Genomic DNA, 57,671 nt, shown 5'->3' with positions numbered 1-57,671 from the left:
AGGGAGGTTGTTTTATCAGCTATTTCAATAATTTTATTTATATCCAAAGCATGGCCATCATTTACAAACTTGTTAAGTTTAACTGCTTTTCTATACTCTTTTAAAATAAATTTATATTGTTTATACGCTTTAACATCATTCAGTTTTAGCCAAAGCTCCTGGAGCTTATTCTTTTTCTGAAAACTTTCGTAATGCTTCATTATTTAAAAGACTTTGGAAATTAACTATTGCAGTAGCATGTTAGCCCTAGATTAACATTAATAATAAATAAAGTTAAGGTTAATCAGGAATGTGGTTTTTAGGATGACCGGCTTTATAATAAAGATAATCTCTGTTGGGTTCATAATGGTTTTCAGCAGAATAAGGAGATTCAAACAAATCCCCCACTAAATCCTCACGAACAAAGAAAGCATTACTGCCGGTAAACACACAGCCAACCAAACAATAACCTTTTTGATTCCCTAATTGTTCTAAAGCAAGCAATGAAGTGCCAAAGTGGCTGGTTTTATCCCACATTCTTTTAGGATTATATTTTACCACAAAATGAGTATCAGGTCTGAAAATGGAATTGTATTCGATAATAACCACGCGTGGTTTATATTTTGTAATGGCCTGCCAAACATGATAGTCATTGTAGTCAATATCAATCGAAAGTAAATCAGGTTCTGCAGGAGCATTAGCTTCATCAAAAAGTGATTCAATGTTTTCAGCGTTTATAAATGCATGCTTAATTTTTAAACGGCCGGCTTCTAATAAATTTCTGAAACGTTCTGAGATTTGTTTACAATCACGGCGCTTCCTTCTATCCATAAACCTTTCCAATCTTTATACAACAAGTTTGTTGAATTACATTCTAATCCGTTCTCAACGCCAAATTCTATAAAATACTTATTAGTGTAACCGATCCTGTTAAAAATTTCCTGAATAATACCATCTTCTCCATTTTGAGAAAATACCTGATATTCATGCATATTGAGACGTTTTGAATTAGCGTATTTTGGATTATTATATAAATGTTCAGAAAGAAACTGTGTAACCGTAATCCCTTTATTATCATCCAGTTTTTTATGTAGAACATTTAATAAATCCCTTATTTGAGCAATTCTTTTGATGAAGTTAAGACCCATGAGCTATGTATGATAAAGATTATAAATCAGAAAAGTAAAATGATATAAATTAACAATTATTTTGAAAGTTGATTTACCAATGATTCAAAATGATTTTGAAAGTAAAAGTCATAAGCATTTTTTCCTTCAGGAATAACATTAGATATATGATAATAAGCTTCCAATATTCGAGGCACTTTTAATCCTTCAGCAATAGAATAAGGGAATGATTGATTACCTATAAAAAATTTACATCCGGCAATAATGCGGGTTAATTCTAAAAAATCTTTAACCTGTATCCATTGAAGGTTAGGAACTATCTTTTTCATAGTTTCGTATTCTGATTTTACGCCTACAAATAATACATTATTGTAATTTTTTAAAAAAGAATAATCAATAGTAGAATTACAGTAACGCTCACTTCGCGCTAAGATAATTTTATCAGCATAGGAAAAATCAGATTCTGTATTAAGCCAGGATTTCCAAAGTTCGGGTGTAATACCAGTTACATAGCTGTACCACCTTGCTAAATTAGAATTAGTTTGGGAGATTATTTTAGAACGAAAAAAATCCAAATCAATATGGATTTTCTGATTTTGATAAGTTTCACACTTATGTAAATAATTCTGCAAATTTAAAATAGGATACAACATTGCAGCCATTGATTGATTAAGCCTTACATTTCCCATAGGATGCGAATTGTATCCTGACATAATCAAAGGTTGATTTAAACGCAAGTAAAAATTAATAGGTACACCCGTTAATTCAAAAATCTTTTTGATTGTAGGCAAAGCATATATAATATCTCCTGCATTGCCACTATGAATGATGTTTAATTGCTTGTCTTCTTTGGCAACCGCTATGATTTTTTCTTGTGTATCTAATCGATCACTTCCGGTAAAAAAGTTTAATACTTCTTGCTCTGTGTAATTGCTCTGTTCCCACTTATACTGTTTGTACAGATTTCGGTCTTTGTATTTCAGCCAAAGTTTGCTTACTAAACTTCTCTTTTTAAACATATTCCTTTGTGTTTACTTGTTAATCTGCATTAAAAGTTTGCATATCGATCAGCCTTTTGTACAAGCCGTTTTGGTTGACCAATTGCTGGTGATTTCCTTGCTCTACAATTCGCCCGTTTTCTAAAACAACAATTTCATCGGCGTTTTGAATGGTGCTTAAACGATGTGCAATAATTAAGGAAGTTCGGTTTTTGGTAAGATTATTCAAAGCGTCTTGAACTAATTTTTCTGATTCGGTATCTAAAGCCGAAGTTGCTTCATCCAAAAGCATAATTGGCGGATTGCTTAAAACGGCACGCGCGATAGAAATACGCTGTTTTTGCCCGCCGGAAAGTTTGGAGCCGCGATCACCGATATTGGTTTGATAACCGTTTTCTGTATTTAAAATAAACTCATGCGCATTAGCAATTCGGGCAGCAGCTTCTACTTCTGCCTGTGTGGCATTTGGTTTTGCAAAAGCGATGTTGTTAAAAATAGTATCGTTAAATAAGATAGATTCCTGGTTTACGATACCCATTAATCCGCGTAAAGAATCCGTTTTTACGTGTTGGATATCTTTTCCATCAATCAAGATCCTTCCGCTTTTAGGTTCGATAAACCTGGGCAATAAATCCATTAACGTAGATTTTCCGCCGCCAGAAGGGCCAACTAATGCAATGTTTTTTCCTTTCGGAATGGTAAGCGATACTTCTTTTAGCACCTCTTTTTCCTGATAAGCGAAAGAAACATTTTCCAGGCGGATGCTCTCCGAAAAAGTATCGATAAAAACAGCATCGGGCGCATCTTTAATCTGAGCCTTTTCATCAATCAGTTCCAATACGCGTTCGCCGGCAGCAATGCCTGAATGAATGTTACTGAAAGCATCAGAAATGGCTTTTGCCGGACGCATCACCTGCGAAAACAAAATAATATAGAGAATAAAAGCTTCTGGTGTAAGGGCATCAGATTGATGATTGATGATGAGCGATCCACCATATAATACAACGCCCGCAACCATTGAAACGCCTAAAAATTCTGACATTGGAGAAGCCATCTGCTGCCGTTTTGCCATAGAACGGATAATGCGGGAATAACTGTTGTTTTCGTTGCTGAATTTTTGTTTGATAAAAGAAGTAGCGTTAAATGCTTTAATGATTTTTATGCCAGACAATGCCTCGTCTAAATAACTGATCATTGTACCGTATGATTGTTGTGATGCGGCTGCCTGTTGTTTTAAACTTTTTACAATCCGGGAAATTACAAATGCCGAAACCGGGATCACCAGTAACGAAAACAAAGTAAGTTTAAAGCTGATTAAAAACAGCATCACAATGTAAGCGATCAACTGAAAAGGTTCTTTAAAAACCACCTGTAATGTGCCGGTAACGGAGAACTGGACTACCTGTACATCCGAAGCAATTTTAGAAATAATATCACCTTTACGCTCGTTGCTAAAATAGCCTAAATGTAAGTCCATTACATTGTTAAAAACAGTTTTTCTTAGGTTAAGCAACGTATGGATTCTTAGGTTTTCCATAATACGCTGGGAAACATACCTAAAAAGATTGCCTAAAAAAGTTGCTACAATAATGGCAATGCAAACAAATTTTAAAGCATTTAAAAGGCCATAATGTACGTTTGCATACTGTACATAATAGGTAAAGGTATCTACAACAGAAAAAAAACTTTTAGGCTTTGCTATAAGCGTTGTTGTTCTGTCTTTAGCAAATAACGTTGTTAAAAGAGGCGCTACTAAAGTTAAGTTTAGTGTGTTAAAAATAACGGATAAAATAGTAGCGATAAAATAAGGAATAGCGAATTTTTCTATCGGTTTGGCAAAGGAAAGCAGGCGGAAGTAGGTTTTCATTAAAAGCGTTAAGCCTGTAAAATTAAGAAAATATTAGAGGTCGGCAGTGTTTTAGTCGATTCATCAACACGATACAGAATAAATACTATTGATGTTATAAATCAACTTTAAAGCTCGTAAACTTATTACAAATGGTTGTTCATATATTGTAAATGGACTAAAAATTATTTTTTATTAAATCTATCAATTTGGATTTGAAAAGCTAATAAAATATATCTGGTAACAAAATTTGTCCTTGTATCAACAACAGAATTTCCATTAATATTTCTTTGAATATTATTTACTTGGTTTAATAAATCTGTGAATGTTATACGCACACTTCCATTATATTTTTTGAACAACTTTTGTCCAATTGAAGCATTCAAGATAAGCGGGTTCCCGATTAATGAGGGTTGATAGCCTTTATTGATTTTTTTAGTGGCATCAAAACTTAAATTTAAAGAATTTAAGATATTTATCCAACTCGAGCCTTTAAACTGTAAAATCTGAATCGGCGCTATATTACTTGAATTTATTGAGTAACTATTATAATTGTAGCTGTAATCAACAACTCCATCAAAACCTATATTTTTTGTGTTGACCCAAAGTCGCGCTTGCTGGGTAAAAATTATTTTGGTTATAAAACTCTTGTTATTGTCGGTATAGATTGTTCCATTGCTGTAACTTGTTCCCCCTATCATGCTTGTATTGAATTTCACTGCTTTAATTACGAGTGGGGGAAAAGTATAATTATATGAACTACCTATATTATAGGTGCCATTAACGTTTAAATAACGATTTTCTTGCTTAAAGCTATTCAAGGTATCTTTTACTAATACTGTGTTTGCTACAATTTGATTTTGTGTGGCTGAACCATAGAGGCCCAATAGTAAAATTGAATTCGTATTAGGATGTATAACTCTAAAATTAAAATTTACCAAATGAGTTATAGCAGGGCTTAAATAAGGATTCCCAATTATGCTGATTTGTACATTACGGAGATCCTTAATTGGTAATAACTTTTCAAAATCAGGGTATAATGTATTTGCTGAATAGCGAAAACTAAAAGTTTTTTCCTTTGAAAAATCATAGGTAAAAATAACTGTAGGAATAAAGTTAAAGTAAGATTTGGATATATTGTAATTCCTATCATCGTAAGTCATATCTCGTAAGTTATATTGCAAAGCTAAATTCAATTTCGTGGACAATTTTCCCTTAGTATAATTATAGTTAATGCCTGTGGTGCTTGTGTTAAAAACCGTATGGTAAATATTACTTAGCGAGTCAATCCTGTATTTATTACCAGTTAAATCGACTAAGTCTGTAAAAAATGTATTATTGGTTTTTGCTTTTTCGAACTTATAAAACATGTTTAAATTCATATTATCTTTAATAGGTTCTGCATACTCCATATCCAAAGAAGAAGATAAAGTTTTGCTATCGGTATTAATCACTCTATGAAATAGCGAATCTTTAAGCAACGCATTACTATCGCTAATATAACCTGTTTTATCGCTTATATCTTGACTGTTTACATTATCATTTTTATTAACAATTAAGTCTAAGCTTATGCTTCTACCTCTTTTTTTAAACTGATGGCTTACTGAAAAAGAACCATTATATATTGGCACACTTGAAATCGCATTAGTATTTGTATAATTCATTTGATGAATCACTCCACTTTGAATTCCACTAGTAGTCATAATGTTTTCAACATCTGAATTTTGAACAGATAATGATGCAGTAATAAAATTGGACTCATCAGGTATGTATTGGATATTTGAATTTAATGAATAATTACTTCTATTACCTTCGGTTAAGTTTGAACTATTATTGTAGATAGTTCCAAAACCATTAAAGGTTTCATTTGAACTGGAAGTACTAAGTTTACTATGCGACTGCTGATAGTTAAAGTCTCCGTTAAAAACGATTTTCTCTCCTATATTATTTCTATAATTTAATCTTAAAAAATTGGCAGTTGTTATGCCACTCTCATTGCTGGCTGTGTTTAGACTTGTATTTAGTGAAATCTGTTTGGTATCTTTCCAATAATTACCATTTAGGTTCATTCCATAGCGTTTGTCCGTTCCACTGTTTAAAGCTACTCCTCCAAACGTACCACTATTAATGTTGGAATTTGTTACAAGATTTAGCATTTTTTCGCCAACGCCATTTTTGATGCCTGTAAAGTTTGCCCGATCACCATAATCATTGATAACTTGTAATTTTGAAATGATATTTGCCGGCAACTGTGTTATGAACTCGGTTACATTACCAGAGAAAAAATCTTTTCCGTTTACTCTTAATTTGGAAATGGACTGTCCTTCAAACGTTAAGTTACCGTTATTATCAATTTCTATTCCAGGAAGATGTTTAAGTATTTCTTTTACCCGAGCGTATTTTTCAACTGGGTATGCCAGAGCATTGTATTCGATTGTGTCTTTTTTGAAAATAACCGGTGTTACCTTACCTTTTATCTGTACTTCTTTCAATGCTGTTGTAACTGGTCGCAAAACAATTGACTTTAATTGCATGATCGTCTGATCTTTTTGAAAAGAAAAACGAAAAAAAGGACTTTTATAGATTAGTGAAATTATGGAAAGTGAAAAATCATTATCTCTGATATTATTAAAGATAAATCCCCCTTTTTCATCACTTTTTGAGTAAAGGGTATCTTTGCCAGAAACCAGCCGGACATTCATTCCAATAATATTTTTATTAAAACTATCTTTTAGGTTTCCAGTAACGATTTTTTGTGCATAAGTATTAGATAGCAGGAACGAAAAAAACGTAATTAAACCTATATAAAATAGGTTACGCTTGTTCATTTCGATCAATCATAGTAAAAGATATTTAATATTGTAATTTAGAAGGTCATTTACTAATGATTGACTAAATTCTATAAAAATTAATATTAGTTGAATTAAATTTGTCACGTAATAAAAGTTGGACAAAGAGATGAACTGTAATTTTCTGTTCGTTCAATTGTGTTTTTAAGAGTTCTGCTGTTATATATTCTAGTACAAAATGTATTCTTGTAATATATTTAAATATGAGAAGTGCTTCTTAGTTTCAAATTGATCTTGGATCATGTTTTCTGCTTCCGATATTTTAGAAAAACTTTTTGCTGTTGCATTGTCTCAACAATTGTATTTTTCTGGTTATAATCTTTGTTTCAGTGAAACTCAATTAAAAAATTTTAGCATACATTACAGGTATACTAAACAGTTTGTTGAAAAGGATGCCAAATTAGGTCAGTGATTTCTATTCTGTTGCTTTGTGTCGTTTTAAGGCTTTAAAAACAGCCTAAATTTCTTTTACAATACAATCCGTTACTTACACAAATGCTCAGTGGATCATTTTTTATAATCATTGCACCTTTTTTAAATAAAGAGATGTTTAATACCCAAATTATCCCTGTTGCCCCTAACTAACTTATTCTCATAAAAACCACTAATTCTGGCATTGAATATTTTACAAACTATTATCGTTTATTTAAAAAAAACGCTATATGCACTTATTAGGAAAGTGAGTTTTAGAATCGAATAAATAATTGCAAGTGCTTAATTTTACAGGTATCATTTGCAATTAATGAAGCTATTTATTTTGGTTATGACAATTGATTTATAATTGATCTTCATAATAATTACTCTACATACACATAGCTCAGTTTTAGAAAAAGCTTACATCATTAAATCTTATCTACAACAAATTTAGTGATGTAAGCTTTAATTAAATATAAAATACAATTATAGAATTTTGTAAGGGCATATTAACTAACAATTACGTAGAAAAAAATTTTATTATTTTCTATGTGTAGTAAAAACCGTTAATAATTTTGATTAAAGTGTGATCCAGAGTTTGTTCCAGCATAACCCAACAGCAAACCTGTATCATCTCCCAGAAGGCTCAACTCACCAGTATTACTAAGGTATAAAGTAGCCCCACGATCTCCAGGCTGTCCAGTAAACCCACAATATCCCATAGTCCCAGAATCCCAAACTCCTCTACCCCGATTATCGTAAATAACTATATTATTATCAGGTTGAAAAGCAAGAATTTCACCTTTATGGTAAGTGTTAGATGCCCAGATAGCTCGCCCGCTTGAAGTTTGGTACTCTACTAAATTACCATCCCCTTGCCACGCTAAAAAGACGGATCCATCTGGAGAATATATAGTAAAACCGCTGGTATATCTATATTCAATTGACGGTTGACCAGGACGAGGCATAACTACTGCAGCCACTGCGTTAGGATCTACATACCTCCACCACAAGCCTTGTTTACAACTGAATGCAGAACTATGACTTGCAATAGGTTTTGCTTTTTTATTTACATGGATTGAATGTTTTAATACGTTGCTGCCAATACTTACAGGCAAAACTTTACTTAGATTATCTACCCCAATAAAAGAAAAAATCGAAAGAAGAATAAGCAAGATGATAGAGTTTTTCATAAAAAGTTGAAGTTTTAAGAGCCTGTTTAAATTTTGTTCAATATATTTTCTATGCTTCTTTTAGCACATGATAATCATTGACCTATTGTATTTTTTGTACTGAAACAGCATCTAAAAACAGAATTTACAGGCACAAGAGAAGCATTATAAATTTCTGATATAATTTTAAACAGACTCTTAAGTAAAAAAATTAATTATAATAATCTTGTCGAAAATGGCTACCGGAAGATGCATTAGACCCCATATTAATGTTGTCTCCAATTCCAACAAGAATAAGAGAACCGCCAGCATCAAGATTGGTAATGTATAAGTTTGCTCCCGCGTCTCCGTATTGTCCTTGATGAAAACACCATCCCATAGTACCAGAATCCCAAATCCCTCTACCTTGATTATCGTATATAACTATATTGTTATCGGGTTGAAATGCAAGGATTTCACCTCGATGATAAGTATTAGATGCCCAACGAGATCGTCCGGTTGCAGTTTCATAAAGTACTAGATTCCCATCGCCCTGCCATGCTAGAAAACAGCTTCTGTCTGGAGAATAAATTTGAAACCCACTGGTGTATCTATATGTAATTGAAGGTTGATTGTAAGTAGGCATATTAACTATAAGTCCACATCTACTATCTACAGAAACAAGTCCCAAAGCGCGTTTACAACTGAAAGCCGAACTTGGACTTACAGTAGATTTTGTTTTTTTATTAATAAGTGTTGAATCTTTTAACACTTTGCCAATACTAACAGGCAAAACCTTACTTAAATTACCAGGTCCAATAATTGTAAATACAGAAAAAAGAATAAATAAGAGGATAGAGTTTTTCATAAAAGTTTTTTAGATCAATAATAAATTATTTTTTTTAAAGATAATTAAAAAAGTTAAATTAAAAGGTTAGGTAGTAAAAAATATATAAGCTTAAAAGCTGTGGGAAAATGCTTAATACTTAAGCTAACGCCTCAAGAAGTAGAACTTAAGCTTAAATAAGCTTTACTTCAAATAAATAATCTTAATATTTTTAATTATACTGTTCAGTTCCGCGGCAACATCGGTAATACTTTTTTTGCAACTATGTTTTTCTATTAAGATCGTAAGTTTTTTTTTAGAAAATTTAACAGTGGTTTGTTGCCTGAATAGTTGTATATAGCTTTTTAGCATCCAGAATTTTCCGGTAATAAGTTGGGGGAGAAGATCAATAAGCAAAATTTGTAAATACCAGCAACCTAAATTAAAGCCGTCTAAATGAATAGCGTGAACAAAAAACCGATTTCTATAATAAATACTCTTAACCCAATCTGTCGATTTAAACCTATTAGTACTGGCTGAAATCAGATGTCGACAAACTGATTGATGTTCGTACCAGCATTTCCAGCCCAAACGCCAAGCTCTTAAACCCATTTCAAAATCTTCACCATAAAAAGGAGAAAAAAGCTCGTTAAAACCGTCGATTGCTTTTAATTTTTTGGCATCGATTAATGCATTTGCGCCGGATAAATAAGCTGTCGGAACAAAATCAGCAGGATTTTCACTGTAAAAAAAGCGGTTTGTTTTGATTTTAAAACCGTTAAAAGCAAGTGTTCGGGCAGCATCCTGAATATGATCACCTTCCATATCAATAATCCTTCCCATTACACCAAAAGTATCTTCGCGCTCAAAATATCGCCATTGATGCTCAAAATAATCAGGAGTAAGTTTTACATCTGTATTCAGCAAAAAAATAAGTTCATGTTTTGCGGCTTGAATTCCGGTGTTACAGGTATGAGAAAAACCTTTGTTTTGTGGATTGCAAATTAAAATAATTTCAGGATAATGCGTAAGAAGGAAATGAATAGATCGATCTTTTGAAGCATCATCCACCACGATTACCTCGTACACAACGCCTGCATTTTGAATAGCTGTTAAAGTAAAAGGCAGATATTTTTCGAGCAGATATGCACCGTTGTAATTGGGCAGGATGACAGAAATGCTTCTTTTACGGATCATTTTTTTTGAGCTTAAACTTATTTTACGATCTCGTAATTCCGGTATTCACTAATACGCCAGCCCGTCAGATCTTCTATCTTTTGCAAAAATTTTCTTCTGAAAGACATTTGCTTGCTGATCTTTTTTGGATCTATCAACAATTTCCAATTGCTTGCTGCAACTCTTTTTTGCATTGCTGCCGGATGTGTTCCATCAAAAGGAAGCAAACGATCGGCGTTTTTGTAATCAAAATCAGCAGTTTCTGATGGCGTATTTTCTTCTATCCAAACATCATCATGATAAAACTGATTAAAATTACGCACTTTGTTTTTTAATCCGTTCGGTGGTTTTACCCAGCCATAATGATAGATGTAAGCATCAATTAGTTTTACTTTAATTTTTCGGTTATCCAAACGAAAACCTTGTGCATCACGGTAAGCATGAATTGCCTTATTGTTTCTAATGACTCTAATTTCCCTGCGATACCAGCGGCGCGAATGGCTGTAATAATCGTAAGAACCGTAAAAGTGCAGGTATTTAAAAAGTAAACCTTCAACTCGAAGATCATTTAGATTGCTTTCCATTTCCTGCCGGATAGCTGGCAGATATTTTTCGTGCACACACTCATCGCCCTGAATGTAAAAAGCCCAATCGAAATCTGTAGGAATGGCCTGGAAAGCTTTGTTGGTTTCGGCAGCAAAAACAGCTCCGCCTTCACGGATCGATTCGTCCCATACTGTTTTTATCAAGTGAATTTTGGGTGAACCGATCTTCTCGATCAATTGCTGCGTTTCATCTTCAGAATTTCCTAAAGCAACATAAAAAGCATCACAAACCGGCAGGATAGAGGTGATGGCTTCTACTATAGGATAATCATTTTTAACAGCGTTACGGATAAATGTGAAACCTGCAACTTTCATGATATATAGAATGCTTCTTTTACCGGTATAAAATTGGTAAAGAAAAATATGTAATTTTAATTACAGGAAACCTTTTAACAATTCTTGGATTTCCTGATCGGAAATTGTGTCTTTTTCTCCCTTGTCGTAAATGGAAAACAGCAGTACAATTGTTTTAGTAACTTTTACAAACGACATTACCCTTGCACCTCCAGACTTTCCTTTATTTTTAGACGCAATAGCTAACCGCATTTTATAAATACTATTGCCAAGCGAAGTACCTAAAGTTGGGTTGTCTTCTAACTCTATAAACAGAGCGTCTAATTCCCATTTTAAAGAAGGATATTTTTTAGTTAGTCTTTTAGCTTCTTTTTTAAAGTTTAAAGATAATTCAACTTTATAACTCATTTAAAAACTCTTTAGCAGGTGTAGTTTTTAATTTGCCTTTTTCAAAAAGGCGAACTTCCTCCAATCCGGCTTTTAAATTTTCGATAATCTCTTCTTTTGTTGGCTCTTCGTCAGTTTCTATTTTTTTAACATAATGAAGGTTTTTGACCAATTGCACAAAGTGATTATAATCTTCATCTGTTGTATATATGGTTACTTGTCTCATAAATTATTTAGTTTAATCAACGGTTTTTAACTTAGAAATAATATACATGCTTCTTTTACCGGTATAAATTAAGCATTCATCAGTTCTTCAATATGCTCCGCTTCTAAAGGTATATCGGCCATTAAATCAACAGTGCCGTTTTCGGTGATCAGGATATTATTTTCCAATCGGATACCTAAACCTTCTGCCGGGATATAAATTCCAGGTTCAACCGTTAATACGTTTCCGGCTGCAAATGGCGTATACCTTCCGGCAAAATCATGGACATCCAGGCCCAGGTGGTGCGAGTTGCCGTGCATAAAATACTTCTTATATAAAGGCATGGCAGGGTTTTGCTTTTCTACATCGTTTTTATCCAGCAATTTTAATTTGATCAGTTCCGAAGTCATAATCTTTCCAACTTCTTCCTGATACGAGTTCCAGATCGTTCCACCTTTTAAAAGCTTGGCCGATTCTTTCATTACATGTAAAACTGAATTGTAAACCTCTTTCTGGCGAGAAGTAAAACGGCCGTTCACGGGGATAGAGCGCGTTAAATCAGCATTGTAATTGGCATAATCCGCACCAAAATCCATTAAAATCACCTCACCGTCTTTACAAACCTGGTTGTTCTCATTATAATGAAGGATAGTTGCGTTGCTACCGGAAGCGATAATCGGGTTATAGGCATGGCCGCTTCCCCGCTGCCGGATAAACTCGTGGATAATTTCGGCCTCGATCTCATATTCGGACACACCGGGTTTTACAAATTTTAGTACCCTTAAAAAAGCATCCCTTGTAATTTGGCAGGCTTTGCTTATCAGTTCAACTTCTACCTGAGATTTTACTGCACGCAAATTACGGAAAATTGGCGCAGCACGCAGATACTGGTGTAACGGATATTTTTCTTTTAGCTTTTGAATAAACCGCAGGTCGCGATAAGAAACAGTATGTTCATAACGATCATTTTCATTGGTGTTGATATAAATATTTTCAGCATAAAATATTACTGCTGCTAAAATGGCATCAAATTCCTGTAACCAGTAAATTGTTTTGATGCCAGAGGCTTTCTCTGCTTCTTCTTTAGTATATTTATGGCCTTCCCAAACAGCAATGTGTTCATTGGTTTGTCTTAAAAAAAGTACTTCTTTATACAGCGGATTCGGACAATCGGGAAATAACAGTAAAATTGTCTGCTCCTGGTCTATTCCTGTCAGGTAAAACAGGTCGGCATTTTGTTTAAAAGTATGATTTTGGTCGCCGCTGCGCGGAAATTCATCGTTGGCATTGATTAAAACTATAGAATTCGGCTTTAATTTTAAACAAAATTTCTTTCTGTTCGTATAGAATAAATCAGTAATTATAGGTCCGTATTTCATTAACTTATAGTAAATTATGTTTGATGCAGGAAATTTATATACTTATTTAAAAAATAAAATATAAAAATGGAACGAAGTTTGGTACAACGAATCAAACTTAATAACTATTTTTGAAAAAAAAATCACAATTAAAATCGTTAATCTTAAAATTATGAACTATTCTACATTAAAGAAAACAGTTGTACTGTCGATTGCTTCTTTGATGGGTGTTGTTGCAGCCCACGCACAAACCTCATCAGACTCGACTACAACTGTTGTTCCCGGTTCAGCCAAGGTATTTGGTGGCAGGGCGCAGTACAGAACATGGAGTATTGGTGTAAATGCGGGCGTATTATCCCCTCAAATTCCTTTTGGCTCCAATGACTTCACTAAAAATAATTCGGATTTAGGTTATGGCCTTTCCATCAGAAAACAATTAGGCCATGCTTTTGGCTTACAACTGGATGGAACGCGTGGAGTACTTTCCGGCGATAATAGCAGAAACATTTCTGGTGCAGCCAATGGTTCCCGCGGTGGCTATACCTCTTTTAGAACAGATTTAGCCTATTCTGCTACTTTAAGCGGTGTAGTAAACGTAGCAACAGTTGATTTCATCAGAAGAAAAAATGCAGTTAATTTCTTTGTAGATGCCGGTGCTGGTTTAGCAGGTTACGCACCTAAAGTTACCTTGTCTAATGGCCGGGTTATTGATTATAAAAATAATGCGAACGATGGCCACACTTATGTTCACGAATTGGTAATTCCGGTTGGTGTTGGTGTGAAATTCAGGTTGTCAGACGGTATCGCCTTAAATTTAGGTTATAAAGCAACTTTTGTTGATGGCGATAACTTAGATGGTGCTAGTGTAAACTACCCTACAAAAGATAAATTTTCTTATGGTTACGGTGGTTTAGAGTTTACTTTAGGCAACAAAGCAAAACCAAATTTAGACTGGGTTAACCCGGTTGCCATGATGTATGATGAATTGAAAGACCCAACCTTACGTCAGGAAGTTGAAGCTTTAAAAGGCCGTGTATCTAATGTGGAAAGCGCTGTTAACGATCTGAAAAAAGATTCTGACGGCGACGGTGTTTCAGATCAGTTTGATAAATGCCCAGGTACTCCTGCTGGTACTATTGTTGATGGTTCTGGTTGCGAAATTAAATTCCCTAAACCAGACACTACTGTAGCATCTACTCCTGGTAATTATACTAACATTCAGTTTGAGTTTGACAGTTCAGTATTAAGAACTTCAGCTTATCCAACTTTAGATAAAGTTTCTGCTGATTTGAGAAGCAATGCAACTATGACAATCGAATTAGATGGTTACGCTTCTTCTGAAGGTTCTGCTGCCCACAACATGCGTTTATCTAAAGACAGGGCAAACTCAGTTAAAACTTACTTAGTTAACTCTGGTGTTGATGCTAAACGTTTAAAAATTAAAGCTTACGGTGAAACTAACCCGATAGCTGATAATTCAACTGAACAAGGACGTGTATTAAACCGCCGTGTTGAATTTAAATCAGGTATGTAATTAATTCTTTAATTCATATAAAGGGGCCCGGATTTTTCTGGGCCCCTTTTTTTATATTTGTACTATGTACTTTTTCAGAAAAAAAGATAAAGACAGGCCCGATAATTTTAACATCAGGGCAATGCATTTTATAAACAAAACGGCAATTATTATATTTTTACTGGGCATTATCTGGAAACTGATCGACTGGTTTATATTAAAACGATAAACCTCTATGGCCACAATTTAAATCCTGATTAATAGGCCCAAGAAGCTCATTATCCTTAAAAACAAGTTACTTAATGAAAACAATTATCAATACAAAAGAAGCCCCTCAGCCCATCGGCCCATACAACCAGGCTGTTATAGCAGGGGGCTTTTTATTTATTTCCGGGCAAATTGCTATTGATGCAGCTTCCGGACAGTTAATAACAGATAATATAACAGCAGAAACACATACCGTTCTTAGAAATATAAAAGCCATTTTAGCTGAGGCCGGGCTTACTTTTGATGATATTGTTAAAACCACTATCTTTTTATCTGACATGAATAATTTCAGTTTGATAAATGATATTTACGGGTCTTACTTCACCGGAAACTTTCCGGCCAGGGAAACAGTAGAAGTTTCTGTGTTGCCTAAAAATGTAAATGTCGAGATCTCAGCAATAGCTGTTAAGCCATAAAAATCAGCAAATGCTTCTTTTATGCACCAAAATTTATGTCCGCTCATAAACTGTTAAATTTTGGATGAATTTTTTCAAACACCCATTGAATATTTAAAAGGCGTTGGGGCAGCACGTGGGGCAGCTTTAAAAAAAGAGCTTGGCATTGCTACTTACGGTGATTTGCTTCAGCATTTTCCTTTTAAATACATAGACCGTACCCGTTTTTATAAGATAAAAGAAGTATCTCTGGAGTTGCCTTACGTACAAATTATTGCCCGTTTAAAACATAAAGAAATAGTAGGCGAAAAAGCTGGTAAAAGGCTTGTTGCTTCTGCTTATGATGAAACCGGGCCTATAGAATTAGTATGGTTTCAGGGTATTGCCCGGGCTTTCCAAAACCTCGTGGTAGGAAAAGCTTATGTTTTTTTTGGCAAGCCGGGCTTTTTTAATGGCAAACCTCAGATTGCACATTCGGAAACTGAACTTTATGGTACAGATGCTGCTAAAAATCAGGGTAGTTTAGCTTTACAGCCTGCCTATACTTCTACAGAAAAACTAAAAAAATTTTTACTTGATACTAAAGGTATCCAGAAATTAGTTGCTGCTTTATTAGAGCAATATGGTAGAAATATCAGTGAAAATTTGCCGCCTTACATTCTTGCATCCAATAAGCTGATTGATAGGAGAATTGCTTATCAGCATATCCATTTTCCCGAAAATTTTATGCAGCTAAAAGAAGCATCCAAACGGCTAAAGTTTGAGGAACTGTTTTTCCTTCAGCTTAAATTGCTAAAAAATAAACTGTTTCGGGAGCAAAAGTTTAAAGGAAGTATTTTCGGTAAAGTTGGTCATTACTTCAACGAATTTTACACCAACAAACTGCCGTTTGAACTTACATCGGCACAAAAAAGAACTTTAAAGGAGATCCGTTTAGATACACAAAAAGGCATCCAAATGAACCGTTTGTTACAAGGTGATGTTGGCAGCGGTAAAACGGTTGTTGCCTTAATGAGTATTCTTTTAGCTATTGATAATGGTTTTCAGGCTTGCATGATGGCGCCAACAGAAATTCTGGCTAATCAGCATTATCAGTCTATAAAACAATTATTGGGGGAAGGCTTTGTAGAAGTAGCTTTATTAACCGGATCAACAACACGGAAAGCACGAAAAATTATTCACGAAGATTTGGAAAGCGGCAAGCTAAATATCTTAATTGGTACACATGCTTTGATTGAAGATAAAGTTCAGTTTAAAAATTTAGGTTTTGTGGTGATTGACGAGCAGCATCGTTTTGGGGTGGAGCAACGCGCAAAATTATGGCGTAAAAACAGTATTCCCCCGCATATTTTAGTGATGACTGCAACACCTATTCCACGTACGTTGGCCATGACTTTGTACGGCGATTTGGATGTATCTGTAATTGATGAATTGCCAGCCGGAAGAAAACCAATTGAAACAAAACACTTTTTTGAAAGTGGACGTTTGCGCGTATTTGGTTTTATCAAAGAAGAAATTGCCAAAGGAAGGCAAATTTACGTAGTTTATCCACTGATTAAAGAAAGCGAAAAGCTCGATTTAAAGAACCTGAATGACGGTTTGGAAGTGATGTCGAGAGAATTTCCACTGCCAGAATACCGGATTAGTATTGTGCATGGACAACTTACAGCAGCCGACAAAGAGTTTGAAATGAACCGGTTTGTAAAGGGCGAAACGCAAATTATGGTTGCAACAACCGTAATTGAAGTTGGTGTAAACGTGCCTAATGCTTCGGTAATGATTATTGAAAATGCAGAACGTTTTGGCCTTTCGCAGTTGCATCAGCTACGCGGAAGAGTTGGCCGTGGAGCCGAACAATCTTATTGTATCTTAATGAGTAACCAAAAATTATCCAAAGAAGGAAGGATCAGGTTGGAAACAATGGTGCGTACAAACGATGGGTTTGAAATATCTGAAATTGACCTGCAACTACGCGGTCCGGGAAATATCGAAGGAAAACAGCAAAGCGGCGTGCTGGATTTGAAGATAGCTAATCTGGTAGAAGATCAGCCTGCATTACAACAGGCGCGGCAGGAGGTTGAAAGGTTGTTTAAAACAGATCCGCAATTGCATTTGCCTGAAAATGCATTGCTTTATCAGCATTTTCAACAAAAAAGTGCAGGTTTAAGCTGGAATAAAATTTCCTGACGTTTTGAGAAGGCAGTACAAATTTTAACTTTGCTGATATGCTGCTTTTATGAGGTTTAAATTTTTACTTGCTATTTTTCTAAGTAGTTCTTTAGCTGTATCTGCTCAACATACAGATTCTTTGTTTTTAAGAAAAATTTATGATGAAGCACTGGTAAACGGAAAACCATACCAGAACCTGGAATACTTGTGCAAAAAAATCGGTCCGCGCTTAAGTGGATCAGCAAATGCGCAAAAAGCAGTCGACTGGACAAAAAAACTGATGGAGCATTATGGTTTCGACAGAGTTTTTTTGCAGGAAGTTATGGTACCGCATTGGGTCCGTGGCGAAAAAGAGCAGGCAAAAATAATTGCAGGCAATCAGCAAATTTCGGTTCCTGTAGTCGCATTGGGCGGATCCGTAGCAACAGCAAAAAACGGTTTAACGGCCGAAGTGATAGAAGTGCAAGGTTTGCAGGAACTGAAAACTTTAGGCGAACAAGCGGTAAAAGGCAAAATAGTATTTTATAACCGTCCTTTCGACCCTCGCTTTATTGAAACCGGTGCCGCTTATAGTACCGCAAGCGATCAGCGTTTTCGTGGTCCGGCTGAAGCTGCCAAATACGGAGCAGTTGGGGTGATTGTTCGTTCAATGACAGAAATTATAGACGATTATCCGCATACAGGTGCAACATCGTATGAAGAAGGCGGAAACAAAATTCCGGCAGCAGCAATCTCAACCAAAGGTGCTAATCAATTAAGTGCGCTTTTAAAACAAAAGGGAGCTGTTCAGTTCTACTTCAAACAGAACTGCCAGACTTTACCTGATGTGCTTTCTTACAACGTTGTAGGCGAATTAAAAGGAACGGAAAACCCAAACGAGTTTATTACAGTTGGCGGCCATTTAGATTCCTGGGATTTAGCAGAAGGTGCACATGATGACGGAACCGGCGTAATGCAATCGGTAGAAGTGTTAAGGATTTTTAAAGCTATAGGTTATCGCCCTAAACATTCTATCCGCGCGGTTATGTTTATGAATGAAGAAAACGGACATAAAGGAGGTACAAAATATGCAGAGCTGGCGCAAAAAAATAACGAAAAGCACATTGCAGCAATCGAATCAGACGAAGGTGGATTTACGCCACGCGGTTTTTCATTTAATGCCATACAACCTCAACTTCTGCAAAAAATCAATAAAAACTGGAAATCATTATTAGAACCTTATGAAGTTGACCGATTCATAAATGGCGGCGCCGGAACAGATATAGAGCCTTTAAAAGCAACTGTTCCTGCTGTAATTTTAATTGGCTTCCGTCCGGATTCGCAACGTTATTTTGATCTGCATCATTCTGCAAAAGATGTTTTTGAAAACGTAAACAAGCGGGAATTGGAGTTAGGCGCCGCTTCTATGGCTTCTTTAATTTATCTGATCGATCAGCATGGACTATCATTTTAATCAAAACAAAACAATTTTAGGCATTATAGCTTATTTTTGTAAAAAATATATTGTCAGTGTCCGACGAAGTCCCCTCGAATTCAACCAAACCCGATCCTTTTGCAGCCCTCCGTTTTAAGGAGTTCAGGTCGTATTTAGCCATGCGTTTCTTTTTTACGTTTGCCTACCAAATGCAAGCCGTAATAGTAGGCTATCATATTTATCAGCTCACAAAAAGTGCCCTTGCTTTAGGTATGATCGGCCTTACCGAAGCCATTCCTTCCATCGGCATTGCTTTATATGGTGGCTATGTTGCTGATAAATCAGAGAAAAAGCGCTTGCTGCTGCTGATCTTTTCGGTCATGTGGATTTGTTCTACAATAATGCTCCTGGTTACTTTGCCTGCTGCAACACGTTATTTAAGCACCAGTCATATTGTCCTGGTAATCTATGTGATGATCTTTTTTATCGGCTTGGCACGCGGCTTTTACGGCCCTACAGCTTTCTCCGTCATGACAAGGATTATCCCGCGTGAACTTTACCCAAATTCCTCAACCTGGAATAGTTCAGCTTTTCAATCTGCATCTGTTTTAGGCCCGGTAGCCGGTGGCATTATTTTAGATAAATTAGGTATTTCATTTACGTTTTCACTTGTGGTTCTGTTTGTTACCATGGCTATCATTGCAATTGCCACATTAAACAAACACGAAGCAGAATATGTACCTAAAGAAAGCATTTATAAAAGTTTATCAGAAGGCATTCATTTCGTTTTCAATAACCGGATGATGCTGGGAGCAATGAGTTTAGACCTGTTCTCTGTATTCTTTGGTGGGGCAGTTGCCTTATTGCCTGTTTTTGCAAATGATATTTTAAAAGTTGGAGCGGAAGGTTTTGGGATGATGCGTGCTGCAGATTCCGTCGGTGCAGTGTTGACCATGTTGGCCATGACCCGCTTCTCCCCAATGGGGAAACCATGGCGTAATTTACTAATTGCAGTTGTTGGTTTTGGTGTTTCTATTATTCTGTTCGGGTTCTCTAAAAACTACTATTTATCACTGTTCTTCCTGTTTACATTAGGCGCATTTGATAGCATTAGCGTGCTGATCCGCTCCACCATCATGCAACTGCTTACGCCAGACCAGATGCGTGGCCGTGTATCTGCAGTGAATTCTATGTTTATTGGTTCTTCTAATGAGATTGGTGCTTTTGAGTCCGGATTAACTGCCCGTTTAATGGGAACGGTTACTTCGGTCATTTTTGGCGGCTCGATGACCTTGATTGTGGTACTAACAACATATTTAAAAACCAAAAAGCTGGTACCCATGCGGTTGAGTGAAATTAACGCACCGGAAGCAGCAAAAGTATAATAAGTTTTTTGTCATTTCGCCCGTAGGGAAGAAATCTTCATCAAGCAATCAATACTTCTTTTATCAGCATAAAACTTGTATTTCTTTTATTGAAGAAGATTCCTCCTATTGTAATGACAATACGGGTAAACTTAAACTTCAACATCCGTTCTTTCCCCAATTTGCTGGCGCCACATGGCATAATACAAACCTTTTTGATCCAGAAGTTCAGCGTGTTTTCCTGATTCAATGATGCGGCCTTTTTCTAATACATAAATGCGGTCAGCGTGTAAAATGGTTGATAAACGGTGCGCAATCAAAATGGTAATGTGGTTTTGCAAATCAGAAACATCACGTATTGTTTTAGAAATCTCTTCTTCCGTAATAGAATCCAAAGAAGAAGTTGCTTCGTCGAAAACCAGTAGATCAGGCTTCCGCAGTAAAGCTCTCGCAATCGACAAACGCTGCTTTTCTCCACCCGAAACCTTTACGCCGCCCTCACCAATTACCGTGTCTAATCCATGCTCTGCGCGTGCCAATAAATTATAACAGGCTGCTTTTTGTAAAACACTCAAACATTCTTCGTCTGTTGCGTTTGGTTGTACAAATAGCAAGTTTTCGCGTATCGTTCCGGAAAATAACTGCGTGTCCTGCGTTACAAATCCGATTTTCTCACGGAGCTCATCTAAATCAATTTCAGAACTGCTGATGTCATTATAAAAAACTTTTCCGCTCAAAGGCTGGTATAAACCAACCAGCATTTTTACCAAAGTTGTTTTTCCGGAACCGGAAGGGCCAACAAAAGCAATGGTTTCTCCTTTTTCTGCACTAAAAGCAATATCGGTAATGGCATTGCGGTTGCTGGTTAAGTGCCTGAAACTAACTTTATCAAAAGTTAAAGTATTAATTTGAGGCAGATGAACCGGGCGAACAGGTTTTGCATCTATTTCGGTACTTAAAATCTGCTTAAAGTTGTTTAAAGAAACTTCTGCTTCCCGCCAGTTCAAAATTACATTACCTAACTCTTGTAAGGGGTTGAACAGGAAAAATGAATAGAACAGAAATGAGAAATACTGGCCGGCAGAAATGGTCCTTTCAAAGATCAGGACCAGTAAAACTACGATCATTGTGCTGCGGACAAAATTTACAGTAGTGCCTTGTGCAAAACTCATGCTGCGCACGTATTTTACTTTTTTTAGTTCTAAATCCAGTATTTGATAAGTAGTTTTATTAAGGCGTTTAATTTCCTGTCCGGCTAAACCTAAACTTTTTATCAGTTCGATATTGCGCAAAGATTCTGTAGTAGAACCGGCAAGCGTGGTAGTTTGCGTTACAATTTTCTTTTGGATCGTTTTTATTTTGCGGCTTAAAAACATGCTTACAAAAGTGATGACCGGGATAGAAGCAAAATAAACCAGTGTAACTTTATAGCTTACGCTAACTGAGTAAACGGTGATAAAAACCATTCCTACCAGGCTTACAAATAAAACACTGATAAAAGAAGTAATGAATTTTTCGGTATCCAATCGTACTTTTTGTAAGATGCCTAATGTTTCTCCGCTACGTTGATCTTCAAAAACCTGGTAAGGCAATTTTAACGAATGTTCCAAACCATCGGCATACATTCTTGCACCTACTTTTTGTACCACAATATTGGTGTAATAATCCTGGAAATTTTTAGCAATACGCGATACCATTGCAGCACCGATAGCTAAACCAACCCACCCTAAAACGCCGTAAACATATTGATGGCGGGAGAGTACATTAATTTTTTCGATATAAAGGTCTACGATGCGGCCGGTTATATAAGGATCGAGCAATGAAAAGCCCATGTTAATGGCGGCTAACACTAAGGCTAACAACACGTAGCCGCGGTGTGCTTTTAAGTAGGTAATAAGGAGCTTCATAATGATATAGAAATAAAAAAAGGGAATTACCAGAACGGTTTATTCCCTCTTAAAACTAATTTAAACAAAAATGTTTAAACCGTCATAATGTCTTTTTCTTTTAATTCTGCTAACTGATCAACTTTTACAATATAACTATCAGTTAATTTTTGCACATCGCCTTCGCCAACTTTAATTTCATCTTCAGAAACACCTTCAGATTTTAATTTCTTAATTTTTTCGTTGGCGTCTTTGCGTAAATTCCGAATAGTTACCTTGCCGGCTTCTGCTTCAGATTTTACTTTTTTTACCAAATCCCTACGGCGTTCTTCGGTTAAAGGCGGAACGTTAATGCGAATAATTTGACCATCGTTTTGAGGGTTTAAGCTAAGGTTTGATTCAATGATCGCTTTTTCAATCGGCCCTAACATGTTTTTTTCCCAGGGTTGAATTACCAAAGTACGTGCATCCGGGGAATTTACGGTTCCTACTTGTGCCAAAGGCGTAGCGGTGCCGTAATAATCAACATAAACGCCATCTAACATGGATGGAGAAGCTTTTCCTGCCCTAACTTTGGTTAGTTCGTTATCTATAAACTCAATGGCTTTCTCCATGTGAGTTTTGGTTTCTTTTAACTGTTTTTTAATGAGTTCGCTCATCTCTTCATTTGGTTTTTGCAAAAGTAAAAATACTGTTCCAATATTTATGCTGATGCTGTTTTTATGCCGGTAAAATTAGTGTACTATCGTGCCAATTGCTTCTCCATCAGCAATCTTTCTGAAGTTCCCGGGTTTGTTCATATCAAAAACAATAATTGGCAGCTTGTTTTCCTGGCATAAAGTAATCGCGGTCATGTCCATTACATTCAAGCCTTTATCGTAAACTTCCTGAAAAGTAATTTCATCATATTTAACTGCTGATGGATCTTTTTCCGGATCGGCCGAATAAATGCCATCAACACGTGTTCCTTTCAAAACAACATCCGCTTTAATTTCAATAGCTCTTAAAGAGGCAGCGGTATCGGTAGTAAAATAAGGGTTTCCGGTTCCTGCGCCAAAAATAACCACGCGGCCGGTTTGCAAATGCGTCATGGCGCGGCGGCGGATATAAGGTTCGCAGATCTGTTCCATTTTAATGGCCGATTGTAAACGCGTTTCTATGCCAATGCCTTCCAAAGCACTTTGCAACGCCATGCAATTGATTACGGTTGCCAACATGCCCATGTAATCGGCTTGGGCACGTTCCATGCCTGATTTTTCTGCACTTAATCCGCGGAAAATATTTCCTCCTCCAACAACAACCGCTATTTCAATTCCGGAATGAAATACACTTTTAATATCCTCTGCATACTGTAAAACACGTTTGTTATCAATGCCGTACTGGCGGTCGCCCATTAAAGATTCGCCACTAAGTTTCAGGAGGATTCTTTTGTATTTCATGTGAAGTAAATGATTTAATATAAATAATTAAGTTTTGAGCTAAGCTTTATTTTGTAAATATTGCTGGTTAAAAGAAGTACCTAAAAGCTGAAAATCATCATTAAATACGGCAAAATCTGCCCGGCAGCCTTTTTTAATTTGTCCTTTTGATTCGTCTTTCAGCAATTTAGCCGGATAAAGAGAAGCCATATTGATTGCTTCAGCAAGCGGAATAGCAGCAAACTGAACGCAATTTTGTACTGCTTTTAACATCGTTAATGCTGAGCCAGACAAAGTTCCGTCGGGCATTACATAATGGTTTTGGTTGAAGCGGTGCTGATAAACGCCTTCATTGGTTTCGGTTACGGCATCCGTAATCAGGAAAAGCTTGTCATTTAGTTCCCGCTTAGCTAAACGGATCATGGGATAATCTACATGAATACCATCTGCTACAACGCTGGCATAAGGCTTTTGCTCGAAAATAGCCGGAATAAAACCCGGATCGCGGTGATGCATTTGCGGCATGGCATTGTATAAATGCGTAACTGCTTTTACGGAAGATTTTAAAAAACGGTTTGCTTGTGCAAAAGAAGCATTGCTATGTCCGGCCGAAAGGATGATGTTTTGCTGGTCCAGAAACTCCAGCACTTCGTCGTCCTGCAATTCCGGGGCAATCGTCATCATTTTGATTTCTCCTTCGGCAGCATCAAACCATTTTTTTAGTTCCTGAACAGAAGCTTTTCTGATTAAATTTTCCGGATGTGCACCTTTTCGTTTTGGGTTGAGGAACGGGCCTTCCAAATGCAAACCCAAACAATTACCAATACTGTTTTTACGATAAGTTTTTGCAGCTTCAATTCCCTGCTCCACAATTTCAGTTGTGTTGGTTGCAATGGTAGCCAGAAAACCGGTAGTGCCTTGTTGCAGCAAATCTGTTTCCATTTGCTGTAAAGCAGCTATTGTTGGTTTTCCACCAAACAACTGGCCGCCGCTGCCGTAAATTTGCAGGTCTATTAATCCGGGAGCTAAAAAGTTTCCTTTTAGGTTGATGCTGTTTTTATCGGCAAAAAAATCAGCCTGATCAATAATATCGATAACAAACCCATTTTCAACTAAAACTGCTTTGCCTTCGGTTATTGTTCCGTTTGTTATCAGTTTTGAATTATAAAAAGCGATGATCATAATTTTTGACCTGTAAAAAAAGCACAAAAAAAATCCCCGCTAAACAGCGGGGATTTTAAGTAAATTTTAGGAGCCTAATGCAACCCTTTTGAAAGCAGTTACGGTAAGCCCTTTTTCAACCCCGTTTAAAAACTGGGCAATGGTTTTAGAAGAGTCTTTAACAAACTCCTGGTTTAACAAAGTAGAATCTTTATAGAATTTGTTCAGTTTTCCCTGAGAAATTTTTTCAACCATTTCTTCCGGTTTTCCTTCGGCACGGATTTGCTCTTTTGCAATATCCAGCTCGCGTTGGATGGTTGTTGCATCCACATCACCTTTATCAATAGCAACCGGGTTCATGGCAGCAATTTGCATAGCTACGTCTTTACCGGCTTCATCAACACCTTCGGCAACTGCATTTAAAGCAACCAGAACACCTAAACGGAAGTTACCGTGAATATAAGGAACGACGCGTGCGCCTTCCAATACTTCATATTTAGAAATACTGATCCTTTCGCCAATTTTTCCGGTTTGATCTAAAATAGCATCGCCAATAGTTAAACGACTGTTATCTACATCAACACCTAAAGCAGTTAAATCTGCAATGTTTGCTGGTTTTTCTTCTACGGCACGGTTGGCAATATCATTTGCAAAAGCAATAAAAGCAGCATTTTTAGCTACGAAATCTGTTTCGCAATTTAATTCTATTAAAACACCGCGGGTTCCATCATTATTAGTGCGTGCAATAACAACACCTTCATTTGATTCGCGGTCCTGACGGCTTGCTGCAACTTTAGCACCTTTTTTACGCAGATAATCAATAGCTGCTTCAAAATCACCGTTAGTTTCAGTCAGCGCTTTTTTACAATCCATCATACCGGCACCGGTTTGCTGGCGTAATTTATTTACATCTGATGCAGAGATTTGTACTGTTGACATTGTTTTTATAAATTGTATGTTGGGTTTGTCTGCTGCCAGACTTATCACAACAAATTGATTAATAATTTTGTGAAATGTATAAAGTTGTGAACTGTAAGTTGTGCAATTATTAAAACCGGCAACTTACAGCCCACAACTTACAACAGATCGTTATTCTTCTGTGCTTTCAGCTGGTGCTGATGCAGGAGCAGGGGTTTCGGCAGCTGCTTCAACTGGTGTACCTGTACCTCTTCTGCTACGGTTGCCCGAAGCGTTCGGTTCTGGCTGGGGCTGGTCTGCTTTTGCTTTTGCAGCAGCAGCTTCTTTTTCAGCTTCGTCTTCTTTATCGCGTTTGCGTTCTTCTAAACCTTCTTCAATTGCTTTGGTAATGATACCGCAAATTAAAGAGATAGATTTAGTTGCATCGTCATTTGCCGGGATCGGGAAATCGATGTTTGATGGATCAGAGTTAGTATCCACCATTGCAAACGTAGGAATGTTTAGTTTTAAGGCTTCCGTAACAGCAATGTGCTCTTTCTTCACATCAACTAAAAATAAAGCAGCCGGTAAACGGTTCAAATCAGCAATACCACCTAAAAGTGATTCTAATTTAATACGTTCCCGCTGGATCATCAATCTTTCTTTTTTAGAAAGGATGCTGTAAGTACCATCTTTAGTCATTTTATCGATGTTAGACATCTTTTTAATTGACTTACGAACGGTTTGGAAGTTAGTTAACATACCACCTAACCAACGTTCGGTTACGAAAGGCATGTTTACAGATTTTGCAAAATCGGCAACTAAGTCTTTTCCTTGCTTTTTAGTAGCAACAAATAATACTTTACGGCCTGATTTTACAATTTGTTTGATAGCAGCCGCGGCTTCATCAACTTTGCTTAAAGTTTTATTTAAATCGATAATGTGGATACCATTACGTTCCATGAAAATGTACTGAGCCATTTTCGGGTCCCATTTACGGGTAAGGTGGCCAAAGTGTACACCTGCATCCAGTAAATCCTGATATGTTGTTCTTGCCATTGTTTGTGTCCTCCTAAAAAATTAACGTTTACTGAATTGGAACTTACGACGTGCTTTCTTACGGCCTGGTTTTTTACGTTCCACCATACGTGGGTCACGCGTCATTAAACCTTTTGCGCTTAAAGCAGCTTTCTTTTCAGCATCTAATTCAACAATTGCTTTAGCAATGGCTAAACGAACGGCACCAGCCTGTCCGGTTACGCCACCGCCTGCTACGTTAACTTTCACATCAAATTTTCCGGCAGAGCCAGAAACTTCTAATGATTGGGTAACCATGTACTGCAATGGTAATGTTGGAAAATACTCTTTGTAATCTTTGCCATTCACGATGATGGCACCGTTGCCTTCTTGCAGATAAATGCGGGCAACTGCAGTTTTTCTCCTGCCGGATGTGTTGGTAACTGACATTTCTTTTTCTCCTTTAGAAATTAAAGTGTAATGGTTTTAGGGGTTTGTGCTTCGTGCGGATGCTCGGCGCCTGCATAAACATGCAGGTTACCAAATAAGGCTTTGCCCAAACGTGTTTTAGGTAACATACCACGCACCGCTTTTTCTACCACGCGTGTTGGATGTTTTGCCATTAACTCCTTAGGAGAAATGAATTTTTGGCCGCCCGGATAACCGGTATAAGAAACATATTCTTTTTCACTGAATTTGTTTCCGGTCAGTTTTACCTTGTCTGCATTGATAACGATCACATTATCGCCGCAGTCTACGTTTGGGGTGAAGCCTGGCTTGTGTTTTCCTCTAATCACCATCGCGATCTTAGAAGACAAGCGCCCCAAAATCTCTCCTTGTGCGTCAATAACAACCCATTCTTTATTGACGGTCTTTTTATTGGCAGAGACAGTTTTGTAACTTAACGTATTCACTTGCTTTGTATTAAATTAATTAAACAGTTTATTTTCCCCGCAATTTTCGGGACTGCAAAGATACTGGAAAATGTTTTAATACAAAGAGTTGTGTGTAAATTTTTTGGTGGTAAAAGAAGTATGGGAGTTTGGGGGGAAGAGGGAACTTCCTATTGATTTTTATAGCCGATCAAATCTTTTAGAGAATAAATTTCATCAATCGCCAAAAACGATAAATATTCATCGTCAATAATTTCAAAATCTTCTTTTTCTTGAGTGTTCAATGCAGCAATATCTGGAAATTCGTCTAAAGGAATTTGGATGGAACGTTTGTTGGAAAGGTCGAGAACAAGGGTGTTTTCATTGATGAAACTAACGTTGGTAATGCTAAGCGTTGCTTCCATAATCTTCTATCCAGATTTTATTTAATTCTACCAAACTTACTTCCGGCAAATCCCATTGTGCGTTTTCATACTCAGATATTAAGTGTACTAACAAAAGTTTTTCTTTATGTTCATCAGAACCTTTTGGTGCATGCTTAATTTCTTCATATCTGGCAGTTGCTATTTTATAATCCTGCTTAGATTCTATTGAAGTTAATTTAAAATTTGTATTCATTCTATCCCCCTCCATTACTTAAAAGCAATTACATGATTTTTTTACTACGACATGTTTTGGCGCAGCTCAATTCTACTTTTACAAAAAATAATAAACGTAATAACGATGCCATCAAAAATAATCAATCTCAAAAACTTTCCTACCCAGATTTTTGAAACGGAAAAAATTTATGGAGCAATGGACTTGTCGGAAGTATTTGCCCCAAGGCGCGGTTCATATTTAAATGAGTTTACCTTGTTTGTTGCCCATTTTAAAGCCATACCTAATTTCGTCCACGAAATAAATATAGATTGTAAAAAAGCGAACAATTGGTTTTTAAAGCATTACATCAGTGAGATAAAAAACTGCTATTATGATAAAAGGTATCTCAACAACAGCAAAAAAGCTAATTTCGACGATATTTTTTATTTTCTGTATGATGATCTGATTGTTGATTTTGATGCAACTGAATGTATTGTCCGCTTCCTTTTCAGAAAAACAGAAATTTCAAAAATTGAAAAAATTATTTACGGGATCCATCGCTTTGTAAAAGGAAAATCCAAGCCCGAAATGAGCTTGATTGTAAATACAGCTACAGGTATCATTAAAAAATCTTTAGTGATAACAAAGCCCAAACTAAGTATTGAAAGCAATTACAATGATGATTTTAAAGAAGTCCATCAAACCATATTAAAAAGACTTTCCAAAAAAAATGATAAAGGTTTAATCCTTCTGCATGGCAAACCCGGAACGGGCAAAACCTCTTACATCAGATACTTAATTTCATCTGTTAAAAAAAGCATTATTTTTCTGCCTCCAAATATGGCAGCGGCAATTACCAGTCCCGATTTGATCTCTATTCTGATCAATAATCCTAATTCCATCTTTGTAATTGAAGATGCTGAAAATATAGTTGTTGACAGAAATCAGGATGAAAACTCTCCCGTTTCGGCATTGCTTAATATTTCTGATGGTTTACTTTCCGACTGTTTGAACATCCAGGTTATTTGTTCTTTCAATACTGATTTATCAAAAGTTGATAATGCTTTGCTAAGAAAAGGAAGGTTAATTGCTAAGTATGAGTTTAAAGAACTGGAAGCCGACAAAGCGCAATCGCTTTCCAATAAATTAGGTTTTACAACAACTTTCAATTCGCCTGCACTACTTACTGCCATTTATAATCAGGAGGAAAAAGGTTTTTATCCTGCTAAAAGAAGTAATGTTATTGGGTTTCGGGCGAATAGTATTTAAGCAACATTAACAATCAATTATGAAATCAGACGATAATAAAGGGGAAGACGCTTTAAAAATAGCTCTTGAAAATGAAAGGGTACAAACTTGGAGAGACTTTGAAATAACTACCGAACATGTTGCTTTTTTAAATCAATTGAATGCTTTTCTTTCCAATACAGAAGAGAAAATTGTAAAGCAGGCAAAACAAGAAATACTATCAATGGAGCAAAAGTTAAAAGATACAACTAACTTAATAACTGATTATGAAGTTTTTGCAGAAGTAGTTTTTTTCACAAAATATTCTGACGGCGACCCTGTTTTTACGGCCCGTCATCCCTTCGGCCTTCACAATGTTAGCAATAATGATTGGGGACTGCTTTGCGATGGGGAAGATTGGCGGGAAAGCGGCTGGTTACCACAGTTGGAAAAACGATGCTGTTATTTGATGCACGAACTGGCTTATCATTCAGGCATTATGCAACAAATTTTTGATATTGACAGCATTTGGATTGATATTAAGGTTTGGGATCAGTCGATGTTTTTATACAAAAACGGAGAATGGCAAAATCAGAAAAGCTATTGAATAAATCTAACTGCGACTTATTATGGCGTAGTTGAAATTTATATTTGAGAAAAAACAGCACTTATGTCTAATAAAGAAATGCTATTGCGTTACAGTGCCATTATCAGAAGATTAGAAAAATCACCTGCAACCCTTAAAGAAATTGAATCTGATCTGGAAAAAGAATCAAAGCTTCATGGAGTTGATTTGAAAGTTTCTAAAAAGACTTTTAAGCGAGATTTGGATGCCATAAATTTATTATATAAAAGAAGCATCCAATTTAATTTTTCTAAAAAGAAATATGAAATTGATAAAGTTAAAAATGAACTTTTTAGTGATCGGTTATTAGAGGCTTTTGATACTTATAACGCTTTGAATATAAATGCAGCTTTATCAGAACATCTTGATTTTGAAAAACAGAAACCATTGGGGTTGGAAAACTTTCATGGTTTATTACACGCCATAAAAAACCGATTGCAAGTTAATCTGAACTACCAAACTTTTTGGCATGAAGAACGAAGTTTAAGAAAAACCAATCCTTATTTTTTAAAAGAATTTAAAAACCGCTGGTATTTAATTGCGAAGGACTTGAAAGATAATACCATAAAAACTTATGGTTTGGACAGGATTACCGGAATAGAAATCACCAAAAAGAAATTTACTTATCCTATTAATCAAAATCCCAAAGAAAAATTCCAGCATAGTTTTGGGATCATCGGTTCGATTGATGGTTCAGTTCCTGAAAAAGTTATTTTGTCTTTTACAGTTCAACAGGGGAAATATGTTAAAACTTTGTCTTTGCACCAAAGCCAGGAAATTTTAATTAATAACGAGAAGGAGTTACGCATTCAGTTAAAAGTATATATTGCCTTTGATTTTATTAAAGAGCTGCTTTCTTATGGCGATGGCGTGAAGGTTATAGAACCGGCATCTTTAATTGATGTGGTAAAAGAAGCACATCGAAGAGCGTTTAAATTATATTAGATAGTATTTAACGAATGTGAAAAACTAAATGAATTAGACAATAAATTTAAAGGTAATTTAATATGGAGAAAAACGTACCAGCTGAGTATATAATGTTATCTGATCTTATTGAAATGGAGCTATCAATACCAGATTATCAAAGACCTTACAAATGGAAAGAAAAAAATATAGTACAGCTACTCGATGATATTTGGGATAGCCAACATAAAGGAAAAGAAAAATATAGAATTGGAACGGTTATCTTACATAATAACTATAGCAAACTCGATATTGTTGATGGGCAGCAAAGGTTAGTAACTATTACCCTAATTCTAAATTATTTAGGTGAAAAAGGGATGCGATTATTAAATGAGGAATTTCCTCATGCTGATTCTATATATAATATAAGAAACAATGATGCGAGGGTCAAAGAATGGTTCAGTAGTTTTAATGATGTTCAAAAATCAAAATTTAAAGAATATCTTTTAACAAGCTGTGAATTTGTTAAAATTGAGTTAGATGATATTTCAGAAGCCTTTCAGCTATTTGATTCTCAGAATGCAAGAGGAAAAGCACTTGAACCTTATGATTTGCTAAAAGCGTTTCATCTTCGCGAGATGGAGAGCAATACTTCAGAAGAACGTTTAAATTGTGTAGTTGAATGGGAGAAAGCAGCAAATGTGGGCTTACTAAACAATTTAGCTAAGTATATATATCGTATAAGAAAATGGGCTAAAGGTGAAAATGCCGGTTCTTTCAAAAAGGATGACATTGATGAATTTAAAGGGATGAACCTGAATAAATATAAAAATTATCCCTATTTAAGATTATATATGTTAAACGATGCACTTGTCAAGCAACATTCCAACGATTCTATGTATGAATCTTTTGGTTTAAAAGTTCAATTTCCTTTTCAATTAACCCAAATGATAATAAATGGAAAACGTTTTTTTGAATATGTAGCATTTTACTCTGATTTATATGCTAAGCTTTTCACGGATAATAATTCTGAATTCTATAGTTTTTACAAAAAACATTGTTTGTATAAATTGTGCAATAGAACTGGTGACACTTATGTAAGAGAAATGTATGAAGCATCTGCACTACACTATATCGATAAATTTGGAGAAGGAGAAATAAACTTCGCCGAAATATCAAAGATATTTTATAAATGGGCATACACTCTTCGTTTGATGCAGAACAGAGTTAGTTATTCTTCCATTGATAAATACATTCGGGAGAATGAGAATATATTTAAAAGAATAAATGGCGCTTATTATCCGAAAGATTTATTAAAACTTCAGCTACCGCAACCGCAACCAATTAAAAAGGAAATTCCAGAAGTACAGGAAGTATTTACCTGCAATAATTAAAATATGCAACCTACAGAACTAACTATTTCCAAACTATTAGGTTCGGATCAATACATTATTCCGCTTTACCAAAGAAATTATGCATGGGGAGTAATTGAAGTTAATCAATTACTGCAAGATGTCTGGGATATGTATAAAGCAAATGCTAATAGTAATTATTATATAGGCACACTGGTAGTGGATAAAAAGAAAGACAATGGTTATTTTGAAATTATAGACGGACAACAAAGACACACAACTATTACTTTAATCAATAGTGTTATTAATGGTAATAGAGAAAAATTTAGTAATGAAGCTATACCAAATTCCAACTTACATTTTGATGCAAGGAAAGAAATAAAAAGTTTTATAGGCAGCTTGTTTACTAACTATGAAAATGCAAAACAAGTAAATGCAGATAGAGATTTCGGCTTACCAAAAATAAAGGAAGCTGTTCGGACTATTGAAAGCTTTTTTACCATAAAAGAAAAAGAGGGGTTCGATAATTATTTTAACTATTTCTATAATAAGGTAAAGATAATACGGATTGAAGTTCCACCAGATACTGATATTAACCATTATTTCGAAATAATGAATAATAGAGGAGAACAGCTTGAAAAGCATGAACTATTGAAAGCGAGGTTTTTATCAACTATAGATGCAGAACTTAGAGAGAAATTTGCTTTGATTTGGAATGCCTGCTCCCAAATGGACAGACCAATTCAAAGCTGCTTTAATCCGGATAAAAGAAAGGAAATATTTGGTGGAAACTACGATGGAATACCTGAAAATTATTTAAAGCTGATAGAAAGCATTAAAGACGAAAGTACGTTAGCAACAAACAAGGATAATACGTTATCCAACCTTTTACAAAAAAACGAAAATTTAAAACCGAATACAGAAGAGACAGTCACGGAAGATAAATATAAATCAGTTGTCGATTTCCCCAATTTTTTGCTACAAGTTTTAAGCATTCAAATTTCAGGTGTTATAGTAGCATTAGATGATAAAAAATTATTGGACGAGTTCGGCTATACGAATAAAATAGCAGGAAGAAAATTACCTCCTGCTATTGAATTTATAAATTCATTATTAAAGTATCGAACGCTATTTGATAAATATATAATTAAAAGAGAAGAAGCAAATGATGATTGGGGATGGAAGCTATCACAACCGAAGAATTCTGATGGAATCCTTTCTTATAAAAATACTTTTAGTAAAGATAATACTGAAGATGCATTCGAGAACAAAGAATTTATAATGGTTCAATCGATGTTACAAGTTTCGTTTCCTGGGAATAATAATAAAAATTGGCTAAAAGAAATTCTGATTTTTTTTCAAAAAAAAGAATTCAAAATTTTTGATAAAGAGTTTTTAGAAGAATTAAATAATATTGCTAAGAGGAGGTTTAAAGAATCAAAAAAATTAGGATATAATAACGGAACGAGTACTCACAGATATTTGTTTAATTATTTAGACTATCTTTTGTGGAAGGAGTATAATAACCCGAACGTTAAATCAAATATTCCTTTTGACAATAGTAGATTTAACAGTTTCAGATTTACTCAAAACAATTCTGTAGAGCACTTGCATCCTCAAAAAGATATCCATAGCTTAAAAATAATTGAAAGTGAAACTAATGAGGAATTTGAAAGCGAAAAAAAAATCCTTGATCATTTCGGAAACCTTTGTTTAATAAGTCAAAGCAGTAATTCTAAATATAGTGATTATAATTTTCATGCAAAGAAGGAACAGTTTAATAAAAAGCAATCAGTGGAAAGTTTAAAACAACAAATTATGTTTTCTTACAGCGTTAATGATTGGAATACAGACCAGATCAAAAAGCATGGAGAAGAAATGATTTTATTATTGGAAAATAGTATAAAAAACTAAAAACTTATCTTTGCCGCCGCTAAAACAACAAAAAATGCAAGTTTCCAACCTCGCTCAAAACCTTCATGGTTCTGAGATCATCAAAATTGCCGGCGAAATCAACGAACTGAAAAAGAAAGGCGAGCAGATTGCTAACCTCACCATCGGCGATTTTGATTCGGCCATTTTCCCGATCCCGGATAAATTACAGCAATTGATCATCAAAGCTTACGAAGCACATCAAACCAATTATCCGCCGGCAGACGGCGTTTTAGATTTGCGCGAAAGTGTTTCTGCATTTTTAAAATCGCGTTTTGGATTGGAATATAATGCCCAGGAAATCCTGATTTCCGGTGGCTCCCGCCCGCTTATTTATGCCATCTATCTGGCTTTGGTAAATGAAGGCGAAAAAGTGGTTTTTCCGTCGCCATCCTGGAACAATAACCATTACTGCGATTTGTTAAAGGCCGAAGCGGTTATTGTACCAACCCAACCGGAAAATAATTTTATGCCAACGGCAGACGACTTGCGGCCGCATGTAAAAGGCGCTGCACTGCTTTCTTTATGTTCTCCGTTAAACCCAACCGGAACGATGTTTTCCAAAGAAGACCTGGAAGCGATCTGTGACCTGGTGATTGAAGAAAACAAAAGCCGGAGCAAGAGCGAAAAACCGTTGTACATTTTGTACGATCAGATCTATTCGCAGTTAACTTTCGGCGATCATGAACATTTTAACCCGGTTTCTTTACGTCCGCAATTGCGCGATTATGTGGTTTTTGTGGATGGCAGTTCTAAATGTTTTGCTGCAACCGGCGTGAGGGTTGGCTGGGGGTTTGGCCCGGCACCGATCATCAATTACATGAAAGCCATTGTTGGCCACATGGGTGCCTGGTCGCCAAAACCGGAGCAGGTTGCCATGGCAAAATTTCTGAAAGAGGACGAAGCGGTCGGATCTTATCTGACTACCTTCAAACAAAATATTCAAAAAAGCCTGGAAACTTTATACCATGGCTTCATCAGCTTAAAAGAAAAAGGTTTTGCGGTAGATGCCATTACACCGATGGGCGCTATTTACTTAACCCTTCAAATTGATTATTCCGGAAAAACCACGCCTGCCGGGCAAGTTCTTCAAACTTCAACCGATATTAATTTTTACCTGATAAAAGAAGCACAGGTGGCTTTGGTTCCGTTTTCTGCTTTTGGCGCAGACGACGATGTGAACTGGTTCCGTGCTTCGCTTGGGGCAAGCACAGTTGCAGAAATTGAAGCAATACTGCCACGGATTGAAGCGGCTTTAGCACGGTTGGTTTAGTTACGGGTTGCCTGTTGCCGGTTCGCGTTGTCATCCCGACGATAGGAGGGATCTTCATCGAATAATGCAGGATGGAGCCACTTTGAAGAAGATTTCTCCTATCGTCGAAAAGACAACGCACCCATTTTTACCCGGTAAAAGAAGCATCAAAGAGAAACCCATAACAGGCAACCCGCAACCCAAAACCCGCAACCGATCTAAGCTGCCTTACTAATATATTTTACCAAACTCCTTTTGGCAACGGGCAGCAAAGTTTGCTCCAGCGGAAAAGAAATATCGCAGGCAACCTGGTAAACCGCCGGATTGGGCAACTGCTTCCGGCTGTTGATCAGATCAATTTTAATGGATTCCGGCGTATGCACAAAGCTTAAGCTATAATTGGCAATATAAGCCGTGTTGATGCCGCGGTATTGATCGTCTTTCCCTTCAAAAACAGTAATCCGGTATTCGTAAACGTGCAGGCCTTTTTCATCTCCGTTGCGGATAAATAAGTAGCCATAATCTGGCACCAGCGGTACAAGCCCGATAGCATCAATCAGCAGGCGCGTTTCTACAAAATCGTAAATTTCTTTTCCCTGCTGCAAAGCCGGGTTCATTTTCTCCAAAGAAAAAGTGATAATCTGCTCAATTTCCTGCATTACATAATCATCTTTCACCATTTTCTCGTACGTCAATTTCAAGGCATCAAAATCAGCTTTGGTTAAACGCTGCGGAAAATTTTGCTGCATCAATACTTTATTGTTTTTAAAATGCAGTAAGTTATTGTAATGAAAAACAAGATCGCCCAGGTCAGGGTATAGCTGGCTACTGCGGAAATGCTTGTTAATATGTTGCAGGTAAGCCAGCAAAACATATTTTTTGTGCTCAAAATCAATCGAGCCTTCAATAAACCAGTTGATACCTAACGCCTTCATTTATTGCTCCTTTCAAAACCAAAAGTTAAATAAAAAATTACATTTTTGCAATGATGACTAAAGGAACCTTATTTTTAATTCCTGTACCGCTTGCTGATGAGGCGGCTTTAAAATCTTTTACGCCTTTTTTAAAGGAAAAGATTAATTCTATCAACGAATATATTGTTGAGAACGAAAAAACTGCGCGAAAATTTTTAAAAGAAGCAGGATTAAGAACGGCGCAGGGAGATTTAACCCTGCACGATTATGGCAAGCACCAGCGCGGCGGCAGTTTGTCGTACTTTTTTGGTGGATTGGAGGCCGGAAAAGATGTTGGTTTAATGAGCGAAGCCGGCTGCCCAGGCGTTGCCGATCCGGGAGCGGATTTGGTGGCCGAAGCACATCGCAGAGGAATTAAAGTAGTTCCGCTGGTTGGGCCGAGTTCTATTTTGCTGGCTTTGATGGCTTCCGGTTTTGACGGGCAGCGTTTTGCTTTCCACGGTTATCTGCCGATCGATAAAGCAGAACGTTCCCGGAAAATTAAAGAACTGGAAGGCTTATCAGAACGTTATCAGCAAACACAAATTTTTATCGAAACACCTTTTCGTAATAATCAGTTGATGGAAGAGGTGTTAAAAAGCGCCCATCCAAAAACACTTCTCTGTATCGCTTGTAATTTAACTGCTGCGGATGAAACGATTTACACCAAAGATATAGCTGAGTGGAGAAAACAAGCGCCCGATCTGCATAAAAAACCAACAATTTTTCTGCTGAACCGATCGTAGAGGCTGGTTGAGTTCATGTTTGAAAAAACTACAATGCTTCTTTTAGGGCATAAAAATTGGTGTTGAAAGCCTCACCCCAACCCTCTCCAAAGGAGAGGGAGCCATCGTTTGTTACCTTTCTATTGTTTAGAAAAGTCTGCTTCAGGCTTCTCCTTTGAAGGGGGTTAGGGGGATGATTTATAGTGATACCGGTACTAAAATCATCCTGAAAAAAATAATCACAAGCAGCTTCTCCACAAAAACAATCAGGGTTAATGTTTTTTTATGATAAAAGAAGCATTAAAAATATAAAGCAAAGTGTAAAAGGCTTTAATTTGAAACTGAAAAAGCAATTCAATTCAGATAAAAAGCCAACAATTCTGCTGCTGTACCGTTTCTAAAAAATGATTCCTGCCGAAAGTCATTATCCTGTTTTAATTGTAGGCGCTGGGCCTTCGGGCCTGATGATGGCCGCACAGTTACTTCGCCATGGCATACAACCCTTAATTATCGATAGTAAAAAAGGGCCGACAGACCAATCGCGTGCATTAGCTGTACAGGCACGATCGATGGAAATTTACCGGCAAATGGGTTTGGCAGGCCAGGCTTTGCAGGAAGGGATTCAGGCAGAAAGTGTTTCTATTCAAAATGATGAAAAAGAGCTCATACGGCTTTCCCTCCAAAACCTCGGTGTCAATAAAACACTTTTCCCGTTCGTTCACATGCTCGAACAAAGTAAAAACGAACGCTTGCTGCTTGGTTTTCTCACCGTAAAATGTTGTCCGGTTTATTGGAACATTACTTTAACAGGATTTTCGCAGGAAGAAAAAAGTGTAAAGGCAGTTATAGAAAGTGATGGTAAAAGAAGCACGATAACTGCCGATTGGATTATCGGTGCGGATGGCGCGCACAGCAATGTTAGAAAACAACTAAAAATAGATTTTAAAGGCGATGCCTACGCCAATAAATTTTATCTGGCAGATGTAGAATTTGATCAATCTTTTGCAGATAAACAGGTTACTTTAAAAATGGGCAATGCTTCTTTTATCGCCCTTTTTCCGATGAAAGGTGTTAACCGTTTTCGTGTGGTTGCAACTTTGCCAAAAGCATTTGCAGACCGCGAAGAAGTTAGCTTTGCAGATATCGAACCAGATCTTTCTAAAGCTTTACCTGCTGATCTTTCCATTAAAACCTGTCATGCTTTTTCTATTTATAAATTGCATCATCGCATGGCCGAAAATTTTAGGGATAAAAGAAGCTTTTTGATTGGCGATGCTGCGCACATCCATTCGCCGGCAGGCGGACAAGGAATGAATACGGGTTTGCAGGACGCTTATAACCTGGCATGGAAACTGGCGGGCGTGATCAATAACATTTATAAACCTGTAATTTTAGACAGTTATATTGATGAACGGATGCCGGTTGCTAAAAAGCTTCTTGCTACCACCGACAAGCTTTTTAATGTGATCAATTCTCAAAATGTATTAAACCGTTTTTTTAGAAATCACATTTTTCCGAAGCTAATCAGCTATTTCTGGAAACGGGAAAGCTTTCGCGAGTTTGGCTTTAAAACGATTTCGCAAATCGGCATTGATTACCGCAGCAGTAAAATCAACCTAAACCTAAGCAAGGCCGGAAATGTTAAAGCCGGCGACCGTTTGCCTTTTATTAAGATTTTTGACGAGAAAAAGCAGCAGGAAACCGATCTGCACGAATGGTGCGCCAAGCCCGGATTTACTTTTATAGCTTTGGGAAAATTGAAGGAAAATGATTTATTTAACCTGGCCAGATGGATTACCCAAAATTATCCGCAGTTAAACTTCTTTTACCTGCCTTTTTCTGCAAAAAATAAAAATGTTTTTGATTGTTTTGAGATGAAGGCAGATCAGCGGAAAGCCATCATCGTTCGGCCTGATATGTATATTGGGTATTTAAATGATACGATTCATGTTGATCTGATCGGCCATTATTTAGAACAGGTGGCCGGCTGCATTAAGCCCCAAAAAGCATAGGTAAAAGAAGCATAGCCTATTGTCGTAAGAAAGGCAAGTCCTCTCCTTTGGAGAGGATTTAGGTGAGGCAAAAAAAACAGGCATAAAAGAAGCATTGGTTGTAGTTGTTATCCCGAACGAAGTGAGAGATTTTATTCAAAGCGAAAGAAACTAACTATGAAGTTGTTTAATTTTTTTTTCTGGCCTTCTTTTTTTGAGGCCGATGCTTCTTTTATCACCTAAAAAATGTTAACTATTGTTTTTTTATTGATTAAATGTAAACACCAATTTTTACCCGGTAAATCACTAACAGACCTATAAGGTTTTCAAAACCTTATAGGTCTGTTAGTGATTATATACAAACACCAATTCTACCAGGTAAAAATTCATTAAGTAAAACTATTTGATGAAGGTTCCTCCCTGCGGAATGACAAAAGGCTCTTCTAACCGTGGATCGTTTCGGTTTTGCCGTAGTTCTGTACAACCTGCGCTTCATATTCCAGGAAAGTTTTCCAGCGACTGTCAACATCAATAGTTGTTGCGTATTTTTTAGCCAGGCGGATAAACATGGAATAATGCGTTGCTTCGCTTACCATTAATTCGTGGTAAAAAGCAGAAAGTTCGGCATCGTTTATATGTTCCGACATTACTTTAAACCGTTCACAGCTCCGCGCTTCAATCATTGCCGAAAACAGTAAACGGTCTATCAGTTGTGCTTCGCGGCCTCCGCCTTTAATAATAAATTTTGCCAGTTCGTTTACGTAATTATCTTTTCGCTCTCTGCCTAAAACAAACCCCCGTTGCAAAATCAAATCGTGTACGCGTTTAAAATGGTCCAGTTCTTCCTGTGCCAGCATCACCATTTCCTGAACTAATTCTGATAAATTCGGGTTTTGGACAATCAAAGTAATGGCATTGCTTGCTGCTTTTTGCTCGCAAAACGCATGATCTGTTAAAATTTCTTCAATATTACTTTGCACAACGTTTGTAACCCATTGCGGATCGGTGGGCAGTTGTAGTTTCAGGATGGTTTTCTCGCTCACAAAGGCAAAGATAAAAGTTTATCTTTTAGCAGGCTAACAAAGTCGGCGTTATCATTTCGGCGCAGGGAAAAACCTTCTTTCAAAATAATGGGTTAAACTACTTAGAAGAAGGTCCCTCCTAACGTCGGGAATGACAAAAACAACCAGGAATACAGGGCAAGATCAATCAGGTTCTGCTTCCTTTTTCTCTACTGCTGTTTGCTGCAATCGGGTTTGGGCATATATTGCCTTGGTTAGTTTGGTTAATTGATCGGAAAATTGGGCGAATTCATTTGCCTGCAAAGTTTTAATGGTTATGCCTTTGGCAGACAGGGCAAACATAAACCAGTTCCATAGCTCTTCCTGTGCAGGCGTATAAGGTGTGGCGGGAAAAAAAATATCAGCAATCTCTTCGAGTGCGTTGAGGTCTGTTTGTTTTACGGATTCTTTTATAACTTCCATCATTTGTAAAATAAAAAAGCAAGTTACCCCGGGCTTTTGATGTACCGAACCACCGCAAGGTTGTGTTTTACAATATAAAAAGGTTGTTTAAAACAAAAGCTTAAATTGATTATATTTGAAGGTATGGCAGAAACACTTCACATTGGCAAGAAAATTAGCCGCATCCGGGAACTGCGGGGAATGAAACAAGATGCCCTTGCGGCCGGGTTAGGCATCAGTCAGCAAGCTATATCCAAACTGGAACAAAGTGAAAATGTGGAAGATGAAACGCTGGAAAAAGTTGCCAAAGTTTTGGAGGTAACAGCAGATGCCATTAAAAACTTTAATGAAGAAGCTGCTATAAATTATTTCAACACTTTCCAGGATAACAGCTTTAGCAATAGCAGTTATGTGCTCAATGCCCAAAGTTGCAATTTTAACCCTTTGGATAAACTGATTGAAAATTACGAAGAAAACCGGAAACTATACGAGCGTTTACTGCAAAGCGAACGTGAAAAGAACGAGCTTCTGCTAAACCAGTTAAAAAACAGGTAATAGTTGTTAAAGCTGTTTAAATTTAAAGCTGATTCTTTTATATCCGGAATGATAATGCTTCTTTTAGCACTATAAAATTGGTATTGCCGTTAGCCCACAACATCAGTAACTACTTGCTGGTTTAATTGATAATCGTTTTATATCAATTATTCATCATCATTATCATCAAGGCCTGGATTGTTAGATAAAAGCCGGGCATGGTGATGGATGGTAAGAATTTGGATTTTTGTATAATTTGATGAAATATTATAAATAATACGATAATTCTTATAAACTATTTCTCTTGTTAGCTCATCGCCTTTTTCATAAAACTGATGCCCTAAGTATAAATTTGATTTAAGTTTTTTAACTTCTTGCCGTATTTCGTTTATTTCTTTTTGTGCATAGCGCAAAGAATTTTTACTGATAAAAGTGAATATTTCCTGCAAATCAATTCTGGCTGTTCTTGTGTAAATTACTGTTGCAGCCATGAATCAATTTCTCTATCAATTTCTTCTTCAGTATAAAACTCACCATTTTTAATTTGCTGTTGGGCTTTTTCAATTTTTTGCAGCAAAATTACCTCTTCAACTAAATCATCAACTGAAAAGGTTTCGGGCATGTGGTTAATCAGCTCCTGTACTCTTTCTTTAGTCAGCATAAGTTTTTCTTTTTATAAAGTATTTCAATGGTTACAAGTCTTCGTTTAGCCATTCTTTTTTAAATTCTTCCCAATCTTGTCCTAAGCCTCTGTTAGATTCTTCAAGTGCCTGGTCAATTTTAGCAGTAAGTTTTATTTGATCAACTACCTCATCTACATCAATTTCATCTGGCATATAATGAAGTAAATGAAGTATTTTTTCTTTTGCAATTACCATAAACTTTCTCTTTTTATAAAGATAACGAATTTACCGGTACAAATTTTTACTCTCAATAAATTCCAACACCGCATCTGGCAAAAAATATTGTACATTCTTTTTCTGGGCGATGGATTTACGGATAAAAGTAGAAGAAATTTCTATCAACGGCGTAGAGGTAATGGTTACAGATGGATGCGCGCTTAATGCTGCATTTTCAAAACCTGGCCTCGGATAAACGTAAATTTGGTAATCGCGCAGCAAAATTTCGTAGTTTTTCCATTTCTGTAAAGAGTTCAGGTTATCAGAACCCATAATCAGCGCAAACTGGTGATTAGGGAATTTTTCCTGCAAATGCGTTAACGTGTCAATGGTGTAGGAAGGGCGCGGCAGTTTCAGTTCTATATCACTTACATCAATACAATCCGAGTTTTCTGTTGCCAGTTTGGCCATTTCCAGCCGGTCATAAGTATTAATTAAATCGCTTGCTTTTTTTAGAGGATTATGCGGAGATACAACGAGCCAGACTTTATCCAGGTCAGTATGGCTGGCCATATAACTGGCAATAATTAAGTGGCCGGTATGTATGGGATTAAAAGAGCCAAAAAACAAACCAATCTTCATGCTTCTTTTATCAGGTAAAAATGGTTAACGGCCAATAAAATCCGAAACCAGTTTTTCGGCTTCTTTGCAGGCTGTTTCCAGGTCGTGATTTTTTAAAATTACATCAAACTGCGGTGCGTAGTTCAGTTCTTTTTCGGCTTTAGCGTAACGCTCTAATAATTTTTCTTCACTATCTGTTCCGCGTCCGCTCAACCTTTCAATCAGCACTTCCAGTGATGGCGGCTGTACAAATATGGCCAGTGCCTTTCCGTCATACTTTCTTTTTAAATGCAGGCCACCAATTACATCAATATCAAAAATAACATGTTTGCCTTTGTCCCAGATCCGTTCAATTTCTTTACGGAGCGTTCCATAAAAAGTGCCCGAATAAACTTCCTCAAACTCTACAAATTCTTTTTGGGCAATGCGGTGCAAAAACTCTGTTTGCGATATAAAATAATAATCCTTTCCATGCTGTTCATCTCCGCGCGGGTGGCGTGTAGTGGCAGAAATGGAAAACTCCAGATCATCAAATTTAGTTAATAAATGATGCACAATAGTAGTTTTGCCGGCTCCGGAAGGTGCAGAAAATATGATGAGTTTGCCGTTTTGGTTCATAGGTTTTAGTTGATGGTTAATGGTCTATTGTTGATAGTAGATGGTTGATAGTAGCCTCTATAAACCATCTACTATTATCTAATAACTATTAACTAAAGCACATTCAGCAATTGTTCTTTAATCTTTTCCAGTTCTTCTTTCATGCCAACCACTAATTTTTGTATGGTTGCATGGTTTGCTTTAGAACCCAGCGTGTTTACTTCGCGGCCAATTTCCTGAGCAATGAAACCTAATTTTTTACCGTTTGCATCTGCGCTTTTTAGTGTTTCCAGAAAATAATCACAATGTGCTTTTAGCCTGATTTTTTCTTCTGTAATATCCAATTTATCAATATAATAAATCAGTTCCTGCTCAAAACGGTTCTGGTCGATGTTTTCGCGGCCAACAGCTTCGGTTAAAAAATTATTTAAACGTTCTTTAATGGTGATAATCCTTTCCGATTCGGCTGTTTCTACCTGGGCTAAATTTTCAAGAATATGGCCAATACGAAGCTTGAGGTCTGTTTCGAGTACTTTTCCTTCATCTGCCCGGAACTGCTGGAACGCATCCACTGCTTTTTTAAAAAGCTGCATGACCGTTTTCCATTCATCTTCTGATGCTTTTTCTTCCTGATATTTCACTACATCCGGTAAACCCATAGCTAATTGTAACAAGTTATCAGCAGGCTGGTTAACTTTTGTACTTACTTGTTTTAGCTGCTCTAAATATTGCTGAAGCAAAACTACATCAATACCTAATGCGGCACTTTTAGATTCGTTTTGTTCTGCATTGATGCTTAGGTTTACTTTGCCGCGATCAATTAACCGGCTGCACTCATTACGTAATTCAAACTCTTTATCAGAAAAAGCACGGGGAAGTTTGATAGACAGCTCCAGGAATTTGCTGTTGAGGGACTTTATTTCAACTGTATATTTTACGTTGCCCAGGTCCTGGCTTATCAACCCAAAACCCGTCATTGATTTAATCATCTGCAAAGATAAAAATTAATCAGCACGGCTAAAGTGTTAAAAAAACTAAGCATAAAAATGATACGATGCTGTTTTTATCACCCTAAAATTGATAATTAACATAGTTTAACGCTTAGTTACTGATGCTTTTGGTAAGTTTACTTCGATGTTTAGAATTGTTTTTTCCGGCACAAGGTTTATGCTGATTTTGGCTTGTATTTGTGGTTCTTGCCCTGTTTTTGCCCAGCAGGGATTTTTGCTGAAAGGCGTTCTCTTTCAAAAACAAAACGGACAGCATGTAGCAAATGCACTCATTTTAAACAGAACTAATAAAATTACGGTTGCCAGTAATGATTTAGGCGCCTTTAACATAAAAGCTGCTGTTGGCGATACGTTAAGAATATTTAAAAAGGATTATACAGAATACATTTTTACAGTTATCGATCAGAAAGATGTAGTTATACAGCTTTCGCCGGTTATTCAACTAAATGAAGTTAAAATTGTAGGACAAACAAAAAAGCAGGAACTGGACGAAGGCATGCGGGCCTATCGGGGCCAGGGTTCATTTTACAACGGCAAACCACCTGCGCTTTCTTTTCTAACTTCGCCAATAACAGGATTATACGAACTTTTTGGGAAAACACCAAAACAGGCAAAGCATTTTCAGGAGTTTTCCAAGAATGAAACTGAACAAATAAGCATCGACAAGCGCTTTAACCAAAACGTAATTAAGCAAGTTACAGATTTGAAGGAAGAACAGATCCAGCCGTTTATGGAAAGTTACCGGCCTTCTTTCGATCAATTAAATGCCTGGAACGATTACGATTTAATTAATTATATCAAAAAATCAGCACAAGGTTTTAAAGAAGGGAAAGGTTTGCCGCCACTAAAAAAACTATACTAAAAGAAGCATCCTTGTCATTTCGGCCAAAGGGAAAAGTCTTCTTCGACAAGTTTTACTTAATGATTTTTGTTTGATAAAAGAAGCATGAATTTTAACCGCACTGTCATTTGCCAACGGGAGAAATCTTCAAAAGTACAGTGCCGCTAAAAATATGTAATTTCGAAAATCAAATTCCTAAAGCTTCGCAGGCTTTTTCGGCTGCCAGCTTTTCGGCTGTTTTTTTGTTGAATTCTTTTCCGCTGCCAAATATCTCGCCATCTATGCTGGCCTGAACGGTAAAAAGTTTTGAGCTTTCGCCCTGTTGGTTGCTTGTGAGTTCAAAAGTAATATCTTTACTATGGCGCTGGCACCATTCAATCAGTTTACTTTTGAAATTGGTTTCCGTGTTTTCAAGCTTATGAATATCTACATGCGGTTTAATGATGCGTGTAGCTAAAAACTCTTTGGTAAAATTGTAGCCTTTATCTAAGTAAACGGCGCCTATCAAAGCTTCAAAAGCATCGCCTAATAATGAACTTTGTCGGCTGGTATTGATAACGCGGTTATCAAACTCTACCAATTGCTCAAAACCAAGTTTACGGCCAAGTTGGTTCAGGTTGATGCGGCTTACAATTTTAGAACGAAGCTCTGTTAAAAAGCCTTCATCTTCGTAAGGGTACATTTTAAACAGGATTTCTGCCACAACAGAACCTAAAACAGCATCACCCAGAAATTCCAGCCTTTCGTTGCTGTTTTTAACACCTTTTTTTACAACTTGCGCAACAGATTTATGGCGGAAAGCCAAACGGTACAGCATTAAATTGCCAGGCACAAAACCCAGCAGGTTTTTTAACAGTTTAACGTATTTTCTGTTGGGGGATAAGTAAAGCTTGTAAAACCTTAAAACCGGCATCAACTACTATTCTTCGTATTTTTTGAAAATTACAGAAGCATTATGGCCGCCAAAGCCAAATGTATTGCTTTGGGCAGTACGCACTAAGCGTTTTTGCGCCTTGTTAAAAGTAAAGTTTAACTGAGGGTCAAACTCCGGATCGTCAGTAAAGTGATTGATGGTAGGAGGGACAATATCGTTTTTTACGGCCAGAATAGAAGCAATAGCCTCGATGGCACCTGCAGCACCAAGCAAATGGCCCGTCATAGATTTGGTAGAACTGATGTTTAATTTATAAGCATTGTCACCAAATAAACTTACAATAGCTTTTGTTTCGCTGATGTCACCAAGCGGGGTAGAAGTACCGTGAACATTGATGTAATCAATATCACTGGTGGTTAAACCGGCATCTGTTAAAGCATTTGTCATTACCAAACGTGCGCCTAATCCTTCCGGGTGAGGGGCGGTAATGTGATTTGCATCAGCACTCATGCCGCCACCAACCATTTCGGCATAAATTTTTGCGCCCCGTGCTTTGGCATGTTCCAGGCTTTCTAAAATTACAGCACCGGAACCTTCGCCTGCTACAAAGCCATCACGGTCTTTATCAAAAGGGCGCGAAGCTGTAGCCGGGTCGTCATTTCGGGTAGATAAAGCATGCATGGCATTAAACCCGCCCATTCCGGCTTCATTAATAATAGCTTCAGAACCACCGGAAATGATAACATCTGCTGTGCCTAAACGAATGTAATTAAAAGAATCGATCAAGGCATTTGTGCCGGAAGCACAAGCCGATACGGTAGAAAAGTTTGGACCGCGCAAACCATATTTAATAGAAATATGGCCGGGCGCAATATCCAGGATCATTTTTGGAATAAAATAAGGATTATAACGCGGCGTACCATCACCTTTGGCAAAGTTAGATACTTCGTCTAAGAACGTTTTTAAACCACCAATTCCGGCGCCCCAGATAACGCCGATACGATTGGTATCCAAGTTTGGAAAATCCAAATCAGCATCCCGAACTGCTTCATCTGCTGCAACCATTGCATAATGAACGAAAGGGTCCATCTTGCGTGCTTCTTTTTTGCCAAAAATATCTTCGGCATTAAAATTTTTTACTTCGCAGGCAAATTTTGTCTTGAATTTTGTGGTATCAAAGCTCTTGATGAAGTTAGCGCCACTTACACCAGCAAGCAAAGCATTCCAGTAATCCGGAACATTATTGCCAATTGGAGTAAGTGCGCCAAGACCTGTTACAACTACTCTTTTTAACTCCATTTAATTAGTAAAAAGCGCTATTATTTAACGTTTTTTTCCAGATAAGCAATGGCCTGGCCTACAGTGCCTATGTTCTCTGCCTGGTCATCTGGAATAGCTACATTAAATTCTTTTTCAAATTCCATGATCAGTTCTACAGTATCTAAAGAATCTGCACCAAGATCATTTGTGAAACTTGCTTCTGGTGTAACTTCGTTTTCGTCAACACCTAATTTTTCTACGATAATTGCTTTTACTCTGGAAGCGATATCAGACATAGTCTTAATTTTTATGGTTAAATAAATCTGTGCAAAGAAAAATAAATTAAATCAAATATCAAACCTAACAAAAAATTTTGCGTCGGTTAAATTTGCTGTAACAAACCTACTGGTTTTACAGGTACTTTTTGCTGTTCTGAGAAAATTAAAAATTATTAATTAAAAGCAGGATAGCATTAAGGTAATAAAGGTTTGATTTGTAATTTAGAATAATTTTATAACCTATTATTTTGAGCAGGAAAATACTAAATTTTGAACTCGACCTTGATTTTATACTGATTGCCATTACTTCGCATTTAAGAGATTATAGATTATGCTACCATATTAATAAGGAGTTGAACTCTGATTTTAGAAAAATAAGCGATTACTGTTTAGATTTATTTGCCGGAAACGAGCCGCTACAGTTTTCGCAGTATTTCTATAAAATTGAAGCTTCGGAAACAGAGTTTTACATCATTTGCAACAAAAGTATGGCGGGGTATCTAATTCCCGAAATGGGGGAAGTTAATTATTTTATGCTTGTTAAAAACCATTTCGATCAGGAAGACCTTGATAATACGTTGTTCCGCTTAAAACATATAAAAGATATAGAAGCGGTTAAGCAGGTAAACCCTAAAGCAATTAAATCAAACGAAAACCTATTATTTTAAACAATTTCGCTTAGTGTAAAAATTACACTAATTTTGTTTGCATAAAAGAAGCATGTAAAAAATTACTATTATTCATTTTTTCGTTTATAACTCTATAAAAAATCTAATCCGTAACATTACAGGTAGCATCATTAAAAAATTAAAACAGAGAAGCCTTCTTTAACACTTCAAAAAATATTTATAACACGAAAACCAAATTATTTTAAATGAAAATTTCGCATAAAAGAACTAAGATAGTTGCCACGCTCGGACCGGCTTCATCACAAAAAGAGATGCTGCTGTCTTTAATCAGGGCTGGGGTGAATGTTTGCCGACTTAACTTTTCTCACGGTAAACAGGAAGACCATCAGGTAGCAATTGATAATATTCGTGCAATTAATGAGCAATATAAACTGAATGTGGGCATTCTGGCAGATTTGCAAGGGCCAAAGATCAGGATTGGTTTGGTTAAAGAAGGTGGCGTTCAGTTAATTAACGGAACTACCATTAACATGACCACTAAAGAATGTGTAGGCGATGAAAACCAGATTTATATTACTTACGAAAACTTTCCAAAAGATGTAGTTGCCGGCGAGATCATTTTACTGGACGACGGTAAGCTGCAAATGCGTGTTAAAGAAACCAATAATAAAGATACTGTTGTTTGTGAGGTTATACATGGTGGTATTTTAACTTCCCGAAAAGGGGTTAACCTGCCTAATACCAAAGTATCTATACCAAGTTTAACGGAAGAAGATCTGCATAATCTGGAATTTGCACTTAAAAACGATGTAGAATGGATTGGTTTATCGTTTGTGCGCACAGAACTGGATGTGATCGATTTAAAACGTGTAATTAGCAAAAGCGGTAAAGTAGCGCGTGTTATTGCTAAAATAGAAAAACCGGAAGCGATTGAGCATATTGATGCGATTATTGAAGTAACTGATGGTGTAATGGTTGCCCGTGGAGATTTAGGGGTAGAAATGCCGATGGAACAAGTTCCGTTATTGCAAAAAATGATTGCCCGCAAATGCCGCGCAGCTTCTAAACCGGTAATTGTGGCTACCCAAATGCTGGAAAGTATGATTACAACACCACGCCCAACCCGTGCAGAAGTTAACGACGTTGCAAATTCGGTTTTAGATGGTGCTGATGCGGTAATGCTAAGCGGAGAAACCTCAGTAGGAGAATTTCCGGTAATTGTAATTGAAACCATGCAAAAGATTATCCGGAATGTAGAAGAAAACGGCTACTTGTTTAATACACCCAAACCGATAAACGAAAAGTCCCCTACTATCTTGTCTGATGCGATTTGTAACGCAGCCGTTATTTTGTCTGAACAAACCAATGCAGCAGGTATTGTAACCATGACTTCGTCTGGTTATACAGCGTTTGAAATTTCAAGCCACCGCCCAAAAGCAAATACTTTTATTTTTACCAGGAACCGCCATTTGCTTAGGACTTTGAGTTTGTTATGGGGTGTAAGGGGCTTTTATTATGATAAATTTGATACCAACTCTACTGATGGTAGTATCCAGGAGATAAATGAAATTTTAAAAAGCCAGAATTTAGTAGAAGGAGGCGATGTAGTGATTAACACAGCAGCTATCCCGATGGAGAAAAAAGGACGTACTAACATGATTAAAGTTAGTATAATCTGATTCTGGTTATAAGTTTTTTATCTGTGAAAAGAGCATTGTTAAATTAGCAATGCTCTTTTTACGTGTATAAAATTTGTTGTTGTTAAAAATTACGAAATAGGTTTTAGGTAGTCATCCCCCTAACGCGCTTCAAAGGGGAAACCTAAAAAATACTTTTTTAACAATAGGAAGCTGAAAGGCAGAATAATAAGGTTAAAATTAGAAAAGCGAAAGGTAACAAACCATGGCTCCCTCTCCTTTGGAGAGGGAGGGGGCGAGGCTTTCAACACAAATTTTTATGCCATAAAAGAAGCATGCGTACATTTCTGCCTGGCTTATCCTTCAATCAAATCTAACAAGCTTTCTGTTTTAATAGGTTTTTCTAAAAAATACTTAACAGAATTATAAGTGCTTATTTTATCAATATAAATTTTATTGATAGAAGATGTAAGTGCACAAATCAAATAATTGTCCTGTACGTTTTTTGGCAAGGTTTCAAACTCTTCTACAAATTCAAACCCATCCATTAGCGGCATATAAATATCCAGGATAATAATATTTTTTCTTGAATCAGCAGGGGTATTAATACCTGTATGGTTTATATAATCGTAAGCCTCTTGCGCACTAAGAAAAGATTTAATATTGAAATTTTTATCTAAAGTTTCTAACCTCTTTTTAATAAGATAGCAATCTTCTTTGCTATCATCAATTATAATAAAATTAATTTTTTGCTGCATCCCGTTATTTTGTAGGTATCGTAATTAAGAAAGTTGTCCCTTCGTCAAAAACAGAGGTTACTTTTATTTCGCCCCCAATTTTAGCTACGGCATCTTTAACGTTATATAACCCGATGCCAGATCCAACTTCTTCTGCTGTGGCCCTGTAAAACATATTAAAAATATCGTCAATATGTTTTTCTTGGATGCCTATTCCATTGTCTTTTATTTGTAAGGTTGCTATTCCGCGCCTTACTTGTATAGCTAACTCTACTAATTTATTTCTGTTGTGTTTCTTCTGATATTTAAAGGCGTTAGAGAGTAAATTGCTAAGTATAATTTTAAGGGACATTTCATCTGTCCTGAAAGTTTCATTCTGTTCAACATGTGCAATAAAATTAATATTTTTCATGTTGGTAGTCATCTTGTAATTATCCGTCTGGTCTTTTACAACATCTTCAAAGTTGACTTCTTTTATTTGCAGCTCGCCTTGTTTTAAACTATAGTAATCATGAATGTTGAGAATAAAAGTATCCAGCTTTTTTACAGACTTTTCCATCAGCCGGAGCATCTCTTTAATCTCTTCAATATCATCAATATACTGGGCAACATCTGCTGCGCCTAAAATACTTAGTAACGGGCCGCGGATATCGTGTGTTACGCTATAGGCAAACTTCTCCAGTTCATTATAAGCTTTTTGTAATTCAATGTTTTTTAAAGATAGCATGGAGTTAACCATGTAAAACTTATTGGCCTGGTCTATACACGATAAAATATCTTCGTTAGTCCAGGGTTTTTTTACATACCTGAAAATATTGCCCCGGTTAATCGAATCGATTACAGATTCAATATCCGTATAGCCTGTTAATAAAATGCGTATAGGTAAAGGGTAAAGGCTTCTTGCTTCTTCAAAAAATTCAACACCTGTTTTATCAGGCATCCGCTGGTCGCAGAATATAATACGTATATCAGGGTTTTTTTCGAGGTGCTGATAAGCCTCGGTACTATTATTAGCTACCAGAATAGTATAATCAACCCTAAAAGAGGCCTTAAAACCGATCAGGTTGTTCACCTCATCATCTAAATACAAAATTTTTATTTTATCAGTCTTGCTCACCTCTTTTTTAAATAGTTGCAGCTTCTTTAAACTGAAGCTGTAATTCTAATATAAACTCTGTTCCTACGCCTTCGGCCGAATTTACGTAAATTTGCCCATTGTGTTTGTTAATAGTATTATAAACTATAGACATACCTAAACCAGTACCTACACCTACATTTTTTGTTGTAAAAAAGGGTTCAAATATTTTCTTTTTGGTCTCCTCACTCATCCCTGTCCCGTTATCTTTTATCTTAATATATAAGTTCTGCTCATCACATTGGGTAGTAATTTCTAAAATACCGCCCGATTGATCGCCAAACTTCTCATTTATAGCAAATACGCCATTAGAAATAATGTTTAAAAATACCTGGTTTAGTTTGCCAGGGTAACAATCAATTGGCGGAATATCACCATAATTTTTAATAACCTGTATTTTACTGCCAATTAAATTGTTGGCTATAATTAAAGTTGATGCCAAACCTTCATTAATATCGGCTTTTTTCAAATCATCCTCATCCAGGCGTGAAAATATTTTTAAGCCCTTTACAATATCAGCCGTTCTGTTAGCGCCTTCATGGATACCATTTAAAAGATGATTAATTTCTATTTTCAGGTAATCCAGGTCGATGTCTTCTTTATAATCCTCAATTTGCTGTTGCTTTTCATCAGTTGAAATGTTAGACAAACCTACAGATTCTATAGTAAAAATGGCATCAACTAATATATCTACATCACGTTTAAGCGGTGCTATGTTTGATGTAACAAAGTTGATAGGGTTGTTTATTTCATGTGCAATACCGGCCGTTAACTGGCCTAAAGAAGCCATTTTTTCTGCTTCTACCAATTGTATTTGTGCTTCTTTAAGATCTGTAAGTGTTTTATTAAGATTATGGTTTGTAGTTACCAACTCATCGGTACGTTCTTCTACCTTACGTTCAAGGGTAATGTTTTGTTCTTTTATTATTCGAGCATTTTCTTGTAGTGCGGATAATGCCTGAGCTTGAGATTCTTCTTTTTCTTTTTTGTAGATGTTGATTTTATCTGCTAAAGCGAAAGAAAGTAAAACTACTTCTAATGCTGATCCTATTTGTAAAGCATAATATGTAAAAGTATTATATGGTAAAATATTAAAATTTCGTAGAACAAAAATTACTACACTAGTAAGGAATATTGACCATGCTATGAAAAAAAATAAGGCAGGTTTATAATTCATTCTTAATATTATATAACTTGTAGCCATAACAGTAATTGATGCAAGGCCTGCATTAATTTGAACCAGTTGTGCCGATAAATGGTAAAATCCCCAAAAACCAAGAGTTAATATTATGAAATAGAATACAATGATTATAGATAGAATACTGTTTAAAATAGGGGTATGTTTTTTTATTAAAATAAATTTTTTAGCAAAAAGTATAGCAAAAACTCCGGAGAATACAGGAGCTACTACAATCATTAAGTTTGCTAAATGAATTGAATTTGGATAAAGAAAACGTGCGGTATAACCTTGTACACTACCTTGAGTAAAACCTACAGATAGTATATATAATACATAAAGAAGGTAAGTATTATCTTTAATTGAAAAATAAACAAAAAGGTTATAAAAAAGCATTACTAAAATAATTCCTGCATAAATTCCAAAGATTAGATCTAATGAATAATTAGATTCTAAAATAGATTTTTCACTTCCTAATAATAGCGGTAGTTGTATTTGTTCAGAAGCTTTTAATTTTAAGAAGTATATTTTACTTTCTTTTGGTTTAATATTTAAATTAAAGGCGTAATTCTGATGATGAAACGTCCTTTTATATATGGGAATATATTCACCTGTATTTTCAACATTAAAAGTACTATCATTTATAACACTTATAAGACTTATACTATCTATTGTAGGATATGGAAGCTCAAGGGTTAAATTATTTAGTTGAGTGTTATTTAATATCTTTAGTTTAATCCAAATCGATGATTTTGTAATTTGAAAATTTGGAATTTTTTGAGAGCTTTTTTTAAATAGTTTTGAAGCTATAACTTCTTTTATTGAAAGTAAATTTTGTTTGTCTTCTAAAATTTCAACTTTATCACTTATGCTGATAAATTTATTAGGATTGTTAAATATGACTATATCCTGTGCATAGGATATAGTTGAAGCGAAAATTAAGAATAAGTATATATAAATAAATTTCATTAATTATTACAGCTTAAGATCGTAATCAAGATAAAATGATTTTCTTCTACCTTCTTCTAGTCTTGTTTGTTTCAAATTTTCTCTTAAAGAGAAAATTTCTGATTTTTCGATGATGTCAGCGCTATCCAAAGTAGTAATATCAGGTATTACTGCTGCTGTTGCAATAAGATCTTCTTTTGGGTAGTAAAACGTTCCTTCATTACCTAAAAATGTTGCTATATGAAACCCTGTTTTTAGTGCTATCTCTACAATATAAGGAGCGCATAATGCAAATAATGTTTTTAAGTTAAGTTGTATTGTTATGCAAACGGCTGTACGAATTAAAAAAGTACTTCCAATTCCCATGCCTGCTATTTCTCTTGAGTTCCATAAACCACACAATTCTGCTGTACCTTCTTTAGAATAGTCTTTTATTACTGAATATATACTCTTATCAAACTTTTCTACAGCAGTTTCAATAGGTAAAGGGAGTTTCCCACCTGCAACTTGGACTCTAGCGCCACCTAATACTTTGCCCGTGTCAGTGGACTCTGCAACTATTACATATGTGTTTGGGTCTTCTGTCCATTCTGCTTTAGCAGATGTTATCATCGTAATATTAAATGCTTTTAATACCCTTACATGACCTTCAATAAATTGTTCGCAAGTTTCTGGTTCGTCTATTGCTCTAAAGGCTCGAATTCTGATCATTATTATATTTATGCTATAGAAAGTACTTCCTCTACAGGTACTCTTAAAGATCGTTTAGGAGAATTATCTGCTATGAATACTCTGAAAAGAAATATTTTCCCCATATCTTCCTTTAATGAAAAAAGTGTTTCAAACTCTTTTTTCATCTCAGTTAGCTCTATAATTGTATTTTCAGAAAAAGCCTGTGTGCCTTGGTGAACTAGCCTATTAAGTAGGAAAGTTGAAATACTTAATGGTTGAAACGATATATTATTTTTTGTAGCAGCAAGCCAAGCCCTTTCAACGGCTCTTCCTCCATTATAAAAACTTTCTACGCTGTGTTTGTCCATGCTTATTAATCCAATTGCAGAAGCACAAGCAGTAGCTTTACGGGAAAGTTTTTCGAGTCCTTTTCCAGCCTGCCATTTATTCAAATGGTTTACTACTTCCCAATCAGAAGTAATTTTTAAGCCTACACGTTCAGAAGGTGTAATGTCAAGAGAAGAAACTTCTACTCCACGTTTATGCTTTTCGGCTTCTTCATCAGTCCACATTGTTTCAGCTAAAAAATCTTTATGACCAGCTCTATTCATAATTCTTATACGATCAGCTTTTGCAATTATCTCGCCAATAGCTTCCACCTCCTTCTCGTTAGTAAGGAATTTTAAATTAGCACCTGGTACTGTTTTTACAGCCGAAATTATTTTATTTAGCCTGATTGCTTCTATAGGGATTTTAGGGGAGAGTTTTCTATTTGCTACCCTGTCTGGAATTGCTTCTGCAAGTTCATCAACTAAATGTAATTCTAAACCTTCTTTATTATTTAAATTATCGTTATTAAAAAATTGAAATATAGAAATGAGTTTACTGGCTATATTTAAGGGAAAAGGTATAATTTTAACTTCTAAATGCAATTCATGTGCTTTAAGTACAAGGTTTTCGGTTGCTGTACCATAACCTATATACGAAGCCGTATTATTAAAATCTACAAATGGTGCATTGTGTTCTGGGTCGTGAAAAAGATAAAGGTTCTTTGACTCATATCTCCACTTCCAAGGTTGAGAATTTCCACCAGTTGGAGCCAATATTGCTGCACCAACTATTTGCTTAAGGGTAATATAATCTAAATCTAACTGTTCATTTGTGGCTGTAATATTTACGTCTTTTATTAGCGCATTTATTTCTTCATGTTGAATAGTTTCTACAGATTGGGGTAAAGTTTCATCTTGTTTAACTGTATTCTTATCACATATTAATTTTTCAATATCTACAAAGTATCTATCTGACTCGTGAAATTCATCTAAAAATATTCTTCTGCAAACATCTGTAGTAATTCCTCCACCCAAAGTAACCGCACTAGCTAATTGAGGCCAAGTTGTTATGGTGCTTTCTATTTCTACCATTGATGCCTTCATTCGCGAAGAGAGGTTGTCTAACCCAGAGATAGGTAGTATATATGGTAGCTTTTCCTCTGCTGTTTTTAGATTTTTTAATATATTAAAATCTATTTTTAAATGATTTAACCAGCCATGCATTATTGGCCTTTCTGGTTCCAGGTCAAATCGTTCTACGTCAACAGTTCCCCTGTCACTGGCTTCCATTATTACGGGTACTTGGAGCTCTTTAGCTTTTAATCGGCAAAGGATTTTAATGTCAACTCCGTCGCATTCATCAATAACAGCATCTAATTTACCCCCTTTTGTAAAAAAATCATCTATATTTTCTTCTGTAATACCTTCTGTATAACATATAACTTTAAAAAAAGGATCAATTTCTGATATTTCTCGAGCCACAGAATAAGCTTTTAATAAACCTAAATTATGTAGTCCTGTTCTTATCCTGTTAAGGTTGTTTAATTCTAAAGTATCAAAGTCTGCAATACGTAATTCTCCACAAGTACGCTCCAATGCCATTGTAACCGCCACTGATTGGCCAACTGATAAACCAATTACACCAACTTTTTTTGTACTAAGGATGTCTCTTTCTGAAGTAGTAATTTTATTTCTATTTGCAGCAGTACGTAAATCTATGAACTCCTTTTCAGGCAATACATGCACTAACCGGTTACTCCATGGATAGTAAACCCATACCCCATATTCGAACAGGTTTTGTCCATTAACATGCTTTTTTATTAATTCTGGATATTCTTCTGCCTTAATTCTCACAGAAGGATTTAAGGCTTTTATTAATTCTTTTAGCTGTCCTGCTATTTCATCATATATGTAAATACCAGGGTTGGATTGTAATAACAGTTCATATTGCTGCTTTTCTGCAATATTATTTAATCTGTAAAATAGTGGTTGATACAAATTGTTGGTCATAGAGCGATTAATTACTGTAGTTTTTTTTAAGGGTAAAGAATTATGCTTAATTAATATTAGTTATTAATAATAACCTAATGGAAAAGTGTAAATATTATATTTGTAGTAGCTCCTTTCCAAATTTAATATTAAAAGCAACACCATGTCAGAAAAAAAAATAAATATTCTTTATGTTGATGATGAGGAAAACAACCTGGTTTCTTTTAAGGCTGTATTTAGGATAAAATACCAGGTTTTTACGGCTATTGATACCATAGAAGCGATGAAAATACTGGAAGCAGAACCAGTAGAAATTATCATTACTGACCAGCGGATGCCTAACATGACCGGTACGCAGTTTTTAGAAAAAGTTTTGGAACGTTTTCCTGATCCTATGCGTATCCTGTTAACCGGATATTCAGACATAAGTGCTGTAACAGAAGCAGTTAACAAAGGGAAAATTTATCATTACTTAACCAAGCCCTGGAACGAAGAGGAGTTGGATGCAACGATAAAAAGAGCTTTTGAGGCTTATGAAGCCAACCAGCAGTTGAAAGAAATGAACGATAAACTGGCTGTTTCCAATGGGCAATTGGAGTTTTTATTACGGCAAAGGTTGTTGTCTTAAATGGTGAAATTTTAATTTTTGTTTTTAATTAAAAATTTAATATTGTTAGCAATAAGCAATAGTTGGGTTTGCTAAAAAAACTGTATGAATATTTTTACTTGTAAAAGATAGGCTTATCGGCTTACTTTGGTTAATCTCCATGATTTATTTCATTCCTGCATGATACAAAAACTACTTAAGGCAACGTTTTTATCAGCCTTTATTTTTCAGTTTGTTACTGTTTTTCAAGCTAACGCGCAGTTTGGTTCTGGTACGCAATGGACAAAAGACGGCAATAGTTATATGCAGGCACAAAATGGTTCAATTGTGCAAATAGCTATTGCTG

Annotated in this window: 60 protein-coding genes (2 of these 60 running past the window's edge); 20 read left to right on the top strand and 40 right to left on the bottom strand. The window is 36.1% G+C overall.

The window, feature by feature from the left end:
- The 13 genes from GO621_RS07065 to GO621_RS07010 all read right to left on the bottom strand — a co-directional run.
- A protein-coding gene (locus GO621_RS07065) for a hypothetical protein (protein WP_157565504.1) crosses the window boundary here: on the bottom strand, positions 1-200 show its 5' end (the start). 766 nt of this gene lie to the left of the window's left edge; only the first 200 of its 966 coding nucleotides appear in the window; it begins with the start codon at positions 198-200; its stop codon lies off the left edge, out of view.
- Between the two features lie 79 nt (positions 201-279).
- Entirely contained in the window at positions 280-822 is a 543-nt protein-coding gene (locus tag GO621_RS18770; RefSeq protein WP_198170162.1) for an FkbM family methyltransferase, read from the bottom strand.
- Positions 750-1,127, bottom strand: coding sequence for a hypothetical protein (locus tag GO621_RS18765; RefSeq protein WP_198170161.1), 378 nt, complete (start codon positions 1,125-1,127; stop codon positions 750-752). Before GO621_RS18765 ends, GO621_RS18770 begins: the two co-directional genes overlap by 73 nt.
- Positions 1,128-1,183: 56 nt before the next feature.
- Positions 1,184-2,125 (bottom strand): hypothetical protein, encoded by a 942-nt coding sequence (locus GO621_RS07055; protein ID WP_157565502.1) that lies wholly within the window; start codon positions 2,123-2,125, stop codon positions 1,184-1,186.
- 19 nt (positions 2,126-2,144) lie between these two features.
- Complete coding sequence (locus GO621_RS07050) at positions 2,145-3,971, bottom strand: ABC transporter ATP-binding protein (RefSeq protein ID WP_157565501.1); 1,827 nt, start codon at positions 3,969-3,971, stop codon at positions 2,145-2,147.
- A gap of 164 nt (positions 3,972-4,135) precedes the next feature.
- Complete coding sequence (locus tag GO621_RS07045) at positions 4,136-6,778, bottom strand: outer membrane beta-barrel protein (protein ID WP_157565499.1); 2,643 nt, start codon at positions 6,776-6,778, stop codon at positions 4,136-4,138.
- A 1,001-nt stretch (positions 6,779-7,779) separates the two neighbouring features.
- Entirely contained in the window at positions 7,780-8,406 is a 627-nt protein-coding gene (locus GO621_RS07040; RefSeq protein ID WP_157565497.1) for a hypothetical protein, read from the bottom strand.
- Between the two features lie 190 nt (positions 8,407-8,596).
- On the bottom strand, positions 8,597-9,232 hold the full coding sequence (locus GO621_RS07035) for a hypothetical protein (RefSeq protein ID WP_157565495.1): 636 nt from the start codon (positions 9,230-9,232) through the stop codon (positions 8,597-8,599).
- Positions 9,233-9,394: 162 nt separating this feature from the next.
- Positions 9,395-10,387, bottom strand: coding sequence for a glycosyltransferase family 2 protein (locus tag GO621_RS07030; RefSeq protein WP_157565494.1), 993 nt, complete (start codon positions 10,385-10,387; stop codon positions 9,395-9,397).
- 17 nt (positions 10,388-10,404) lie between these two features.
- Positions 10,405-11,286 carry a glycosyltransferase family protein gene (locus tag GO621_RS07025; RefSeq protein WP_157565492.1) on the bottom strand — a complete coding sequence of 294 codons (882 nt, stop codon included), beginning with the start codon at positions 11,284-11,286 and terminating at the stop codon, positions 10,405-10,407.
- Positions 11,287-11,346: 60 nt separating this feature from the next.
- A complete protein-coding gene (locus GO621_RS07020; RefSeq protein WP_157565490.1) occupies positions 11,347-11,673 on the bottom strand; it encodes a type II toxin-antitoxin system RelE/ParE family toxin in 327 nt (108 codons plus the stop codon).
- Positions 11,663-11,878: a hypothetical protein gene (locus GO621_RS07015; protein WP_157565489.1), complete on the bottom strand. Its 216-nt coding sequence runs from the start codon at positions 11,876-11,878 to the stop codon at positions 11,663-11,665. The genes GO621_RS07020 and GO621_RS07015 overlap by 11 nt, the downstream gene beginning before the upstream one ends.
- A gap of 68 nt (positions 11,879-11,946) precedes the next feature.
- Positions 11,947-13,236, bottom strand: a complete 1,290-nt coding sequence (locus GO621_RS07010; protein ID WP_157565487.1) for an aminopeptidase P family protein — start codon at positions 13,234-13,236, stop codon at positions 11,947-11,949.
- A 151-nt stretch (positions 13,237-13,387) separates the two neighbouring features.
- Here GO621_RS07010 and GO621_RS07005 point away from each other — a divergent pair, with 151 nt between their 5' ends.
- The 6 genes from GO621_RS07005 (at position 13,388) to GO621_RS06985 (ending at position 20,358) form a co-directional block, all read left to right on the top strand.
- Positions 13,388-14,749 (top strand): OmpA family protein, encoded by a 1,362-nt coding sequence (locus GO621_RS07005; protein WP_157565485.1) that lies wholly within the window; start codon positions 13,388-13,390, stop codon positions 14,747-14,749.
- A gap of 64 nt (positions 14,750-14,813) precedes the next feature.
- Complete coding sequence (locus GO621_RS18760; protein WP_198170160.1) at positions 14,814-14,957, top strand: DUF6728 family protein; 144 nt, start codon at positions 14,814-14,816, stop codon at positions 14,955-14,957.
- Between the two features lie 73 nt (positions 14,958-15,030).
- Positions 15,031-15,411: a RidA family protein gene (locus GO621_RS07000; protein WP_157565484.1), complete on the top strand. Its 381-nt coding sequence runs from the start codon at positions 15,031-15,033 to the stop codon at positions 15,409-15,411.
- 57 nt (positions 15,412-15,468) lie between these two features.
- Positions 15,469-17,577: an ATP-dependent DNA helicase RecG gene (gene recG, locus GO621_RS06995; protein ID WP_317163404.1), complete on the top strand. Its 2,109-nt coding sequence runs from the start codon at positions 15,469-15,471 to the stop codon at positions 17,575-17,577.
- A 49-nt stretch (positions 17,578-17,626) separates the two neighbouring features.
- Positions 17,627-19,012, top strand: a complete 1,386-nt coding sequence (locus tag GO621_RS06990; RefSeq protein ID WP_157565480.1) for a M20/M25/M40 family metallo-hydrolase — start codon at positions 17,627-17,629, stop codon at positions 19,010-19,012.
- 56 nt (positions 19,013-19,068) lie between these two features.
- Positions 19,069-20,358, top strand: coding sequence for an MFS transporter (locus GO621_RS06985; protein ID WP_317163401.1), 1,290 nt, complete (start codon positions 19,069-19,071; stop codon positions 20,356-20,358).
- Between the two features lie 131 nt (positions 20,359-20,489).
- Here the strand turns inward: GO621_RS06985 and GO621_RS06980 are convergent, their stop codons facing one another.
- From GO621_RS06980 to GO621_RS06935, 10 genes are all read right to left on the bottom strand, one after another.
- Complete coding sequence (locus GO621_RS06980) at positions 20,490-22,244, bottom strand: ABC transporter ATP-binding protein (RefSeq protein ID WP_157565478.1); 1,755 nt, start codon at positions 22,242-22,244, stop codon at positions 20,490-20,492.
- A 74-nt stretch (positions 22,245-22,318) separates the two neighbouring features.
- A complete protein-coding gene (gene frr, locus GO621_RS06975; RefSeq protein ID WP_157565476.1) occupies positions 22,319-22,882 on the bottom strand; it encodes a ribosome recycling factor in 564 nt (187 codons plus the stop codon).
- A 75-nt stretch (positions 22,883-22,957) separates the two neighbouring features.
- Positions 22,958-23,662 (bottom strand): UMP kinase, encoded by a 705-nt coding sequence (gene pyrH / locus GO621_RS06970; protein ID WP_157565475.1) that lies wholly within the window; start codon positions 23,660-23,662, stop codon positions 22,958-22,960.
- Between the two features lie 39 nt (positions 23,663-23,701).
- On the bottom strand, positions 23,702-24,823 hold the full coding sequence (gene nagA / locus GO621_RS06965) for an N-acetylglucosamine-6-phosphate deacetylase (RefSeq protein ID WP_157565474.1): 1,122 nt from the start codon (positions 24,821-24,823) through the stop codon (positions 23,702-23,704).
- A 66-nt stretch (positions 24,824-24,889) separates the two neighbouring features.
- Entirely contained in the window at positions 24,890-25,741 is an 852-nt protein-coding gene (tsf, locus tag GO621_RS06960; protein ID WP_157565473.1) for a translation elongation factor Ts, read from the bottom strand.
- 150 nt (positions 25,742-25,891) lie between these two features.
- Positions 25,892-26,758, bottom strand: a complete 867-nt coding sequence (gene rpsB, locus GO621_RS06955) for a 30S ribosomal protein S2 (RefSeq protein ID WP_157565472.1) — start codon at positions 26,756-26,758, stop codon at positions 25,892-25,894.
- A gap of 21 nt (positions 26,759-26,779) precedes the next feature.
- Positions 26,780-27,166 carry a 30S ribosomal protein S9 gene (gene rpsI, locus GO621_RS06950; protein WP_157565470.1) on the bottom strand — a complete coding sequence of 129 codons (387 nt, stop codon included), beginning with the start codon at positions 27,164-27,166 and terminating at the stop codon, positions 26,780-26,782.
- Positions 27,167-27,186: 20 nt separating this feature from the next.
- Positions 27,187-27,630: a 50S ribosomal protein L13 gene (rplM, locus tag GO621_RS06945; RefSeq protein WP_174288123.1), complete on the bottom strand. Its 444-nt coding sequence runs from the start codon at positions 27,628-27,630 to the stop codon at positions 27,187-27,189.
- Positions 27,631-27,779: 149 nt separating this feature from the next.
- Complete coding sequence (locus tag GO621_RS06940) at positions 27,780-28,013, bottom strand: hypothetical protein (RefSeq protein WP_157565468.1); 234 nt, start codon at positions 28,011-28,013, stop codon at positions 27,780-27,782.
- Positions 27,997-28,227: a hypothetical protein gene (locus tag GO621_RS06935; protein ID WP_157565466.1), complete on the bottom strand. Its 231-nt coding sequence runs from the start codon at positions 28,225-28,227 to the stop codon at positions 27,997-27,999. Before GO621_RS06935 ends, GO621_RS06940 begins: the two co-directional genes overlap by 17 nt.
- A 105-nt stretch (positions 28,228-28,332) precedes the next feature.
- Here GO621_RS06935 and GO621_RS06930 point away from each other — a divergent pair, with 105 nt between their 5' ends.
- The 6 genes from GO621_RS06930 (at position 28,333) to GO621_RS06905 (ending at position 35,500) form a co-directional block, all read left to right on the top strand.
- Positions 28,333-29,457 (top strand): AAA family ATPase, encoded by a 1,125-nt coding sequence (locus GO621_RS06930; RefSeq protein WP_198170159.1) that lies wholly within the window; start codon positions 28,333-28,335, stop codon positions 29,455-29,457.
- Between the two features lie 19 nt (positions 29,458-29,476).
- Positions 29,477-30,022 carry a hypothetical protein gene (locus GO621_RS06925; protein WP_157565462.1) on the top strand — a complete coding sequence of 182 codons (546 nt, stop codon included), beginning with the start codon at positions 29,477-29,479 and terminating at the stop codon, positions 30,020-30,022.
- A gap of 63 nt (positions 30,023-30,085) precedes the next feature.
- A complete protein-coding gene (locus GO621_RS06920) occupies positions 30,086-30,985 on the top strand; it encodes a helix-turn-helix transcriptional regulator (protein WP_157565460.1) in 900 nt (299 codons plus the stop codon).
- 62 nt (positions 30,986-31,047) lie between these two features.
- Positions 31,048-32,337, top strand: a complete 1,290-nt coding sequence (locus GO621_RS06915; RefSeq protein ID WP_157565458.1) for a DUF262 domain-containing protein — start codon at positions 31,048-31,050, stop codon at positions 32,335-32,337.
- Positions 32,338-32,340: 3 nt separating this feature from the next.
- On the top strand, positions 32,341-34,209 hold the full coding sequence (locus GO621_RS06910) for a DUF262 domain-containing protein (RefSeq protein WP_157565456.1): 1,869 nt from the start codon (positions 32,341-32,343) through the stop codon (positions 34,207-34,209).
- A gap of 34 nt (positions 34,210-34,243) precedes the next feature.
- Positions 34,244-35,500 (top strand): pyridoxal phosphate-dependent aminotransferase, encoded by a 1,257-nt coding sequence (locus GO621_RS06905; protein ID WP_157565454.1) that lies wholly within the window; start codon positions 34,244-34,246, stop codon positions 35,498-35,500.
- A 197-nt stretch (positions 35,501-35,697) separates the two neighbouring features.
- Here GO621_RS06905 and GO621_RS06900 read toward each other — a convergent pair whose 3' ends face one another.
- Positions 35,698-36,414 (bottom strand): hypothetical protein, encoded by a 717-nt coding sequence (locus GO621_RS06900; protein ID WP_157565452.1) that lies wholly within the window; start codon positions 36,412-36,414, stop codon positions 35,698-35,700.
- 53 nt (positions 36,415-36,467) lie between these two features.
- On the opposite strand from GO621_RS06900, the gene GO621_RS06895 reads away from it, so the two are divergent.
- On the top strand, positions 36,468-37,178 hold the full coding sequence (locus GO621_RS06895; protein ID WP_157565687.1) for an SAM-dependent methyltransferase: 711 nt from the start codon (positions 36,468-36,470) through the stop codon (positions 37,176-37,178).
- 383 nt (positions 37,179-37,561) lie between these two features.
- Complete coding sequence (locus GO621_RS06890) at positions 37,562-39,169, top strand: FAD-dependent monooxygenase (RefSeq protein ID WP_157565450.1); 1,608 nt, start codon at positions 37,562-37,564, stop codon at positions 39,167-39,169.
- A gap of 422 nt (positions 39,170-39,591) precedes the next feature.
- Here the strand turns inward: GO621_RS06890 and miaE are convergent, their stop codons facing one another.
- Positions 39,592-40,191 carry a tRNA-(ms[2]io[6]A)-hydroxylase gene (gene miaE, locus GO621_RS06885; RefSeq protein WP_317163400.1) on the bottom strand — a complete coding sequence of 200 codons (600 nt, stop codon included), beginning with the start codon at positions 40,189-40,191 and terminating at the stop codon, positions 39,592-39,594.
- Positions 40,192-40,353: 162 nt separating this feature from the next.
- Complete coding sequence (locus GO621_RS06880) at positions 40,354-40,635, bottom strand: hypothetical protein (protein WP_157565448.1); 282 nt, start codon at positions 40,633-40,635, stop codon at positions 40,354-40,356.
- A gap of 120 nt (positions 40,636-40,755) precedes the next feature.
- Here GO621_RS06880 and GO621_RS06875 point away from each other — a divergent pair, with 120 nt between their 5' ends.
- Positions 40,756-41,166 (top strand): helix-turn-helix domain-containing protein, encoded by a 411-nt coding sequence (locus GO621_RS06875; protein ID WP_157565446.1) that lies wholly within the window; start codon positions 40,756-40,758, stop codon positions 41,164-41,166.
- A 146-nt stretch (positions 41,167-41,312) separates the two neighbouring features.
- Here the strand turns inward: GO621_RS06875 and GO621_RS06870 are convergent, their stop codons facing one another.
- The 6 genes from GO621_RS06870 to GO621_RS06845 all read right to left on the bottom strand — a co-directional run bounded on the left by GO621_RS06870 (position 41,313) and on the right by GO621_RS06845 (position 44,191).
- Entirely contained in the window at positions 41,313-41,636 is a 324-nt protein-coding gene (locus tag GO621_RS06870) for a type II toxin-antitoxin system RelE/ParE family toxin (protein WP_157565444.1), read from the bottom strand.
- Positions 41,621-41,806, bottom strand: a complete 186-nt coding sequence (locus GO621_RS06865; protein ID WP_157565442.1) for a hypothetical protein — start codon at positions 41,804-41,806, stop codon at positions 41,621-41,623. The genes GO621_RS06870 and GO621_RS06865 overlap by 16 nt, the downstream gene beginning before the upstream one ends.
- Positions 41,807-41,837: 31 nt before the next feature.
- A complete protein-coding gene (locus GO621_RS06860) occupies positions 41,838-42,023 on the bottom strand; it encodes a hypothetical protein (protein ID WP_157565441.1) in 186 nt (61 codons plus the stop codon).
- A 30-nt stretch (positions 42,024-42,053) separates the two neighbouring features.
- On the bottom strand, positions 42,054-42,626 hold the full coding sequence (gene nadD / locus GO621_RS06855; RefSeq protein WP_157565439.1) for a nicotinate (nicotinamide) nucleotide adenylyltransferase: 573 nt from the start codon (positions 42,624-42,626) through the stop codon (positions 42,054-42,056).
- A gap of 24 nt (positions 42,627-42,650) precedes the next feature.
- Positions 42,651-43,223 (bottom strand): guanylate kinase, encoded by a 573-nt coding sequence (gmk, locus tag GO621_RS06850; RefSeq protein WP_157565438.1) that lies wholly within the window; start codon positions 43,221-43,223, stop codon positions 42,651-42,653.
- 92 nt (positions 43,224-43,315) lie between these two features.
- Positions 43,316-44,191 (bottom strand): YicC/YloC family endoribonuclease, encoded by an 876-nt coding sequence (locus GO621_RS06845; protein ID WP_232335603.1) that lies wholly within the window; start codon positions 44,189-44,191, stop codon positions 43,316-43,318.
- A 145-nt stretch (positions 44,192-44,336) separates the two neighbouring features.
- On the opposite strand from GO621_RS06845, the gene GO621_RS06840 reads away from it, so the two are divergent.
- Positions 44,337-45,074: a hypothetical protein gene (locus GO621_RS06840; protein ID WP_157565436.1), complete on the top strand. Its 738-nt coding sequence runs from the start codon at positions 44,337-44,339 to the stop codon at positions 45,072-45,074.
- Between the two features lie 166 nt (positions 45,075-45,240).
- Here the strand turns inward: GO621_RS06840 and rnc are convergent, their stop codons facing one another.
- Genes rnc through GO621_RS06825 form a run of 3 tightly spaced genes read right to left on the bottom strand, consistent with a single transcriptional unit; the run spans position 45,241 to position 47,483 of the window.
- Entirely contained in the window at positions 45,241-45,966 is a 726-nt protein-coding gene (gene rnc / locus GO621_RS06835) for a ribonuclease III (protein WP_157565434.1), read from the bottom strand.
- 6 nt (positions 45,967-45,972) lie between these two features.
- Positions 45,973-47,226: a beta-ketoacyl-ACP synthase II gene (gene fabF, locus GO621_RS06830; RefSeq protein WP_157565432.1), complete on the bottom strand. Its 1,254-nt coding sequence runs from the start codon at positions 47,224-47,226 to the stop codon at positions 45,973-45,975.
- Between the two features lie 20 nt (positions 47,227-47,246).
- Positions 47,247-47,483 carry an acyl carrier protein gene (locus GO621_RS06825; RefSeq protein WP_157565430.1) on the bottom strand — a complete coding sequence of 79 codons (237 nt, stop codon included), beginning with the start codon at positions 47,481-47,483 and terminating at the stop codon, positions 47,247-47,249.
- 230 nt (positions 47,484-47,713) lie between these two features.
- Between GO621_RS06825 and GO621_RS06820 the strand changes: the two genes are divergently transcribed.
- Both GO621_RS06820 and pyk read left to right on the top strand, forming a co-directional pair.
- Positions 47,714-48,133, top strand: coding sequence for an IPExxxVDY family protein (locus tag GO621_RS06820; protein ID WP_157565428.1), 420 nt, complete (start codon positions 47,714-47,716; stop codon positions 48,131-48,133).
- A gap of 206 nt (positions 48,134-48,339) precedes the next feature.
- Entirely contained in the window at positions 48,340-49,773 is a 1,434-nt protein-coding gene (gene pyk / locus GO621_RS06815; protein WP_157565426.1) for a pyruvate kinase, read from the top strand.
- Positions 49,774-50,087: 314 nt separating this feature from the next.
- Here the strand turns inward: pyk and GO621_RS06810 are convergent, their stop codons facing one another.
- From GO621_RS06810 to GO621_RS06790, 5 genes are read right to left on the bottom strand one after another with little or no spacing between them, the layout of a single operon-like run.
- Positions 50,088-50,489, bottom strand: a complete 402-nt coding sequence (locus tag GO621_RS06810; protein WP_157565425.1) for a response regulator — start codon at positions 50,487-50,489, stop codon at positions 50,088-50,090.
- Between the two features lie 4 nt (positions 50,490-50,493).
- Positions 50,494-51,585, bottom strand: coding sequence for a hybrid sensor histidine kinase/response regulator (locus GO621_RS06805; RefSeq protein ID WP_317163399.1), 1,092 nt, complete (start codon positions 51,583-51,585; stop codon positions 50,494-50,496).
- A gap of 7 nt (positions 51,586-51,592) precedes the next feature.
- Complete coding sequence (locus tag GO621_RS06800) at positions 51,593-53,749, bottom strand: sensor histidine kinase (protein WP_157565421.1); 2,157 nt, start codon at positions 53,747-53,749, stop codon at positions 51,593-51,595.
- A 6-nt stretch (positions 53,750-53,755) separates the two neighbouring features.
- Entirely contained in the window at positions 53,756-54,439 is a 684-nt protein-coding gene (locus tag GO621_RS06795; RefSeq protein ID WP_157565419.1) for a hypothetical protein, read from the bottom strand.
- Positions 54,440-54,447: 8 nt separating this feature from the next.
- Complete coding sequence (locus GO621_RS06790; protein ID WP_157565417.1) at positions 54,448-56,739, bottom strand: Rv1355c family protein; 2,292 nt, start codon at positions 56,737-56,739, stop codon at positions 54,448-54,450.
- A 142-nt stretch (positions 56,740-56,881) separates the two neighbouring features.
- Here GO621_RS06790 and GO621_RS06785 point away from each other — a divergent pair, with 142 nt between their 5' ends.
- Together GO621_RS06785 and GO621_RS06780 are read left to right on the top strand one after the other, a co-directional pair.
- Positions 56,882-57,346: a response regulator gene (locus GO621_RS06785; protein ID WP_157565416.1), complete on the top strand. Its 465-nt coding sequence runs from the start codon at positions 56,882-56,884 to the stop codon at positions 57,344-57,346.
- A gap of 159 nt (positions 57,347-57,505) precedes the next feature.
- Positions 57,506-57,671, top strand: partial view of a S9 family peptidase gene (locus tag GO621_RS06780; protein ID WP_157565414.1) — the beginning only. 2,015 nt of this gene lie beyond the right edge of the window; 166 of the gene's 2,181 nt are visible here — the first part of the coding sequence; it begins with the start codon at positions 57,506-57,508; its stop codon lies beyond the right edge, outside the window.

Source organism: Mucilaginibacter arboris (assembly GCF_009754915.1).
Lineage (GTDB): Bacteria > Bacteroidota > Bacteroidia > Sphingobacteriales > Sphingobacteriaceae > Mucilaginibacter_A > Mucilaginibacter_A arboris.
Note: the sequence above shows the minus strand (reverse complement) of the source record. Positions and strands in the feature narration are given on the sequence as shown.

What these genes read in the sequence shown, in the direction of transcription:
- GO621_RS18765 (WP_198170161.1), bottom strand. Translation starts at nt 1,127, where the DNA reads ATGGGTCTTAACTTCATCAAAAGAATTGCTCAAATAAGGGATTTATTA.
- GO621_RS07055 (WP_157565502.1), bottom strand. Translation starts at nt 2,125, where the DNA reads ATGTTTAAAAAGAGAAGTTTAGTAAGCAAACTTTGGCTGAAATACAAA.
- GO621_RS07050 (WP_157565501.1), bottom strand. Translation starts at nt 3,971, where the DNA reads ATGAAAACCTACTTCCGCCTGCTTTCCTTTGCCAAACCGATAGAAAAA.
- GO621_RS07045 (WP_157565499.1), bottom strand. Translation starts at nt 6,778, where the DNA reads ATGAACAAGCGTAACCTATTTTATATAGGTTTAATTACGTTTTTTTCG.
- GO621_RS07040 (WP_157565497.1), bottom strand. Translation starts at nt 8,406, where the DNA reads ATGAAAAACTCTATCATCTTGCTTATTCTTCTTTCGATTTTTTCTTTT.
- GO621_RS07035 (WP_157565495.1), bottom strand. Translation starts at nt 9,232, where the DNA reads ATGAAAAACTCTATCCTCTTATTTATTCTTTTTTCTGTATTTACAATT.
- GO621_RS07030 (WP_157565494.1), bottom strand. Translation starts at nt 10,387, where the DNA reads ATGATCCGTAAAAGAAGCATTTCTGTCATCCTGCCCAATTACAACGGT.
- GO621_RS07025 (WP_157565492.1), bottom strand. Translation starts at nt 11,286, where the DNA reads ATGAAAGTTGCAGGTTTCACATTTATCCGTAACGCTGTTAAAAATGAT.
- GO621_RS07020 (WP_157565490.1), bottom strand. Translation starts at nt 11,673, where the DNA reads ATGAGTTATAAAGTTGAATTATCTTTAAACTTTAAAAAAGAAGCTAAA.
- GO621_RS07015 (WP_157565489.1), bottom strand. Translation starts at nt 11,878, where the DNA reads ATGAGACAAGTAACCATATATACAACAGATGAAGATTATAATCACTTT.
- GO621_RS07010 (WP_157565487.1), bottom strand. Translation starts at nt 13,236, where the DNA reads ATGAAATACGGACCTATAATTACTGATTTATTCTATACGAACAGAAAG.
- GO621_RS07005 (WP_157565485.1), top strand. Translation starts at nt 13,388, where the DNA reads ATGAACTATTCTACATTAAAGAAAACAGTTGTACTGTCGATTGCTTCT.
- GO621_RS18760 (WP_198170160.1), top strand. Translation starts at nt 14,814, where the DNA reads ATGTACTTTTTCAGAAAAAAAGATAAAGACAGGCCCGATAATTTTAAC.
- GO621_RS07000 (WP_157565484.1), top strand. Translation starts at nt 15,031, where the DNA reads ATGAAAACAATTATCAATACAAAAGAAGCCCCTCAGCCCATCGGCCCA.
- GO621_RS06990 (WP_157565480.1), top strand. Translation starts at nt 17,627, where the DNA reads ATGAGGTTTAAATTTTTACTTGCTATTTTTCTAAGTAGTTCTTTAGCT.
- GO621_RS06980 (WP_157565478.1), bottom strand. Translation starts at nt 22,244, where the DNA reads ATGAAGCTCCTTATTACCTACTTAAAAGCACACCGCGGCTACGTGTTG.
- frr (WP_157565476.1), bottom strand. Translation starts at nt 22,882, where the DNA reads ATGAGCGAACTCATTAAAAAACAGTTAAAAGAAACCAAAACTCACATG.
- pyrH (WP_157565475.1), bottom strand. Translation starts at nt 23,662, where the DNA reads ATGAAATACAAAAGAATCCTCCTGAAACTTAGTGGCGAATCTTTAATG.
- nagA (WP_157565474.1), bottom strand. Translation starts at nt 24,823, where the DNA reads ATGATCATCGCTTTTTATAATTCAAAACTGATAACAAACGGAACAATA.
- tsf (WP_157565473.1), bottom strand. Translation starts at nt 25,741, where the DNA reads ATGTCAACAGTACAAATCTCTGCATCAGATGTAAATAAATTACGCCAG.
- rpsB (WP_157565472.1), bottom strand. Translation starts at nt 26,758, where the DNA reads ATGGCAAGAACAACATATCAGGATTTACTGGATGCAGGTGTACACTTT.
- rpsI (WP_157565470.1), bottom strand. Translation starts at nt 27,166, where the DNA reads ATGTCAGTTACCAACACATCCGGCAGGAGAAAAACTGCAGTTGCCCGC.
- GO621_RS06940 (WP_157565468.1), bottom strand. Translation starts at nt 28,013, where the DNA reads ATGGAAGCAACGCTTAGCATTACCAACGTTAGTTTCATCAATGAAAAC.
- GO621_RS06935 (WP_157565466.1), bottom strand. Translation starts at nt 28,227, where the DNA reads ATGAATACAAATTTTAAATTAACTTCAATAGAATCTAAGCAGGATTAT.
- GO621_RS06930 (WP_198170159.1), top strand. Translation starts at nt 28,333, where the DNA reads ATGCCATCAAAAATAATCAATCTCAAAAACTTTCCTACCCAGATTTTT.
- GO621_RS06925 (WP_157565462.1), top strand. Translation starts at nt 29,477, where the DNA reads ATGAAATCAGACGATAATAAAGGGGAAGACGCTTTAAAAATAGCTCTT.
- GO621_RS06920 (WP_157565460.1), top strand. Translation starts at nt 30,086, where the DNA reads ATGTCTAATAAAGAAATGCTATTGCGTTACAGTGCCATTATCAGAAGA.
- GO621_RS06915 (WP_157565458.1), top strand. Translation starts at nt 31,048, where the DNA reads ATGGAGAAAAACGTACCAGCTGAGTATATAATGTTATCTGATCTTATT.
- GO621_RS06910 (WP_157565456.1), top strand. Translation starts at nt 32,341, where the DNA reads ATGCAACCTACAGAACTAACTATTTCCAAACTATTAGGTTCGGATCAA.
- GO621_RS06905 (WP_157565454.1), top strand. Translation starts at nt 34,244, where the DNA reads ATGCAAGTTTCCAACCTCGCTCAAAACCTTCATGGTTCTGAGATCATC.
- GO621_RS06900 (WP_157565452.1), bottom strand. Translation starts at nt 36,414, where the DNA reads ATGAAGGCGTTAGGTATCAACTGGTTTATTGAAGGCTCGATTGATTTT.
- GO621_RS06895 (WP_157565687.1), top strand. Translation starts at nt 36,468, where the DNA reads ATGACTAAAGGAACCTTATTTTTAATTCCTGTACCGCTTGCTGATGAG.
- GO621_RS06890 (WP_157565450.1), top strand. Translation starts at nt 37,562, where the DNA reads ATGATTCCTGCCGAAAGTCATTATCCTGTTTTAATTGTAGGCGCTGGG.
- GO621_RS06880 (WP_157565448.1), bottom strand. Translation starts at nt 40,635, where the DNA reads ATGATGGAAGTTATAAAAGAATCCGTAAAACAAACAGACCTCAACGCA.
- GO621_RS06875 (WP_157565446.1), top strand. Translation starts at nt 40,756, where the DNA reads ATGGCAGAAACACTTCACATTGGCAAGAAAATTAGCCGCATCCGGGAA.
- GO621_RS06870 (WP_157565444.1), bottom strand. Translation starts at nt 41,636, where the DNA reads ATGGCTGCAACAGTAATTTACACAAGAACAGCCAGAATTGATTTGCAG.
- GO621_RS06865 (WP_157565442.1), bottom strand. Translation starts at nt 41,806, where the DNA reads ATGCTGACTAAAGAAAGAGTACAGGAGCTGATTAACCACATGCCCGAA.
- GO621_RS06860 (WP_157565441.1), bottom strand. Translation starts at nt 42,023, where the DNA reads ATGGTAATTGCAAAAGAAAAAATACTTCATTTACTTCATTATATGCCA.
- nadD (WP_157565439.1), bottom strand. Translation starts at nt 42,626, where the DNA reads ATGAAGATTGGTTTGTTTTTTGGCTCTTTTAATCCCATACATACCGGC.
- gmk (WP_157565438.1), bottom strand. Translation starts at nt 43,223, where the DNA reads ATGAACCAAAACGGCAAACTCATCATATTTTCTGCACCTTCCGGAGCC.
- GO621_RS06845 (WP_232335603.1), bottom strand. Translation starts at nt 44,191, where the DNA reads ATGATTAAATCAATGACGGGTTTTGGGTTGATAAGCCAGGACCTGGGC.
- GO621_RS06840 (WP_157565436.1), top strand. Translation starts at nt 44,337, where the DNA reads ATGTTTAGAATTGTTTTTTCCGGCACAAGGTTTATGCTGATTTTGGCT.
- rnc (WP_157565434.1), bottom strand. Translation starts at nt 45,966, where the DNA reads ATGCCGGTTTTAAGGTTTTACAAGCTTTACTTATCCCCCAACAGAAAA.
- fabF (WP_157565432.1), bottom strand. Translation starts at nt 47,226, where the DNA reads ATGGAGTTAAAAAGAGTAGTTGTAACAGGTCTTGGCGCACTTACTCCA.
- GO621_RS06825 (WP_157565430.1), bottom strand. Translation starts at nt 47,483, where the DNA reads ATGTCTGATATCGCTTCCAGAGTAAAAGCAATTATCGTAGAAAAATTA.
- pyk (WP_157565426.1), top strand. Translation starts at nt 48,340, where the DNA reads ATGAAAATTTCGCATAAAAGAACTAAGATAGTTGCCACGCTCGGACCG.
- GO621_RS06810 (WP_157565425.1), bottom strand. Translation starts at nt 50,489, where the DNA reads ATGCAGCAAAAAATTAATTTTATTATAATTGATGATAGCAAAGAAGAT.
- GO621_RS06800 (WP_157565421.1), bottom strand. Translation starts at nt 53,749, where the DNA reads ATGAAATTTATTTATATATACTTATTCTTAATTTTCGCTTCAACTATA.
- GO621_RS06795 (WP_157565419.1), bottom strand. Translation starts at nt 54,439, where the DNA reads ATGATCAGAATTCGAGCCTTTAGAGCAATAGACGAACCAGAAACTTGC.
- GO621_RS06790 (WP_157565417.1), bottom strand. Translation starts at nt 56,739, where the DNA reads ATGACCAACAATTTGTATCAACCACTATTTTACAGATTAAATAATATT.
- GO621_RS06785 (WP_157565416.1), top strand. Translation starts at nt 56,882, where the DNA reads ATGTCAGAAAAAAAAATAAATATTCTTTATGTTGATGATGAGGAAAAC.